56 protein-coding genes (1 of these 56 running past the window's edge) are annotated in these 57,671 nt (G+C 48.7%); 5 read left to right on the top strand and 51 right to left on the bottom strand.

Annotation, left to right across the window (positions count from 1 at the left end; translation table 11 throughout):
• Both HMPREF1548_RS01685 and HMPREF1548_RS01680 read right to left on the bottom strand, forming a co-directional pair.
• A protein-coding gene (locus HMPREF1548_RS01685) for an ABC transporter permease (protein ID WP_021633930.1) crosses the window boundary here: on the bottom strand, positions 1-433 show its 5' end (the start). Its footprint begins 518 nt before the window's first position; 433 of the gene's 951 nt are visible here — the first part of the coding sequence; the start codon lies at positions 431-433; its stop codon lies beyond the left edge, outside the window.
• An 87-nt stretch (positions 434-520) separates the two neighbouring features.
• Positions 521-2,218 carry a type 2 periplasmic-binding domain-containing protein gene (locus HMPREF1548_RS01680; RefSeq protein WP_025490057.1) on the bottom strand — a complete coding sequence of 566 codons (1,698 nt, stop codon included), beginning with the start codon at positions 2,216-2,218 and terminating at the stop codon, positions 521-523.
• 580 nt (positions 2,219-2,798) lie between these two features.
• Between HMPREF1548_RS01680 and HMPREF1548_RS01675 the strand changes: the two genes are divergently transcribed.
• On the top strand, positions 2,799-3,683 hold the full coding sequence (locus HMPREF1548_RS01675; protein ID WP_021633927.1) for an AraC family transcriptional regulator: 885 nt from the start codon (positions 2,799-2,801) through the stop codon (positions 3,681-3,683).
• Positions 3,684-3,731: 48 nt separating this feature from the next.
• On the opposite strand, the gene HMPREF1548_RS01670 is transcribed toward HMPREF1548_RS01675, so the two are convergent.
• Entirely contained in the window at positions 3,732-4,775 is a 1,044-nt protein-coding gene (locus HMPREF1548_RS01670) for a sensor histidine kinase (protein WP_021633926.1), read from the bottom strand.
• Positions 4,772-5,491, bottom strand: coding sequence for a response regulator transcription factor (locus HMPREF1548_RS01665; protein WP_051358289.1), 720 nt, complete (start codon positions 5,489-5,491; stop codon positions 4,772-4,774). Before HMPREF1548_RS01665 ends, HMPREF1548_RS01670 begins: the two co-directional genes overlap by 4 nt.
• 236 nt (positions 5,492-5,727) lie before the next feature.
• On the opposite strand from HMPREF1548_RS01665, the gene HMPREF1548_RS01660 reads away from it, so the two are divergent.
• A complete protein-coding gene (locus HMPREF1548_RS01660; protein WP_021633924.1) occupies positions 5,728-6,909 on the top strand; it encodes a VanW family protein in 1,182 nt (393 codons plus the stop codon).
• Between the two features lie 124 nt (positions 6,910-7,033).
• On the opposite strand, the gene HMPREF1548_RS01655 is transcribed toward HMPREF1548_RS01660, so the two are convergent.
• The 8 genes from HMPREF1548_RS01655 to HMPREF1548_RS01620 form a co-directional block, all read right to left on the bottom strand.
• A complete protein-coding gene (locus HMPREF1548_RS01655; protein WP_021633923.1) occupies positions 7,034-8,452 on the bottom strand; it encodes an MATE family efflux transporter in 1,419 nt (472 codons plus the stop codon).
• A 16-nt stretch (positions 8,453-8,468) separates the two neighbouring features.
• Positions 8,469-8,834, bottom strand: coding sequence for a YccF domain-containing protein (locus HMPREF1548_RS01650; RefSeq protein WP_021633922.1), 366 nt, complete (start codon positions 8,832-8,834; stop codon positions 8,469-8,471).
• Positions 8,835-9,045: 211 nt separating this feature from the next.
• Positions 9,046-9,279 carry a hypothetical protein gene (locus HMPREF1548_RS01645; protein WP_021633921.1) on the bottom strand — a complete coding sequence of 78 codons (234 nt, stop codon included), beginning with the start codon at positions 9,277-9,279 and terminating at the stop codon, positions 9,046-9,048.
• 93 nt (positions 9,280-9,372) lie between these two features.
• The gene (locus tag HMPREF1548_RS01640; protein WP_025490063.1) at positions 9,373-10,374 is read right to left on the bottom strand and encodes an asparaginase; all 1,002 of its coding nucleotides are present in this window, start codon (positions 10,372-10,374) and stop codon (positions 9,373-9,375) included.
• 53 nt (positions 10,375-10,427) lie between these two features.
• Positions 10,428-10,745, bottom strand: coding sequence for a DUF3837 domain-containing protein (locus HMPREF1548_RS01635; RefSeq protein ID WP_021633919.1), 318 nt, complete (start codon positions 10,743-10,745; stop codon positions 10,428-10,430).
• A gap of 268 nt (positions 10,746-11,013) precedes the next feature.
• Entirely contained in the window at positions 11,014-11,781 is a 768-nt protein-coding gene (locus tag HMPREF1548_RS01630; RefSeq protein WP_021633918.1) for an ABC transporter permease, read from the bottom strand.
• 4 nt (positions 11,782-11,785) lie between these two features.
• Positions 11,786-12,589 (bottom strand): ABC transporter permease, encoded by an 804-nt coding sequence (locus tag HMPREF1548_RS01625; protein WP_021633917.1) that lies wholly within the window; start codon positions 12,587-12,589, stop codon positions 11,786-11,788.
• A complete protein-coding gene (locus HMPREF1548_RS01620) occupies positions 12,573-13,496 on the bottom strand; it encodes an ABC transporter ATP-binding protein (protein WP_353612036.1) in 924 nt (307 codons plus the stop codon). The genes HMPREF1548_RS01625 and HMPREF1548_RS01620 overlap by 17 nt, the downstream gene beginning before the upstream one ends.
• Positions 13,497-13,777: 281 nt before the next feature.
• On the opposite strand from HMPREF1548_RS01620, the gene HMPREF1548_RS01615 reads away from it, so the two are divergent.
• Positions 13,778-14,719 (top strand): sensor histidine kinase, encoded by a 942-nt coding sequence (locus HMPREF1548_RS01615; protein WP_021633915.1) that lies wholly within the window; start codon positions 13,778-13,780, stop codon positions 14,717-14,719.
• Positions 14,720-14,727: 8 nt separating this feature from the next.
• Here the strand turns inward: HMPREF1548_RS01615 and HMPREF1548_RS01610 are convergent, their stop codons facing one another.
• The 29 genes from HMPREF1548_RS01610 to HMPREF1548_RS01470 all read right to left on the bottom strand — a co-directional run bounded on the left by HMPREF1548_RS01610 (position 14,728) and on the right by HMPREF1548_RS01470 (position 46,136).
• Positions 14,728-15,429, bottom strand: coding sequence for a response regulator transcription factor (locus HMPREF1548_RS01610; RefSeq protein ID WP_021633914.1), 702 nt, complete (start codon positions 15,427-15,429; stop codon positions 14,728-14,730).
• Between the two features lie 131 nt (positions 15,430-15,560).
• Complete coding sequence (locus HMPREF1548_RS01605) at positions 15,561-16,202, bottom strand: cytidylate kinase-like family protein (protein WP_021633912.1); 642 nt, start codon at positions 16,200-16,202, stop codon at positions 15,561-15,563.
• Positions 16,203-16,382: 180 nt separating this feature from the next.
• Positions 16,383-18,071, bottom strand: coding sequence for a carbon starvation CstA family protein (locus tag HMPREF1548_RS01600; RefSeq protein ID WP_021633911.1), 1,689 nt, complete (start codon positions 18,069-18,071; stop codon positions 16,383-16,385).
• A 98-nt stretch (positions 18,072-18,169) separates the two neighbouring features.
• Positions 18,170-18,817, bottom strand: coding sequence for a DUF8052 family protein (locus tag HMPREF1548_RS01595; protein WP_021633910.1), 648 nt, complete (start codon positions 18,815-18,817; stop codon positions 18,170-18,172).
• Between the two features lie 227 nt (positions 18,818-19,044).
• Positions 19,045-19,962 (bottom strand): RluA family pseudouridine synthase, encoded by a 918-nt coding sequence (locus tag HMPREF1548_RS01590; RefSeq protein ID WP_021633909.1) that lies wholly within the window; start codon positions 19,960-19,962, stop codon positions 19,045-19,047.
• A 14-nt stretch (positions 19,963-19,976) separates the two neighbouring features.
• Positions 19,977-20,498 (bottom strand): signal peptidase II, encoded by a 522-nt coding sequence (gene lspA / locus HMPREF1548_RS01585; protein ID WP_035320607.1) that lies wholly within the window; start codon positions 20,496-20,498, stop codon positions 19,977-19,979.
• Positions 20,491-21,603 (bottom strand): 3-dehydroquinate synthase, encoded by a 1,113-nt coding sequence (gene aroB, locus HMPREF1548_RS01580; protein WP_021633907.1) that lies wholly within the window; start codon positions 21,601-21,603, stop codon positions 20,491-20,493. Before aroB ends, lspA begins: the two co-directional genes overlap by 8 nt.
• 100 nt (positions 21,604-21,703) lie before the next feature.
• Complete coding sequence (locus tag HMPREF1548_RS01575; protein ID WP_021633906.1) at positions 21,704-22,210, bottom strand: cell division protein SepF; 507 nt, start codon at positions 22,208-22,210, stop codon at positions 21,704-21,706.
• A 35-nt stretch (positions 22,211-22,245) separates the two neighbouring features.
• Positions 22,246-22,944, bottom strand: coding sequence for a YggS family pyridoxal phosphate-dependent enzyme (locus HMPREF1548_RS01570; RefSeq protein ID WP_021633905.1), 699 nt, complete (start codon positions 22,942-22,944; stop codon positions 22,246-22,248).
• Positions 22,945-22,966: 22 nt separating this feature from the next.
• Positions 22,967-24,358 carry a biotin/lipoyl attachment domain-containing protein gene (locus HMPREF1548_RS01565; protein ID WP_021633904.1) on the bottom strand — a complete coding sequence of 464 codons (1,392 nt, stop codon included), beginning with the start codon at positions 24,356-24,358 and terminating at the stop codon, positions 22,967-22,969.
• Positions 24,359-24,488: 130 nt separating this feature from the next.
• Positions 24,489-24,911, bottom strand: coding sequence for a hypothetical protein (locus HMPREF1548_RS01560; protein WP_021633903.1), 423 nt, complete (start codon positions 24,909-24,911; stop codon positions 24,489-24,491).
• Between the two features lie 90 nt (positions 24,912-25,001).
• Positions 25,002-26,009: a D-alanyl-D-alanine carboxypeptidase family protein gene (locus HMPREF1548_RS01555; protein ID WP_021633902.1), complete on the bottom strand. Its 1,008-nt coding sequence runs from the start codon at positions 26,007-26,009 to the stop codon at positions 25,002-25,004.
• A complete protein-coding gene (locus HMPREF1548_RS01550) occupies positions 25,993-26,388 on the bottom strand; it encodes a methylglyoxal synthase (protein WP_021633901.1) in 396 nt (131 codons plus the stop codon). Before HMPREF1548_RS01550 ends, HMPREF1548_RS01555 begins: the two co-directional genes overlap by 17 nt.
• 17 nt (positions 26,389-26,405) lie before the next feature.
• Entirely contained in the window at positions 26,406-27,518 is a 1,113-nt protein-coding gene (locus tag HMPREF1548_RS01545; protein WP_021633900.1) for an FtsW/RodA/SpoVE family cell cycle protein, read from the bottom strand.
• Positions 27,519-27,570: 52 nt separating this feature from the next.
• Complete coding sequence (minE, locus tag HMPREF1548_RS01540) at positions 27,571-27,834, bottom strand: cell division topological specificity factor MinE (protein WP_021633899.1); 264 nt, start codon at positions 27,832-27,834, stop codon at positions 27,571-27,573.
• Positions 27,831-28,640, bottom strand: coding sequence for a septum site-determining protein MinD (gene minD, locus HMPREF1548_RS01535; RefSeq protein WP_021633898.1), 810 nt, complete (start codon positions 28,638-28,640; stop codon positions 27,831-27,833). Before minD ends, minE begins: the two co-directional genes overlap by 4 nt.
• A gap of 46 nt (positions 28,641-28,686) precedes the next feature.
• A complete protein-coding gene (locus HMPREF1548_RS01530) occupies positions 28,687-29,391 on the bottom strand; it encodes a septum site-determining protein MinC (RefSeq protein WP_021633897.1) in 705 nt (234 codons plus the stop codon).
• Positions 29,392-29,489: 98 nt separating this feature from the next.
• Positions 29,490-32,372, bottom strand: a complete 2,883-nt coding sequence (locus HMPREF1548_RS01525; protein WP_021633896.1) for a penicillin-binding transpeptidase domain-containing protein — start codon at positions 32,370-32,372, stop codon at positions 29,490-29,492.
• Complete coding sequence (mreD, locus tag HMPREF1548_RS01520; RefSeq protein WP_021633895.1) at positions 32,373-32,882, bottom strand: rod shape-determining protein MreD; 510 nt, start codon at positions 32,880-32,882, stop codon at positions 32,373-32,375. It lies immediately after the preceding gene.
• Positions 32,883-32,896: 14 nt separating this feature from the next.
• A complete protein-coding gene (gene mreC, locus HMPREF1548_RS01515; RefSeq protein WP_021633894.1) occupies positions 32,897-33,775 on the bottom strand; it encodes a rod shape-determining protein MreC in 879 nt (292 codons plus the stop codon).
• On the bottom strand, positions 33,772-34,782 hold the full coding sequence (mreB, locus tag HMPREF1548_RS01510) for a rod shape-determining protein (RefSeq protein WP_021633893.1): 1,011 nt from the start codon (positions 34,780-34,782) through the stop codon (positions 33,772-33,774). The genes mreC and mreB overlap by 4 nt, the downstream gene beginning before the upstream one ends.
• Positions 34,783-34,799: 17 nt before the next feature.
• Positions 34,800-35,501, bottom strand: a complete 702-nt coding sequence (gene radC / locus HMPREF1548_RS01505) for a RadC family protein (RefSeq protein WP_021633892.1) — start codon at positions 35,499-35,501, stop codon at positions 34,800-34,802.
• A gap of 90 nt (positions 35,502-35,591) precedes the next feature.
• The gene (locus HMPREF1548_RS01500) at positions 35,592-35,840 is read right to left on the bottom strand and encodes a DUF4321 domain-containing protein (protein ID WP_330666708.1); all 249 of its coding nucleotides are present in this window, start codon (positions 35,838-35,840) and stop codon (positions 35,592-35,594) included.
• Positions 35,841-35,979: 139 nt separating this feature from the next.
• Entirely contained in the window at positions 35,980-37,275 is a 1,296-nt protein-coding gene (locus tag HMPREF1548_RS01495) for a methionine gamma-lyase family protein (RefSeq protein ID WP_021633890.1), read from the bottom strand.
• A gap of 158 nt (positions 37,276-37,433) precedes the next feature.
• Positions 37,434-38,393: a tRNA (adenosine(37)-N6)-dimethylallyltransferase MiaA gene (gene miaA / locus HMPREF1548_RS01490; RefSeq protein WP_021633888.1), complete on the bottom strand. Its 960-nt coding sequence runs from the start codon at positions 38,391-38,393 to the stop codon at positions 37,434-37,436.
• Between the two features lie 24 nt (positions 38,394-38,417).
• On the bottom strand, positions 38,418-40,589 hold the full coding sequence (gene mutL / locus HMPREF1548_RS01485) for a DNA mismatch repair endonuclease MutL (protein WP_021633887.1): 2,172 nt from the start codon (positions 40,587-40,589) through the stop codon (positions 38,418-38,420).
• Positions 40,590-40,661: 72 nt separating this feature from the next.
• Positions 40,662-43,310 carry a DNA mismatch repair protein MutS gene (gene mutS, locus HMPREF1548_RS01480; RefSeq protein WP_021633886.1) on the bottom strand — a complete coding sequence of 883 codons (2,649 nt, stop codon included), beginning with the start codon at positions 43,308-43,310 and terminating at the stop codon, positions 40,662-40,664.
• A gap of 725 nt (positions 43,311-44,035) precedes the next feature.
• Positions 44,036-44,776: a LytR/AlgR family response regulator transcription factor gene (locus tag HMPREF1548_RS01475; protein ID WP_198168600.1), complete on the bottom strand. Its 741-nt coding sequence runs from the start codon at positions 44,774-44,776 to the stop codon at positions 44,036-44,038.
• Positions 44,777-44,825: 49 nt separating this feature from the next.
• On the bottom strand, positions 44,826-46,136 hold the full coding sequence (locus tag HMPREF1548_RS01470; RefSeq protein ID WP_021633882.1) for a sensor histidine kinase: 1,311 nt from the start codon (positions 46,134-46,136) through the stop codon (positions 44,826-44,828).
• A gap of 146 nt (positions 46,137-46,282) precedes the next feature.
• Here HMPREF1548_RS01470 and HMPREF1548_RS01465 point away from each other — a divergent pair, with 146 nt between their 5' ends.
• Both HMPREF1548_RS01465 and HMPREF1548_RS01460 read left to right on the top strand, forming a co-directional pair.
• On the top strand, positions 46,283-46,741 hold the full coding sequence (locus HMPREF1548_RS01465; RefSeq protein ID WP_021633881.1) for a hypothetical protein: 459 nt from the start codon (positions 46,283-46,285) through the stop codon (positions 46,739-46,741).
• Between the two features lie 83 nt (positions 46,742-46,824).
• On the top strand, positions 46,825-47,331 hold the full coding sequence (locus tag HMPREF1548_RS01460) for a DUF4190 domain-containing protein (RefSeq protein ID WP_021633880.1): 507 nt from the start codon (positions 46,825-46,827) through the stop codon (positions 47,329-47,331).
• A 193-nt stretch (positions 47,332-47,524) separates the two neighbouring features.
• On the opposite strand, the gene HMPREF1548_RS01455 is transcribed toward HMPREF1548_RS01460, so the two are convergent.
• The 10 genes from HMPREF1548_RS01455 to HMPREF1548_RS01410 all read right to left on the bottom strand — a co-directional run bounded on the left by HMPREF1548_RS01455 (position 47,525) and on the right by HMPREF1548_RS01410 (position 57,500).
• Positions 47,525-47,851 (bottom strand): hypothetical protein, encoded by a 327-nt coding sequence (locus tag HMPREF1548_RS01455; RefSeq protein WP_021633879.1) that lies wholly within the window; start codon positions 47,849-47,851, stop codon positions 47,525-47,527.
• Positions 47,836-49,317, bottom strand: coding sequence for a tRNA (N6-isopentenyl adenosine(37)-C2)-methylthiotransferase MiaB (gene miaB / locus HMPREF1548_RS01450; RefSeq protein ID WP_021633878.1), 1,482 nt, complete (start codon positions 49,315-49,317; stop codon positions 47,836-47,838). The genes HMPREF1548_RS01455 and miaB overlap by 16 nt, the downstream gene beginning before the upstream one ends.
• Positions 49,318-49,329: 12 nt before the next feature.
• Entirely contained in the window at positions 49,330-50,571 is a 1,242-nt protein-coding gene (pepT, locus tag HMPREF1548_RS01445; RefSeq protein WP_021633877.1) for a peptidase T, read from the bottom strand.
• A 15-nt stretch (positions 50,572-50,586) separates the two neighbouring features.
• A complete protein-coding gene (locus tag HMPREF1548_RS01440) occupies positions 50,587-51,828 on the bottom strand; it encodes a glutamate-5-semialdehyde dehydrogenase (RefSeq protein WP_035320617.1) in 1,242 nt (413 codons plus the stop codon).
• Positions 51,829-52,005: 177 nt separating this feature from the next.
• Positions 52,006-52,578 (bottom strand): 5-formyltetrahydrofolate cyclo-ligase, encoded by a 573-nt coding sequence (locus tag HMPREF1548_RS01435; protein ID WP_021633875.1) that lies wholly within the window; start codon positions 52,576-52,578, stop codon positions 52,006-52,008.
• A complete protein-coding gene (locus HMPREF1548_RS01430) occupies positions 52,568-52,792 on the bottom strand; it encodes a DUF896 domain-containing protein (RefSeq protein WP_021633874.1) in 225 nt (74 codons plus the stop codon). Before HMPREF1548_RS01430 ends, HMPREF1548_RS01435 begins: the two co-directional genes overlap by 11 nt.
• 97 nt (positions 52,793-52,889) lie before the next feature.
• On the bottom strand, positions 52,890-53,753 hold the full coding sequence (gene proB, locus HMPREF1548_RS01425) for a glutamate 5-kinase (protein ID WP_021633873.1): 864 nt from the start codon (positions 53,751-53,753) through the stop codon (positions 52,890-52,892).
• A gap of 33 nt (positions 53,754-53,786) precedes the next feature.
• Entirely contained in the window at positions 53,787-55,397 is a 1,611-nt protein-coding gene (locus HMPREF1548_RS01420) for an NAD(P)/FAD-dependent oxidoreductase (RefSeq protein WP_035320615.1), read from the bottom strand.
• Positions 55,398-55,434: 37 nt separating this feature from the next.
• Positions 55,435-56,748 (bottom strand): aminoacetone oxidase family FAD-binding enzyme, encoded by a 1,314-nt coding sequence (locus HMPREF1548_RS01415; protein WP_021633871.1) that lies wholly within the window; start codon positions 56,746-56,748, stop codon positions 55,435-55,437.
• Positions 56,749-56,873: 125 nt separating this feature from the next.
• On the bottom strand, positions 56,874-57,500 hold the full coding sequence (locus tag HMPREF1548_RS01410; RefSeq protein ID WP_021633870.1) for a hypothetical protein: 627 nt from the start codon (positions 57,498-57,500) through the stop codon (positions 56,874-56,876).
• Positions 57,501-57,671 lie beyond the last annotated feature (171 nt).

Here is a 57,671-nt window from a genome sequence, read left to right as displayed (position 1 = left end):
TGATATTCAGCATGGAAACAAGGACGACCACTGAAATGAAGTACGGGATATATACGGTAGTCTGCACCGTCTTTTTCCATTTGGGGCTGCGGATCTGATTGATGATCATAGCCAGGATAATCGGCGCGGGAAAGCCCACAAGAATACTGGTGGCGGAAATAACAAAGGTATTTTTCAGCGTGGTAAAAAACATGGGGCTCTCAAAATACTGCTTAAAATATTTCAGTCCCACAAATTTTCCGCCCGTGATGCCCGCGGTAAAGCTGTATTCCCGGAACGCCAGCTGGATCCCGTACATGGGGACATAACAGAAAATCAGGATATACAGCATGGCGGGGAACAGCATGACCCACAGCTGCCAGTTATGCTGTATATATTTTCCAAAACCCCGGCCCTGGCCGGTTACAGCATTCTTTTTTTGTTTAGCACTCATACGATCTCCCTTCCTTTAGACAGAACGTGGGATGCGGAAATTCCACATCCCACTGCCCTGTTTAGCTCTGCTTTTTGGTATGAAGCATTATTTTCCCAGATATGCGTCGAAAGCCTTCTGACGGATTTCAAGTATCTGAGGCAGTCCTGCATCATTGACACTCTTAACGTAGGAATCCCAGTCAGCGTCGATATCGGATTCGCCAGTCATCCAAAGAGACCAGTAATTATCAATGATATTGTTGATATTGGCCTGGGTGAGCGCCATGGTATTCTGATCTTCTTCTGAATATTTCATGAACATCTGAGGATAGGTATCGGATTCGCTTGCCTTGGCAATCACATCATCGTATACTTTTCTTTCCTCCAGGGCAAAAGTCATATCCTGTGCCATTTCGATTTCCGTGCTTCTTCTGATATACATGGGCGCATTATCCGCCATGGTGCTTGTCCATTTCCAGGTACCGGGATCCGTGTCGGGATCGAGCGGGTCAAGAACCTTGAAGCTGTTGTCGCCGGTCTGCTCCACACAGCCGTCGGAAATACCGCCGAACAGGCCCTGAACGGAAACGGCCGGATCATAGAAGCAGTCGAGGAATCTTACGGCAGCTTCCATATTCTCACATTTGGCGCTGACACATACTCTGTTGCCGGACATATTAAGTCCTGTGTAGTCATCCCTCCAGCGGGTATCATAGGTGCCGGGTTCACAGTCGATATCATAATCAAGCGCGGGAACCGGTACATACTGGCTGTAAAGGTTGGGGCCGAATTTGTCTGTTTCTTCCCATCCGAATACGCAGCCTACCAGGGCGTCCCCATTTTCATTGCCGCGGGAAAGGGACTGGAATGCGGAATAGTCGTTGGAAATGGCATTGGTATTGATCAGGCCGTTGGCATAAAGATCAGTTACGTACTTCATGAACAGCTTATAACGGTCGTCAACTGCATAGCATTTAATCTGTCCGTCTTCCGCAAAGTAAGCGTCTGTTCCCCAGTTGGTCAGCTGGATTCCAAGAGAGCCTACCAGGTTTGTCATGGAATAAGCGCTGTTGAACCAGCCGTTGTTTGCGCCCGCGTTGAAGTCCATGGGGATTTCATCGTCAGGGTCGCCGTTGCCGTTGGCATCCTGCTCTTTAAAGGCCATCAGGACATCCTTCAGCTCCGTGAAGGTGGTGGGAACCTCTTTGCCTACCGCTTCCAGCCAGTTTTTGTTGATGAACATAACGGTATTGGTGGAAGGCCATTTGCCCTGGAATTTGGGAAGTCCGAAAATTTTTCCTTCCATTGTGGTAGCCAGTGTTTTGGTATCCGGCTCTTCTTCAAACATTTCCATGATATTGGGGGTGGTTTCCTTGCTGAGATAAGGCGTCAGGTCCGCAAACAGCCCGGCATATTTGGTATAATCGGAATCGGATGTGGCGCTGAAGAGCAGATCCGGAATGTCCCCGGCTGCGAAACGGGTGGATTTCACCGTATCCCAGTCAGCTCTGATCTGTTCCCATTCGATTTCCACTCCTGCTTTCTCTTCAATTTCGGATACCCACTTCATTTCCGTGATATCCTTGGTAAGCGGATGGGAAATGATGACAGCGGTCAGCTTTACCGTCTCTCCTGTGGAAGCGCCTGCGTCCGCAGATGCGTTTTCTTCCGTTTTTGCCGCTCCTGTGTCGGCGGCCCCTGCATTTGCATCGGTACTGCCTGTGGTGCTTGTACTTCCGCAGCCTGCCAGCATTCCTGCCGTCATTGCCGCTGAAAGCATCAGCGCAATTAATTTCTTTTTCATTCTGTTTCCTCCAATCTTTATTTGAAATTTCACGGTAACCGTGTTATTTCCCTTTGATTTCCGGGCCTGCACACACTCCCGGTTCAAAATACTGACAGATGTCCGAAAGTCATCCATCTTAAAATGCTGTAGCTTTTGCTGCTATTTGCATAGTGTATCGGATAATGCTTAGTGAATATTTATATTTTTTATTTTCTTCAGCGGAAATTTATGGGTATATCTTACAATTTGATACCGGTTTCGTAAATGTCATAAGGATACATTAAGTGTAAAAAGGTTGTGGCTTACTGCTTTGCCTTTTAAACTCACAACCTTTTTACACTTAACCTAACCTTTATACACCTTGTACAAATTAAAGCCTTTAATTATACTTATTTTATGCATAATTGACTAATTTCCATATTTTACCATTAGTATAAAACCCGATTTTTCCCGGAATTTTACAGAGAGTGTTTTGTTGGCCGACAGGTTTTTCACTTTAATAAACTGATCCGGATTTTTTCCCCTGAAATGCGGGGCCAAAAGATACACCTCTGGTGTCAAAATTCAGAATGAAAACGGAGGGGAGGTACGCTATTGATTGAAGGCTTATGAATTTACGATTGACAACCCGCTGGAATACGTACTCACCGGGAAGTTTGAGGCACTGTCTCCTAACTGGATGCATGAAACGATGGAGCTGATTGATTACGAACTTTTTGTCATTTCCAAGGGGCCTTTATACCTGTCCTATCAAAATCAGGATTTTACCGTAAATACGGGTGAAACGCTGCTTCTTCCGCCGGGGCAGCCTCCCGCCAACCTCCGGCGGGGCTTCAGGCCCTCGGACTGCAGCTTTTACTGGATGCATTTTACATCTTCCCATCCGGTGACGCCCGTAATTACTGAGGATGGCGTTACCGACACCCTTTCGTATCTGACAGAAAATAATATCCGGCTTCTGATCCCGCAGTACTGCAGGACGCTGAATACGGAAAAAATAATTGTGCTGATGAAACAGCTGCAGGACGCTGTCCGTTCCCAGTACGACAGGCTGACCATCAATTACATGACCACCCTGATTCTGTGCGAAATCCACAACCAGCACATTCGGCAGCTGAATGTGAGCATACCTGCCAAAAACCAGAGGCAGATGTTCCAGGACATCCTTGATTATATCAAACGGCACATTCAGGAAAATATCAGAGTAGCAGATATTGCCGGTCATTTCGGTTACAATGACAAATATCTGTCGCATATGTTCAGTTCCATTGCGGGGATGTCTTTAAAAAGATATATTATGAAGGCAAAGATTGACGAGGCCAATTTCATGCTGACGGATACCAACATGACCATACTGGAAATCAGTGTCGCGCTGGGCTTTGCCGACAGCCACAATTTTATGAAATTTTATAAGAAGATGACCGGGCTGACGCCCAGTGAATACAGAAATGCTTTTTCCAAAAGAATGCTTTACCATAAATAAAACAGGTCCAAATCGGAAGACGCCTCCCTTTGAACCTGTTTATTGCTGTTATTCAATATCAAATCTGTTCCTGGAAATGCCCAGAAGAACACGGGTGCCCTTTCCTTCCTCCGATTCTATGGCAATCGTCTGGCCAAGCATATCCATGGTCCTGCGGCAGAGAAAGAGGCCGATTCCCGTGGAACGCTTTTCCCTTCTGCCGTTGTAGCCCGTATAGCCCCATTCAAATACTCTGGGAATATCCTCCGGGCGGATACCGATGCCATTATCCTCCACAACCAGGAACGCTCCTCCCCCACTCTCCTTTGTGTAAATCCGGATGCTGCCGCTGCCGTCCTTTGCCGTATATTTCACCGCATTTCCAAGCAGCTGCTCCAGAACGAATAGGAACCATTTTTCATCTGTGAGCACAGCAGCTGCCATATCCTCCAGATGGATAGCTGTTTTGTTATAAATGAGTACGGACGCCATATTTTTTACAGCCTTTTTTACCAGGGATGAAAGCGGGTATTCCTTTAAGACCAGATCCCTTCCGTCCTTATCCAGGCGCTGGTACTGGAGGGCCATATCCACGTACTGCTCCGCCTTCCACAGCTCCTGCTCCATGGAACGCCGATCCAGCTCCTCCTCCTGTAAAAGCAGATGCATGGCGGCCACCGGGGTTTTTATCTGATGGGACCAGAGCGTATAGTATTTGCTGCTTCTCTCCCTTTCCTCCCGGCCGTTTTCCTTTTCCTGTTCATATTTTTGCTGCCAGCCCCTGGCCAGCTGCGCCCACGCCCCTTCCAGGCCGCGGCTTTCCTCTTCCGGGGAAAAAATTCCCGCCTCTGCCTGTGAAGCATATAGTTCCAGCAGCCTGCGTTTTTTTACGTATTTGCTATAATCGGAGAAAATCAGGACAGAGGACAGCACGGCGAGGACCAGAAGCAGATAGACCGCCGGCTGCCAGGGCAGATCACAGAGCCACCATATAAAAAGAAGGCAGACCGTGGGAAGAAGATATAGCATAAAGCTGACCCGCTCCCTGATATAGTCGGAAAAACAGCCGCGGGAAAATTCCCCGGATACAGTCTTGTTTACTTCCCTCTTCATGTTTTTTTCCCTTTCGCCGATCCGCCGTCTTCAGGCCGGTAGTTCTCCGGGATCAGGTAGCCCATGCCCTTCCTGGTTTCAATAAAGCCCTTCAGTCCTGTTTCTTCCAGCTTTCTGCGAAGCCGTGTCATATTCACGGTCAGGGTGTTATCATCTATAAAGGCTTCATTTTCCCAGAGTGCACATATGATTTCATCCCGGGATACGGCGCAGCCTTTCTTTTCCATTAGCAGGCTGAGAATGCGGAACTCATTCTTGGTAAGCTCCAGCTTCTGTCCATTATAAGCAAGCGTGGCGTCGCTTAAGGAAAGTGTGGCTTCCCCGGCATGGATTACGTCCTTTCGCGTGCCAAAGGTATACGCCCTGCGCAGAAGCGCCTGGATTTTGGCCAGAACGACTTCCAGACGGAAGGGCTTTGCCAGGAAATCATCCGCTCCCATATTGACGGCCATCACCAGATTCATATCGTCCGCCGCAGATGAAATAAATATAATAGGAACCTGGCTTGTCTTTCTGATTTCCTGGCACCAGTAATAGCCGTCGAAAAAGGGCAGGGATATATCCAAAAGCACCAGGTCGGGGGAAAACTGTGCAAACTGCTCCCCAACACGGCCAAAATCAACAACAGCCTGTACCTCATAATTCCATTTTAACAGGGTTCTGGTCAGCACGGCGGTTATCGTGTCATCATCCTCCACAATCAAAATCTTATACATAAATCCTCCTGTTCTGCGTCCCATCACACAGTTGACGGGGAATAACGCAGCTGTGTATCTTTTTTTATCATAACCCGTCGGCGGCTGTTTTTCCACTTTTTTATAAATTCTTTGCAAATGGTTGGAAATCAGCGGAAGATATGATATCCTAGTACTTAACTGATTCCGGGGAAACGCATGTTTTTTGCCTGCTTCCGAACCGGAACCGGCAGATTGTGAAAGGATGGTATACAGCTATGAAAAAACATCAAAGAATATCCATACTGCTGACATGTCTGCTTCTTGCCCTGCCGCTGCAGACAGCGGTCACAGAACCGCTTCAGATAAATGCCGCCGAGGCCCTGCCCGCAGGAGGCATAACCACCACGGTTTCCGACAGCCGTTTTATTGATGCCGGATGGATGAACCAGAATATCATACTTACCCTGGACGGACAGGTCTGGGCAATGGGAATTAATATGATGAAGGATTATCCCGTATTTCTGTCCAACGACCTTGGCGTCCCTCAGTGTATCCTGGGGGATACGGCGGTTCTCGACGTTTTCCTGAATGCTATTAATGAGCAGCTCAAAGCCCAGGTTTTCCAGAGCGACAGTCCCATTTTTGACACAGGCACAGGAAGCTATATCTACAATTCCGGGCAGACCTATTACCAGCTCAACGCCAATGTGAAGAACTGGCTGATAACCACACTGCAGCAGCAGTTTATCGCAGGAACGCCGCAGCCCATTACCCTGGATCTTACCTCCGGCTACCTTACAAGCATTGTCAATGAAGGCGTGCTCACCTACAGCCCTGATTTCGTGCTGGCCGGCAGCTGCACCACCAGTTTTTCAACCAGCTCCTCCAACCGGATCAACAATATCAAGGTTGCCGCGGGACATCTGAATAACATGATTATAATGCCCGGCCAGGAGGTTTCCGTCAGTACGGCAATTCTTCCCAGGACTTCCGCCAACGGCTACCGGGAAGCCGGCGCATATCTGAACGGAGAAACGGTAATGGCTATTGGAGGCGGCATCTGCCAGGTATCCTCCACCGTTTACAATGCAGTTAAGAATGCAGGCCTTGTCGTGCTGGAACGCCATCCTCACAGCATGCCTGTGCACTATCTTCCTCTCGGGCTGGATGCGGCGATTTCTTCCGGTTCCAAGGATCTTCGTTTCCGCAATAACTACTCCGCTCCCGTTATCCTCCAGGCATATACGGAAGGGAAGAAGCTGACGATCAATGTGCTGGTATGGAACCATGATTTGAACGGCCGCACCTTCAAGCTCTGGGCGAAAAACACAGGAAGCCTTTCTGCAAAAACCTATTTTACCACGTATCAGGACGGCCAGGAGGTCAGCACGGAATATGTGGGCAATTCCTCTTATATGGCTCCCAAGCCGAAGAAAACCGAAGCCGAGGACGAATAGCGGCACACAGGAAAGGTTTTTTAAGATTTAATAAACAGCTGATAAGTAATAAAAGGCAGGCCGGAAATCCCAGCAATGAATTTCCGGCCTGCCTTTTTCTTCATCCGTCTTCCACGAAAGATAACTAATTCTCCAAAGCTCTCTTCTTCCAGGCGCCCTTTTTATAGAAGATTAAAGTGATGAGCGCACCCAGAACCCAGGAACACAGCAGGGAAATGAATACACATTCATTCCGCCCGTTGGGAAGCTCAGGTGTTCTTGTCATCCAGGCAATGCCATAAGCAAGAGGCACACGGATAGCAACGGTTGTAATCAGGGAAATCCACATGGGCGTCATGGTATCTCCCGCTCCTCTCATGACGCCGGACAGACACTGCGTCACAGCCATGGCGATATAGCCTACTGCAAGGATACGCATCAAATGCATGCTCAGCTTCACCAGCTCGCCTGTTTCCGTAAAGATTCCCATCAGGTATTTTCCGAAGATAAGTATGAGACCCGTAATGACGGCGGAAACTGCGGCTGCAATAACAGTTCCTTCCTTCGCCCCTTTTTCCACCCTGTCATATTTTCTCGCGCCTACATTCTGGCCGGCATAGGTGGTCATGGCTGTGCCGAAGGAGAAGTTCGGCATCATGGCAAAGCCGTCCACACGCATAATAATTACGTTGGCTGCGATAAACATTTCACCGAAGCTGTTCGTCAGCGACTGAACGACGATCATGGCCATGGAAAAAATCGCCTGCGTAAAACCGGAGGGCAGGCCCAGCCGGATCATATCCGTTGTATGCTTTTTCCCGGGCTTCAGATAATGAAGCTTCAGATCAAAAATTTCCTTCATGTTGGCCAGTTTGAACATACACATAATTGCCGAAACCGCCTGAGCGATTGCAGTTGCAAGGGCCACGCCGGCAACACCCATGCGGAAGCTTGCAACGAAAAGGATGTCAAGCACGATATTCAGTACCGTGGCCACCAGCAGATACACCAGCGCGGAAACGGAATCCCCAAGCCCGCGCAGGATACCGCTTAAAATATTGTAATAAGCCATGCCGGCAATGCCTACGAACAGAATAATCAGGTAAGAAGCGCACCAGTCCATAATGCTGTCCGGCGTATTCAGCAGCCGCAGCAGAGGCCTCACCACAAAGGGCGCCACCACCATAATAATGACCGAGGATATGGCTGTCAGCGTGATACTGCAGCCGATGGAGCCGGACAGCTCCTCTCTCTGTTTCGCCCCGAAATACTGGGAAACCATAATGCTTGCACCCACGGAAATTCCTACGAACAGGACCAGCAGAAGGTTCAGGATAGGGCTGGCGCTGCCTACGGCCGCCAGCGCATTGTCGCCCACATACCGGCCAACGACAATGCTGTCCACCGTATTATAAAGCTGCTGTGCAATATTTCCAATCAGCATAGGTATGGCAAAGGCTACGATTCTTTTCCCCGGTGATCCCTCTGTCATATCAGTCGGCGCAAACAGCGCCGCCAGATTAAATTTCTTTTTTGTCTTTGTTTCACTCTTTTGTTGTTCCATCAGTTCCCCCTGTATATTATGTATAAATTATCTGCGCGCCAAAGGGCATCAAAGCCAGTTTGGCCATTTTGAAATGCTGCAGGCCGAAAGGTATCCCGATAATGGTAATACAAAGCAGCGCGCCCAGTATTACCGACTCAAGAGCCATGGGAATGCCTGTAATAATCATCCAGATGATATTCAGAATCAGCGAGCCTGCGCCGCCTCCGTAAACTATCTCCTTGCCGAAGGGCCATGCCGCCAGGGCCGCAAATTTGAAGCACTGCTTTCCGACCGGAAGCCCGATGATGGTAATACTCCAGAGAATTCCGGCCAGAAACCAGCCCAGTGCACTGAAAAAACCACCGCAGAAAAACCATAAAAGATTTCCTAATACACTCATTTCCGTCCTCCTTTCTTAGTGCGCTAATTTCTATTATATGATGGATATTCATTTGATGCAATTCTTTCTTGCCCCTAATTTTTAAATCCTTTATTAAATTTTCATAAAATCTCTGAAAGAATTTAATTCTTTTAAACAAAAAAAGAACAGAGGCTCTGCTTTTTGGCAAAACACTCTGCTCTCCTTTTCGGATAAGCTGCTGTCCGAAGCTTCAGGCGATGTTTTCCTGGACATCTGTTTTCAGCTGCGCCAGCACTTCATCAACGGAAACACCAGCTTCTTCCAGGGCATCCGATAGTTTTTCAAGCTCTTCATTCTTTTTCTGTCGCAGAAGCTCTTCCAGTTCTTCGTAAAGCTCCTGGGTCCTTACTTCCAGATTGTAAATACTCTGCTGCGTGTCCTGGATTCTTTCATCCAGAGATTTGTTTTTTCTTCCTCTCGGCATGGTTGTCCTCCTGTTATGTTTTGTTCTTACTAAGAAGTATATGAAGGAGGAATGGAAAATATTCACAGAGCTGTATATTTTTTCTGAAAAATATTAACGGTAAATATCGTAGTTTACAGTTTTGTAGAAAAGCTCCCTGACAGCTTCAAAGCTGCCGGGTCTCTGCCCCAGTATCCACATGAGCTTTGTGAGGACCGCTTCCAGGTTCATATCGTAGGCTTCCAGCAGCGGAAACTGCTCCTGTACCCTTTTGCCCACCTCATAAACGCCAATATTGCTTCCCTCATAGGTGACCTGCGTGGTCATGACCACAGCCTTGCTGGAGCCGTACTCTTCCATCAGCCTGACAAATTCATGAAGCAGGCTGTCCGGGATACCTCCCACACCAAAGCTTTCCACAATGATTCCGTCATACTGGCTGAAAATATCTTTCAGGATGACCGGGGACATGCCCGGCGTCAGCTTCAGCAGAAATACCCGGGGATTAAGCTCATGGCAGAAGGAAACCGGTTCTGTAAACGGCTTCGGTTCAATGTAGCGGACCAGATGTTCATCCCGCATCACGGCAAGCTCCGGATAATTGATGCTGGCAAATGCGTTATAGCTCATGGTTTTCACTTTTTTTGCACGGGTGCCGGCAATGATTTTCCCGCCGAACACAAGGCTCACCCCGCTGGACGCATCATCAAGAGCATAAGCGATACTGTCCCGCAGGTTCATTCTAGCATCGGAAATCTCCATTTCCAGAGGCCTTTGGGAACCCGTGAGCACAATGGGCTTCGCGGAGTTCTGTATCATATAGGAAAGCGCCGCCGCCGTATAGGCCATGGTATCTGTGCCGTGGCAGACTACGAAGCCGTCAAAGGCTTCATAATTTTCCTCTATGGCATGTGCGATCTGCATCCAGTGCCCACAGGTCATATTGGTGCTGTCTATGCCAAACAGGTTCTGCGCCTCCAGGCTGCACACATTATCCATAAAAGGCAGAAATTCCAGAATTTCCTCCGCGGTCAGCGCCGGCGCCAGCCCATGCTCTGTTTTGTGGGAGGCAATGGTGCCTCCGGTGGTAAGCAGCAATATTTTTTTCTTTGTCATTTGCATTCTCCTCCGCCCGGCGGGGCGGATACTGCCCTGCAGAACGTTTTGTCTTATCTTTGCCAGGGCCTGTTTTCTTCCAGTCCCATCGAAAACAGTTCCTTTACCTGGTCGTCCATGTTATCATCTGGTTTATAATACTTCAGCATCCGGATGACGTTCTTTTCCCGCTCATCCGCGGCGTTGTAGCCTTCCAGGGCCGCCATCATCTTCTCCTGCAGCTTAAGCGGCGTTTCCAGGGGAGGCGGCGTAATGCCCGCCAGCCGGCACAACAGGCCGCAGACGTAACCCATTTCATAGTTCCCCGTCATCACGGAGGTTTCATGCTGTGCTTTAATGACCACTGACATTCTGGCCAGAACCGGTACCATAAATATCCCTCTTTTCCGTCTGTATAAAAGCGTGCGCTCCCATTTTCGTCCATGGGTGATTATAACATGCCGGAATCCGCGTTACAAGTCACAGGACTTTATCTTGGCACAGTCTTTTATCCTGGCATGTTCCTTCATCCTGGCATGTTCCTTTATCCTGGCATGTTCCTTTATCCTGGCACGTTCTTTCATCCTGGCACGTTCCTTTCAGCCGGGCCGCTGCGCTTTTCCTCTGCCGCAGCAGCCCCGGAAACCCCGGACAGCGCCCCTACCATCCTCTTTTTCTGCTCACCTTCGATGCCCTGTTTTTCCTTTCAGCCGGCTTCATCCTTTTTATCAGAACAAATGACGCCAGGAACACCGCAGCAATGACCGCAGCCGCAATTGGCCTGGAATAATGCAGCCAGTCATATTTATCCCCATATTCCGGCCTTAGCAGAATCATAACCGCCTTAACAGGATAATAATTCATCGGCTTCCAATCAATGGAGGCCAGGAACCCGTAAACGAAGGCAGCCGCGGTCCCGGCCAGCATAGCGCCCTCCTTGCAGGCAGCCAAAACCGTTATGGGAAGGACTGCCGCAAAAATCAGAATATTTGCGCATATAATCCGTACAGACCACATCAGGACACTCCCGGCGCCAATTCCAGGTAATTTCAGCGCCGCTCCCAAAAGACTCCCCAAAAAGCTGCTGCCCACTCCAAAAAAGCTGACCACAACCAATAATACCATCAGCTTCCCCAGTAAAATCCTTTGAAAGGAGACGGGGATCGTGAGCATGTTTTTCAACGTATCATCCGTGGTTTCCCTCTCCATCATGTAGCTGCCCAATAAAACAGTCAGCACCGGGGAAAAATAGATACAATTGTTTTCAAGTATATTTCCCATCAGCAATGCAAAATTTTTAACCGTACTGTCTCTGGCAAAAACCGGTATGACGGAAAGCACGCAGGATAACGCCACAATAATTGCACCCGCCTTCAGCATCGACGCACGTTTGATTTTTAATAATTCCGTATATATAATTACCCCCATATTGTCACCTCGACCATTTTTTATAAAAACGCAGAATCAATGTAACCGATAAAGTAAAAATAATCACCAGGCTGACAAACACCCGCAGATGATCACTCATATGCACAGGACTTACATAGTCTCCGAAAAGGGCCTTCTTTCTATAGTCTAAAATAAAGGATACCCAGAATAATCCTGTGATAAGGGGCAGAAACTTTACTATCATTTCATGGCCTGCAAATAAAATAAGGAAAAACCAGTTCAAAATGGAATAGGAAAAAGCTAGCAGAATGGACAGCACATAGTTCTGGTTAAAATAAATAACCACAACCACCGCAGGAAGCGAAAAGCTCACAATCATGATGCCCGCCAGTATACTGACCATCAGCTTAAAAGGAAAATCATATACCGCCCTGTAATTTACCGTCGCGCAGAAAACAGTGACGGAAACTGTGGTTAACATCGCATAAAATACAGCCCACAAATACAGCACGGCCAGCTTTACAAGAACTAATTGTCCGCAGGTAATGGGTATCGAACGGATATTTTTAAAGGTGTCATTGTCACGCTCCGCAAAAAACAATACGGCGCCCACGCTCCCAATCAGGCAGGGCAGAAACAGCATAAAGCTATATACAATATTACTGCCGAAAACATAATCATAATAATTGTAAAGAGCGCGGCAGTCCTGCGCTCCATCAATCCTTGAGCGTGTCATAATTACCAGGGCCAGAGGAAACAGTACGGCCAGCATTGTCAGCAGGGGGATCACCTTGTTTCTTTTATATTTCCATAATTCGCACCGGACAAGCTTAAGCAATTCCTTCACCCCCTGTCACCCGCGTAAAATATGCTTCCAGAGTATCTTCATGTAAATATAACTCGCACACATCAATTCCATTTTCAATCAGGGAACGGTTAAGCCTCTCTAACGGGACGGAAATATCAAATATCCAGATATTTTTCTCATCCAGGATTTCAAAATCAGTGAGGTGAAACTGCGTCTCCAAAAGCCTGGCCGCAGCAGCCGTATCCGTCACCGATAATTGAATATGGCGGTTATTTTTTCTTTCCAGTTCTTCCATCGATTCTTCTTCCAGAAGGACTCCATGATCAATAATCCCAATATCATCGGCTAACAGGGCTATCTCCGACAGGATATGGCTTGAAATCAGTATTGTTTTGCCGCCGGAATGACATAAATCGTGTAAAAAGTCGCGTATCTCCACAATCCCGATAGGATCCAGCCCATTGATTGGCTCATCCAGGATTAAAAGCTCCGGTTCATGCATAACGGCCAGCGAAATTGCAAGACGCTGTTTCATGCCCACAGAATATTGTGAAAAAAGCTTTTTATCATTATAGGGCAGTCCAACCAAATCCAGCGCTTCCCGAACCGCATTATATTTGGTAACTCCCCGGAGCTTTGCAAAAATACGTAAATTTTCGCTTCCAGTCAGATTGGGATAAAACCCGGGTGCTTCAATAAGGCTTCCGATGCGCGGCAGCAGGCTTTTTTCTTCCTCCCTCATCTTTTTCCCAAACACATAAACATCCCCTGACGTGGGACTTGTAAGATTAAGCAGCATCTTCATGGTCGTCGTTTTCCCCGCTCCATTGCGACCCAGCAAACCGTAGATACTCTTATATCTGACATGCATATTGAGATCCGAAACAATTTTCTGCTCACCATAAATCTTTGTTAAATGCTTCGTTTCGATAATATAATCCTTCAAATTACTCATCTCCTCGTCTTTTTTTATTCCCTGCTCAGCTTCTCATCCGATCTGCTGCTTATAATTTACCATATATCAACCGCAGGTATCTTACAGCATCCTTAAATTTCACCCATTTCATCAGCAGCTTAACTTAACCAGTCTTGAAATTGTAATCCCGAAAAATTTATGTTATAATTTTCCCATCAGCACGTGAAAATTTTCACTGTTTTTTATCAACGGCTATCCGCTAAACACTATTTAATCTAATTTAACTGAATTCACAATTATACAGGAGCAATATGCAAAAATACATTTTAATCACCATCACAACAGCGCTTATCCTCTCTCTTATCCTATGCCTTGTACTGTTTGTGTATATCAGGCGGCAGAACAGGGAGCTGCGTTATATCAATGGAATTCTAAAAGAAATTAACGCAGGCAACAGGAACCGGAAGATACTCCTGGATACTGATTCCATCCTTGCCGACATCGGCTTTGGAATCAATCTTCTGCTGCAGGATTCGCAGGATACAATAATAGCGCTGCAGAAAGCTGAAGAGGCGGAGAAGGCTCTGATGACCAGCCTTTCCCATGACATCCGGACCCCTCTCACAACACTGATCGGATACCTGGATGCGGTTCATACAGGGATAACAGATGCAGAAACCCGGGAAAGCTATGTGGAGACAGCCCGTCAGAAGGCGTATGCCCTGAAAAATTATGTGGATACGCTGTTTGACTGGTTCAAATTAAGCTCAGGCGAAGAGATTTTAGAGCCGCTTCCCTGCGATATGGCAGAGCTGACCCGTAATATTCTGGAGGATTGGATTGTTATTTTTGAGGAAAAGCATATTTCCTATGAAATTGATATTCCGGAAAGCTTAATAGAATTAACGATTGACAGAAAAGCATATGCACGGATTCTAAACAATCTGATTCAAAATTCCCTGACGTACAGTCAGGCATCAAAGATCGGAATTTCATTAAAAAAAGAAAAGGATGTGACGGAGATTTCCGTAAGTGATAATGGCGTCGGCATTTCCCCTTCTGATATAAAACATATCTTTGAACGGCTTTATAAATGTGACAAAAGCCGAACTGACAGAGGCAGCGGGATTGGACTGAATATCGTACAGCAGCTCGTTATAAAATCTGGCGGCAATATCACCGTAAAAAGCGAACCTTTTGTCCGGACCACCTTCCTTATTACGTTCGGTCCTGATCACACTTTAAAGCCCTGACCGCCGCTTTAACCGGAATCAGACGGCGCATTAAAACGGTATCCCATGCCTTTAATCGTCTGAATATATTCGTCAGGGGCAGAAAGACCGTCTATTTTTTTACGCAGCCTGCTCATCGTCGCCATTATGGTATTATCATCATACATATACTCCTGCTTCCATACGGCTTCAAAAATCCTTTTTTTAGAGAGAATTTTTTTCGGGTTTTGAGCGCAATATACCAGCAGTTCAAATTCTTTATTCGGCAAAGCCACCTCTGAACCGTTTACGACCACCCGTTTTTCCGAAAGATTAATTAACAGGCCCTTGTATTCAATGACGGTCCTATTTTCCGGATCGTTCAGATAAAGGTATCTTCTGATTAAAGACTGTACTCTGGCATTGAATTCCTCTAAATTAAAGGGCTTTGTCAGATAATCATCCGCTCCCATCTGCAGTCCCTTCACCTTAGAGGCATTGTCGTCCTTCGCCGTCAGCATGAGCACCGGAACATTTCCCAGGAGGCGTATCTTCTCAAGCGTTTCAAAGCCATCCATCCCCGGCATAAAAATATCAAGCACCACAAGATGGTATTCCCTTTTCTGCATGAATGAGATTCCTACATTTCCGCTGTAGCAGACATCGGCCTCAGCATCCATCTGGCGGAGGCTTTCCTGAAGCAGCCTGCACAAATCTTTATCATCATCAATAATAAGAATCCTGTTCGGCATATTCCCTGTTTCCCCTTTTCAGGCAAAAAGGAAAGCATCCTTCCCGGGAATTCTGCTTTCCTCCTGTTAATCTTTCATTAATTATAGCTTTTAATCCTGCATACATTAAGCCGGTCTGCCGCTGCATCCCGTCAGGCTTTGGCGCCCGGATTATTCTGATTCTCAAAGTCTTCAATAATCTGGATGATCAGCTTCACAGTCCCCTCCACACCCAGCACTGAGCTGTTCAGGCAGAAATCATAGCTGTCGGCACGGCCCCATTTCTTGGAAGAATAGTAATTATAATAGCTCTGACGTTGTTTATCCTTCTTAACTATCATGTCTTTTGCTTTGTCTTCGGTCAGGCTGTACTTGCTCATAATACGCTTAACCTTGGTCTCCTCATCGCCATAGATGAAAAGATTGATGCAGTTCTTGAAGTCATGCAGCGCATAATCGGCACAGCGTCCTACAATAACGCAGGGTCCCTCTTCCGCCGCTTTCTTAATGGTATCAAACTGGGCAAGAAATACCTTATGGCTGATGGGCATATCCATAAAGGATGACGCATTATAACCGAAGGAATAAGTATCCATTACCAGGTTATAGAGGAAGGAGTTGGTAGGTCTCTCATCGTGGCTCTTAATCATCTCCTCACAAAAGCCGCTTTCCTTGGCTGCCCTTGTCAGAAGCTCCTTATCTAAGCATTTGATGCCAAAATATTCTGCTACCTTCTCGCCGATTTCACGTCCGCCTGAGCCAAACTGACGGCCTATTGTTATGATTGTATTCATACAACTACCTCCTTGTTCAAGGTAAGCAAGCTACCTTTTATAAATACTATTATAAAGAAAAACTGATAAAAATTCAATGATAAAAAGCAAAAACTCCCCGGTCTGTCACAACCGCGGAGTTTCCGCCATTTCAACACATATTATTCTGCTGTTTTTCCTGATTCCAATCGTGCCGTTTCTTTAATGTTTTTTCTTTTTTTCATAATCGATAAGCACCTTGCCGCCTTCTACAACAAGAATAACAGCAAGAATAACGATAGGTATGATAACTACGCACTGAAGGCCTTCCTTGATAACAGTGCCTGTGCCGCCCATCAGCTTCACAACATTGTTCTTAAAGGAAAGGATCAGGGAAGAAATACACGCAACGAGCATGAATACCATAGGGAAATACAGCATCCGGTTAGGCTTGTTGGTCTTAGCCAGATATACCGCAATGGCAAGGAATGCAGGTACGGCAACCAGCTGGTTGCAGGCGCCGAACAGCGGCCATACATTCTGATAGCCTGCCAGGCACAGTACGAAGCCGAAGAAAGCGGTAATAATGGTAGCCACATACATATTGCTGAGCACGTTCTTCTTTTCCCCGTTTCCGGCGAACAGCTCCTGGAACATGAAACGTCCCAGTCTCGTACCGGTATCCAGTGAAGTCAGGGCAAATGCGGACACCGCCAGGGCGATGATGGTATAAGTTGCCTGAGCCGCAGTGGCATTGAAGCCCATTTTTACGAAAAAGCCCTTGATGGCGGATGCAAATACTACAGTAGGTGATGCCATATCCGCAGGGATGGAACCGTCTGCAGAAAGCGTACCGATAGCGATCAGGGAAATAACTGCCAGGACGCATTCGATTAACATGGAACCATATCCGATTGCCAGCGCGTCCTGTTCATGATCCAGCTGCTTTGAGGTCGTACCGGAACCAATCAGGGAATGGAAGCCGGATACGGCGCCGCAGGCCACGGTGATGAACAGTACGGGGAACAGATAGCTGCTTCCTACCTTGAAGCCCACATAAGCGGGAGTTACAATTGTAGGATGCGCTCCGATAATTCCCACAATTGCCGCGACCATCATGAAATACAGCAGGAAGCTGTTCAGATAATCTCTCGGCTGGAGCAGAATCCATACAGGCGTAACGGACGCAATACAGATGTAAATAAATACAAAACCAATCCAGAAGCTCTTGGGAAGGTTAATCGGGCATACAAGGCCGATTCCGATGCAGATAGCAAGCAGAACCACGCCTACAATGGTGGAAACAATCAGCGGCGCATTCTTTCTGTAAACCAGGACGCCGAAAATAATTGCCAGCGGAATGAAAAGGATGGATGCCATGGCTACGGAACCATTGGCAGTACCCTCAACCGCACCGGGGAATATCCCGGTTACACCTTCGCCGCAGGTAAAACTGGCGGCTACGATATCCGCAAATGCAGCGATAACCAGCAGCAGTACGAGCCATGCAAAAACGGTGAAAAGCACCTTGCAGCGATGGCCGATGTTCTCCTCAATAACCTCTCCCAGGGATTTTCCCTGATGACGGATGGATACGAAGATGGAGCCGAAGTCCTGAACAGCCCCGAAGAAAATACCGCCGATAACAATCCATAAAAATACCGGAACCCAGCCGAACAGAGCCGCCTGGATAGGTCCGTTGATAGGACCGGCGCCGGCGATGGATGAAAAATGGTGGCCCAGCAGAATCGGTGTCTTCGCCGGAACATAGTCCACACCGTCTTCCATGGTATGGGCCGGTGTTTCATTCTGGGAGCTTAAGCCCCACGCCTTTGCCAGATATTTGCCGTATGTATTGTATGCTACGACAAAAATGACAATAGCAAGTAAAATAAGAACAATTGCACTCACACTAAATCCCTCCTGTTTGTTAAAAAATTTTGGCTTGTGTGACGTTATAAAAAACAGAACCGTGGCCCGGAAAACTCCGGAACCTGCCGGCGTCTGTCCTATAACCCTTGTTTTTCCCCGTCCTCCGGCTCCCGTTCTCCGTCGCCGGTACGGCCTTTCTGTGAAAAGGGCTTCACATCCTTCTTTTCACAAAGCTCGTCAAAGCCGGGCTTTCCTGCGTCAACCTCCTCAAATATCTCCTTCAGCAGCTTTACCTTCTTCGCTGCTGCACGGTTGCATGTGATCTTGCGATCCTCCATGCTGACCAATGCCATATGCCCCGTACTGAAGCCTCTGAGGTTGAACCTGTATCCCTTATCAAAGGAATATCTCTTTACGCTTTTCAGCGTATTCCTGTCGGGCGGGTACTGGCTGAGCAGAATCACCGTCAGGAAGCTGTACATATGATCCTTCTCCGGCACCCTGGCGCCCTTTCTCACCAGCTTCGGCTCCATATAGTTCTGAATCACATCCTGTGCTTCCTTCACATGCTCTTCCGTAATTTTATCCGCTGTGATGAACAGAATGTGCTCATAACTGTCCGAAGCCCATAAATTGGCTTCCCGTACCAGTACATACTTCTCCAGATGTGAAAAAAAGTACCCGTAAGCCGGGTACTCCTTGCCATCTATGAAGTATGGTTTATATATATCAAACGTGCCCGAATACCTGAGCAGTAAACGGTCAAGATATTGTGCCATCTCCATGTTGATACCCCTTATATCGTGGTTATATGATTGTGCCTTCTTCCGCTGTACCGCTATGATGCGGTAAAGGGCTGACGGACTATTTATAATTTAGCACAATTTATTCCATAATTCAACACTTTGAAGCACAAAATTTTAACAAAGTCTTTACTTATTTTATAAAAAATTTAGTTTTCAGCACGATGCACGCTAAAAAAGAGGCTTATTTCCCGCTTCTCCCAAAAAATTTATTTTGGGAGAGTGTCAAGCAGATGCTGAAAATATCCGGGCAAGGGCGCTGTGGTTTCCACATATTCTCCGGTCACCGGATGGATAAAGCCCAGGGTCATGGCATGCAGGGTCTGCCCCTGAAGCTGAAAAGGGCACTTCCTGTTCCCATAAACCGGATCTCCCAGAATAGGGTGCCCGATGGAATCCATATGCACTCTGATTTGGTGCGTCCGTCCGGTTTCCAGCCTGCATTCGATATAGGTATAGCTGCGGAAACGCTCCAGAACCCGATAATGCGTGACAGCCTCTTTCCCATTCCGGACTCCTGCCGCCATTTTTTTCCTATCAGAAGGATGCCTTCCTATCGGCACATCCACGCAGCCTTCCTCTTCCTTTATTACGCCCCACACAATTGCCCTGTAGCGCCGTACAATGGAATGCTCCTTCAGCTGCTCGGCTATGGAGGCATGGGCAATGTCATTTTTGCAGACAATCAGGCTGCCTGTGGTATCCATATCAATCCGGTGCACAATTCCCGGGCGCAGACAGCCGTTAATTCCCGAAAGGCTGCCCTTACAATGATACATCAGCGCATTAACCAGCGTACCGCTGTAATGGCCTGCCGCCGGATGGACGACCATTCCCTTCGGCTTGTTCACCACCAGCACGTCAGCATCCTCATAAAGAATGTCCAGCGGTATATTTTCCGGCTCAATATCCGGTTCTACCGCTTCCGGAAGCTCAAAGCAGATTTCATCCTCCGTTTTCAGCCGGTAATTGGCCTTCACCGGCTTTCCATTCACCAGCACCTTCTCTTCCTTCATCATTTTCTGAATAAAGGAACGCGACAAAGAATCGATAAGTATGGACATATACTTATCGATTCTTTCCTCTTCATACTCTTCTGTTACCTGAAACCGAAACAGATCCGGCATTCCACTTCCCCCGTCTATTCTTTATCCTTCTTCTTCCATGACAGGAAGCTGAAATCATCGTCCTTATATTTATTGCTGAACAAAATCAGGACTGCGCCCACCACACAGGCAATGGATACAAACATATCAGCCACATTAAAGATCGGGAAATCTATCAGGCTGATATAGATGAAATCCACCACGTAGTCCAGCCTGATACGGTCTATCATGTTGCCCACGGCGCCAACAGCCACACAGGCAAGCAGGATATGCAGTATCCGGTATTTGCCGACAGACGGCATTTTATACATCGCATAAACCACCAGCGCCAGAATAATCGGCGTGATGATCAGGAAAAATATTTTTCCTCCCTGCATCATGCCAAAGGCTGCGCCGCGGTTTTCCAGATATCTCAGTTCCAATACGCCGGGAATCAGGGAAACAGCTTCCTGCCCCTTCAAATATATGACCGCCAGATACTTGGTAAACTGATCCAGCAGAATGCCCGCCAGGACAATCAGGAGATCCGGCAGCCAGAATTTTTTCATCTTATTCATTTGCATCCTCTTCCGTAAAATTAATTTCGTCTATCGCCGCCAGGATTTCCTCCTCGGTTACAGTGGTATCCAGCACGGCTTTTCCGATTTTCTGAAGGAGGACAAATTTAATGTGTCCCGCTTCCATTTTCTTATCCGACTTCGTAAGCTCCAAAATCTCCTCACGGTCCAAATCATCAGCAGAAATGGGCAGGTTAAAGGGCACGAACATATCCCTGATTTCATAATATTCCTCCATGGGAAGCATCTCCTTCTTCCAGGAAATGAACGCGGCGGCCACACAGCCCAGCGCTACGCATTCCCCATGGGTCAATGTAAAGTTTTTGGCCTTTTCCACCGCATGGCCGATAGTATGTCCCAGATTCAGGAGCGCACGCTCTCCCTTTTCCGTGGGATCATTCTCTACAATTTTACGCTTGATGTCGCAGCTGCGGCGAACCATCTCCTCCACCGTATCAGGATCTCTGTCACAGATTTCATACATGTTGGAAACCAGCCATTCATAATATCTGGCATCCCTGATGAGGCCGGACTTCATGGCCTCTGCAAAACCGCTGTAATACTGACGCGGCTCCAGCGTCGCCAATGTTGCAAGATTCATATATACCAGCCTGGGCATATGGAACGCGCCCACCATATTCTTATACTGTTCAAAATCAACGCCTGTTTTTCCGCCGATGCTGCTGTCCACCTGGGAAAGCAGTGTGGTCGGGATCTGGATAAAATCAATGCCGCGCAGATAGGTAGCTGCCGCAAAGCCCGTTAAGTCCCCGGTCACCCCTCCTCCCAGCGCAACAAGCCAGTCCTTTCTTGAATAATGCCTCTCTATCAGGAAGGAATACAGAAGCTTTACCGTATCCAGGTTCTTATTTTCCTCCCCTGCTGGAAATGTAAAAATATCAACTCCGGCACATACAGGGGCAACTGCCTCACGCACCGCATCCGCATACAGCGGCCCTACATTGGAGTCCGTTACAATGCAAAGCTTTCTGTCTTCGCACTGCAGCTCCTGCAGCTGCGCTGCAAGCCCTTCAAAGCTCCTCTCAAACACAATATCGTAGCAGGGCTTCTTCTGATAAGAAACCGTCATTTTTTCTGCCATCATGCCACCTCGCCTTTATCTTTATTATCTCTGAAAATACGTCTCTATGCCCTCAAAAAAGCGCCGCCTCGCGACGACGCTGACAAACTGAACTTACGCTGGCTTAACTGGAAAATCCGGGTACATCCACCGAACCGCTGAAAATCTCCTGGAAGTCCCCGGAAATGTCCACGCTGGCCGGCGTGATTATAAATATGTAATGTGAAATCTTCTGAAGATTGCCGCTGATTGCAAAGCAGGAACCCGATGTAAAATCAATGATCCGCTGGGCAATGTCCACATCCAGCCCTTCCAGATTCAATACTACGGTACGGTTTGCAAGGAGTGTTTCTGTAATTTCTCTGGCGTCTTCTATGGTTGTGGGCTTAATCACACATACTTCCATCCCGTTGCCTGCGGTTTTGTGGGGCTGCCGCATGGGTGTTACCTTGGGTGATACCTTCCGGATCTTCTCCTCATCCTGAACAGGCTCCGATTTCGTCTTAGGTGTCAGTTTCGAGATTTTCTCTACAGGTTCGTCGTAATCATCATAATCATCTTCGTCGTAATCATCATAATCATCTTCACCATTCAGTCTCATATAGCTCAAGAACTTGTCCATTACACCCATCGTGCTCAATCTCCTTTATGATTACTGCCGGACAGCTATTCCGTTATCCGGTAGGATCTTTCACCAAATATTCCCGTACCCACGCGTACAAAGGTGGCACCCTCTTCTACTGCCACCTCATAATCCCCAGTCATCCCCATTGAAAGAAAATCCATATGTACATTATCAATGTTTTTTCTACTTATGTCAACATATAACTTTAGTAATGCATTGAAAATTATCCTGTTATCTTCAGCTTTTTCGACAAAAGGCGCTATCGTCATAAGCCCGCGCACCTGTATTGCAGGCAACCTGGAAATCTCCTCAATAAGTCCGGGCGTATCCTCCGGCGAAACGCCAAACTTGCTTTCCTCGCCTGCCACATTCACCTCGATCAATATGTTCGCCGTAACGCCGTGCTTTACCGCTTCCTTGCTGATTTCCTCCGCCAGACGCAGAGAATCAACACTGTGAATCAGGTATACCTTGTCAATTATATACTTTACCTTATTCCTTTGCAGATGGCCAATCATATGCCAGCGGATATCCTCCGGCAGCTGCCCTGCCTTGTCTACCAGCTCCTGTACCTTGTTTTCCCCGAAATCCCGGACACCCAGCGCATAGGCCTCCTCCAGCATGGAAACCGGCTTGGTTTTGCTGACCGCAATCAGGGTGACCTCATCTTCCTTCCGTCCCGCCCTGGCACAGGCATTCCTGATGTTCTCCTGTACTCTGTTCAGATTCTCCTTAATCATATGCCTCTCCTTTCAGCTAACGTCAGTCATTGATAAATTCGTCCCCGTTCACCGTCTCCGCATCCAGCACAATCCGATCATAAGCGCTCAGTCCATAGGTCGTATTGGATTTGATTATCGCGTATTCATCATTCTGGGACAGGATCTGTATTTCCTTGAAATCGGCATAGCCCTTGTTAATATTATAAACCCCGATCAGCGTAGCGCTGCGGGATATGGTATACTTGTCCGTGGAATCGGGCTTCACCAGATTGTTGCCCAGCTCCAGGATGGAATTGTCGATGTAGTAATCATCATCCGTTTCATAATAAATGGAGGTGGCAATAAACTCTGTCGTAACTTCCCCGTTTTCCGTATAGGTTTCCTTCAAAACCCCGTTTTCACTGTTATTTCCTTTGGTTACATAATCCTTGGGGATGAGGAAAAATTCCTTTTCCGCTATGGCGGAATTGGGCACCTTCAGCCCCTGTTCCTCTTTGGTAACCAGTTCAATATCAATAAAGCGGTCCGCACAGAAGGTTATCATGGAATTATTGAAGTCAAGCTTTACGTAAGTATTCCCGTCCGCATTATTGAGCACATTCACTTTGGCCCAGGAACTGAACTGGTTTTTCAGGAAACGTACCTGTACATAGTCTTCCTCCAGAAGCTCCTGCGCACGCTCCGCATCCATCTGGATGACAATAGACCAGTTTTCATCCGTGGAGAGCTTGTACAGCGTATCTCCCGCCGCCACAAGGTCATTGTTTATCAGCTGCTTCTTCTCATACTTCTCCCTGTCAAACATATCAGCGGTAATCTGATCCGCCGAAACCGCCTCGAAGCCATCAGTGGAATAAACCACAATGCCGGAAACCGGCGCGCTGCAGAGCGTTATCAGGGAAGAGGCGGAAGAATTCAGTGACTGCAGATCCTGCAGCACATTGATGTTGGCAAGCTTCAGCGCCGTACCCTCCAGAGAGTATTTGAAATCATATACCCCGGAGAACTGTTTCCTGTCAAAGCCGTTCATATAGCCTGTAATTTCACTCCGGATATCGGAAAGATCGCTGTCAGACAGCTGCGTATCCTCCGCCTTATTGGCATCGAACAGCTCCTTGAGCTGGCCGCTTTCATCAATGCTGCACACCAGCTTGCCGGAACCGACTCTTTCCCCTTCCCTCGCATAGTAATTTATGTATCCGGAATCCGTGCTCATGACAATGGTTTCCTGTCTGAGCGCGATCCCCTGATATACATTGCCGACGGAAAGAGAACCCGTCTTTACCTCGTACCCCATAATATGTTTATCCGTAAAGTAAAGGAAAACGCAGATAACAATATAGATGAAAATAACACTAAAGATAATTATCCCCAGATTAATATTCAGCGGTTTCCTGTATTGTCTGATTTTACCGTTATTCCTGCCAGCCAATCCACATTCCTCCGGGTCACTTTTTTCATTTCCTCCGCCGGTGCCTCCAGCTGCTTCCGCTGGTGCCTCCCTGCGGCAACAATCCGTTTAAAAAAGCCCCGGAAAGCATCCGAGGCTTTTATCCTTTATTTTAAAGAGATACAATAATCTTCGATTTCAGGCTTTCGGGCAATTCCTGCTCGTCCTTAGAAACACTGAGAACGAAATCAACGCCAAAACTTTCACTGACTTTTTCCAACTTTTCAACTACCGGAAGGATATCACCATCATCACCCAGACAGGCGATCTTCAGGAAGCTGTCTAAAAACATCTTTTCAAGGTCACGGTCCTGGGAAACGATACCGCAGATAAAACCGATAAATTCGGAGCTGTTCTCCACCATGAATTCACAAACATCAATCAGCCTTACCTTGTTATTCAGTTCAAACATATGCTTCGTACTTTTGTCCAGATAGACAATATTTCCGGAGACTTCTTTTACTTCGGTGTTTACTTTATCCAATAATTGTTTTGTCTTGCCTTTCCCCTTCTTGCCTACGATTAACTGAACCATTGTAATCCCTCCTAAAGTAAATTGGCGATTCTTACACGCCTTTTAAATATGATATTATTATAGTTGATATCTGATTAAAAAACAACCTTTTTAATTAATTACATTTAAAAGCTCTGTCATCTCCGTATAGAGGACTGCCCTGTCCGAAGAATGGAGAATTACGGAAATATAAGGATTCCCTGAGGTGTCCTTGGAGAGAAGGATCAGGCAGTTTCCGGCCGCGCTGGTCGTTCCCGTCTTTCCTCCGATAACAGTAACCTGCTCCGGCGCTTTGTAAGTCCCTTTCAGGTACTGATTGGTTGTCGTAAAGGAAAAAGTTTTGGACTTGCCGTCCTTGTCCATAAACACCGTTTCATAACTGGTCATATGAATGATTTCGTTAATCAGGTCATTCTTTAATGCTTCATTAAATATCAGATACAAATCATATGCCGTAACATAATGATTGTCCTCAGTCAGTCCGTGAGGATTCACAAAATGGCTGTTTGTCGCTCCGATTGCCAGTGCTTCCTGGTTCATCAGCTCCGCAAAGCCGTCCAGGCTCCCTCCGATATGAACAGCAATGGCTGCTGCGGCATCGTTGGCGGAATGGATGAGCAGGGCATGCAGCGCCTGGTTCAGGGTCAGCTGATCTCCCGTCTTCAAGCCGCAGAGGACAGCGCCGGATTCCGTAATGGCCGCTTCATCGGTTACCGTGATTAAATCGTCCGGATTGCCGTACTTAAGCGCAACCAGCGCAGTCATAATCTTGGTCAGGCTGGCCGGCTGGAGCCTTTCGTGAATATTCTTGGCATACATGACTTTATTGCTGTTAAGATCAAAAAGTCCGGCTGACGTGGCTTCCGTCATGTCAACAGCCTGGTTGTCGGTTCCCACATCACTGTTCACCACACAGAGGTTCTCTGCAAAGGAAGAAGCAACAACGCTGGATACTTCATTTACAACCCGATAGCTGGACACCTCATAATTGGGGTTATAGGCAAAGGGTATTTCCTTATTGCCGCAGCCGCCAAGCGTCCCGGCGGACACCGAAAACAGCAAACAGACACAGGCTGCCCTGGCAAGGAATTTCTTCTTCAGATTACTTGTACATTTCACGCCATTCCAAATCCCCTCTGTCAAGTGATTTGATTAACAGTTCTGCAGTTGCAAGATTGGTAGCAAGCGGAATATTATGGATATCGCACAGGCGCACCACATTATTGACATCCGGTTCATGGGACTTGGGTGTCAGCGGATCCCGAAGGAAAATTACAAGATCGATTTCATTGTGTTCAATCTGTGCCCCTATCTGCTGTTCGCCTCCCAAATGCCCGGCAAGAAACTTGTGGACGTTCAGATTGGTCACTTCTTCAATCAGCCTTCCTGTCGTACCCGTAGCAAAAAGCTCGTTTTTAGTCAAAATTCCTCTGTAAGCAATGCAGAAGTTCTGCATAAGCTTTTTCTTTGCGTCATGCGCAATCAATGCAATATTCATAGCAACCTTCTCCTATACTAGTATAAATTTTTTCTCTGTAATCGAACGTTCAGTACGAATCCCATTCCTATAAACAGACTCAGCAGAGACGTCATACCGTTGCTGACAAAGGGAAGCGGAATTCCTGTATTCGGCATAATCATTGTGGTTACCGCGATATTCATAAAGCTCTGGAAGCCTATCACCGCGGCCATACCGGAAGCAATTATCATTCCGGAGGTGTCCTTGGCTGTTCTGGCAATGGAAATGCATTCCAATGCGATAAGCATGAGCAGTACGATCACAATACAGGCGCCCACGAACCCCATCTCTTCCCCGATTACGGCAAAAATAAAGTCTGTCTCAGGTTCTGAAATGAAATTGCCGTTCTTTACTGACGCTATTACATTGTTGTTCAGGCCTTTCCCCCATAATTGGCCCGAACCTATAGCCATCACCGAATTGAGCTGCTGATAGGCCTCGGCATCCGCATATTTCTCCGGATTCAGCCATGCCAGGATACGGGTCAGCTGATAATTCTCAATCAGCTGCTGTCCGGGCTGCATCACCAGATAAAAAGCGATCGCCAGAGACGGCACAACCACAGCTAAAACTCCTCCTATTATTTTGTAGTTAAGGCCGCCCACAAACATCAGTACGCAGAAAATAATGCAGTACAGAATTGTCGTGGACAGGTTAGGCTCTTTGTATACAAGAATAATAGCCGGCAGCATCAACACCACACACAAGAGAAGTATTTTAAATGTATTAAACTTCTCCTTATATTTCATAATAAACTGTGCATAGAATAAAATCAATAAAATTTTTGCAATTTCTGACGGTTGGAACTGAAACAGATGCGGAATATCGATCCACCGCCTGGCGCCGTTCACCTTTTCTCCCCATATCAAAACCGCAACCAGTATACTTATGGAAAAAATATAATAGAACCAGTATAGCCGAAGCAGCTGGGAATAGTCAATCAATGAAATGAATATCATGAGGACAATTCCCATCGCCACACCGGCAATCTGCTTGCTCTGCAGAGATTCCTTAGCGCTTCCCACAGCCATAATACCAATTATGGATATGGCAAGCACCAACAGAATCAGTTTAAAGTCGTAATTTCTTAGTTTGTATCTTTTCAGCATTCTTTCCTCCGGTCCGCCGCACCGGAAATGTACGGCAGACAGTGTATCCGAGCTAGTTATGGAGATCCAGGATTGGAATGTCCGCATACAGGGTCGGGTTTTTGCCTCTGCCCCGGATGGTGGATTTACTGATTTGGATTTCCATATTGTTTGTGTCTATTTTCATGTACTTGGAAATAACCTTGGCGATATCCTGCTTAATCATATCCAGCATTTCAGGCGAACAGCCGGCCCGGTCTGAGATAAGGAGGATTTTAAGCCTGTCCTTTGCAATTTCCCTGGAACTCTTCTTTTTGAATAAATTAGGTAATCTCATGATATCCGCCCCTCCTGACTCTTATGAAATATTCCGGTAAACCTTGCCCACAAGGAGACCGGATGTTCCAGATCCAGGAATGGCACTTCCTTTCCCAGGACTCTGAGGCAGATATTCTGATAGGCTTGTCCTGCCAGCGTGTTGTTCCCTACAAGCGGTTCGCCCTGGTTAGTGGCAATAACCACATTTTCATCGTCCGGCACAATACCAATAAGAGGAATGGAGAGAATGTCAACCACGTCATCAGGCGTCATCATATCTCCTCTTCTCACCATATCAAAGCGCATACGGTTGATGACCAGGTCGATTTTTGAAAATTCATGGGCTTCCAGCAGGCCGACGATGCGATCCGCATCGCGGATGGCGGAAACCTCCGGCGTAGTGACAACAAGCGCATGGTCCGCGCCGGCTATGGCATTCTTAAAGCCCTGTTCAATGCCTGCCGGACAGTCAAGAATGATGTAATCAAACTGGCTTTTCAGATGCTCAATCAGTTTGATCATCTGGCTTTCATTGACGGATGTTTTGTCCCTGGTCTGGGCGGAAGGAAGCAGATACAGGCTGCTGTAGCGCTTGTCCTTGATTAATGCCTGCTTTACACGGCAGTTGCCTTCAACCACATCCACCAGATTGTATACGATCCGGTTTTCCAGCCCCATGACCACATCCAGATTCCGAAGACCTATATCGGTATCTATCAGAACGACTTTTTTGCCCATGGCAGCCAGGCCGGTCCCTACGTTTGCGGACGTGGTCGTTTTGCCCACACCGCCTTTTCCTGACGTAACAACAATTACTTCACTCATGCAAATACCTCCGGTGAGAAATATTTGTCCCCTGAGCGTCCCTTTTTCAGCGGGCGTTCAGTAATTCATTCGTAATTGGTTTCAGGATTATGCTGTTATTTTCCACATAAGCCATCTGCGGCTGTATTCCTCCGGGATTCCCGTCTGTCCGTTCCTCCCTTTTGGACCCGAAGGCCCATTTACTTTTTTCATTGGTAATATATTTGAAATCCCCGATTTTAATTTTTTGCGGGGCCATTTCAAGCGCTGCCACATAATGCTCCGATCGTCCGCTGCCGCCCGCATAGGCATTGCCGCGCAGGCTTCCCAGTACGACGATGTCTCCGGCCGAAATCACGCTGGATCCCGGATTGACATCTCCCAGAACTATTATGCTTGATTCGGTTTCCAGAATCTGTCCCTTCCTCAGGGTTCCCCGGTAGAACTGCCCGGCAGATTCCTCCTGCGCCTTCTTCCTTCCGACGCACTCCAGGGCTCTGGCATAAAACCTCTCGGTTTCTTCATCCCTGCCGACAATGCAGGTGATGTTCAGGCTGGAATTGTCCATAATGGCTTCCACCAGCCTGGTTTCCTCTTCCAGAGTCAGGCTACGTCCCACAAAGGATACCGCCACGGCGGCATCCTTGAAGAAGCGCTCCGATTCCTTAAATTTTGCCGCTGCTTCTTCCAGCAGCTCTTCGAATTCTATTTCTTTGTCCAGATACAGGATAAGCCCGTTCTGAAAGCTTTTAACAATTACGGCATTTTTCATCGCTTACTCCCGTCTGTGTGCCCTTGCACACCTTTGCTTAAGGGGAATTGAAAACTTCAATCCTGCTCCCGTCAGTGTGTTCCGGCACGCATCGGTTATCAGTCTCCTGCAGAGGTAACCGCCTCAAGATGGTTTGCGGTGCCGCTGATAATTTCTTCTTCCTTTTCCGGGTTAAAGTAGTACTGCATTACCTTACAGGAAATCTGCGCCGCATAATCGGAGGAATAACCGTTTCCGATTCTGGTGGCGAGGGCGATTTCCGGTTTGTCAAAGGGCGCATAGCCCACGAATACGGCATGCGGCGGCCGTGTCTTGCTTTCCTCCGCTGTACCTGTCTTACCGGCGGCAATGATGCCTGAATCAACAAAATACTTTTTGGCCTCCACTACACCGCGCATACCGCGGTGAATGGCATCCCAGTAGGAGGTCGGCATTTCTATGGTATTGCGTACTTCCGGTGAAAAATCTTTCAGCAGGTTTCCGCTTCGATCCGTTACTTTATCAAGCAGGCTCAGGTTATAACAGGTACCGCTGTTGGCAACTGTCGCCACATATCTGGCAAGCCCTACGGTAGTGTAGTTATGCTCGCCCTGCCCGATAGCGGACTGGGAAGGGTTGACAAGGGAAAACTGGGGTGCGGATTCTTCAATTTCGATGCCGGATTTTTCCGTCAGCCCATAAAGATCCGCATACTCACGCATCCGTTCATTAGCCAGATTGAAGTCTGTACCGCTCTCCGGATCTCCTGATTGGCCAAAACGGTAGCCCATTTCATAGAAGAAATAGTTGCAGGAATGCGTGATTGCCTCGGTTACATTCAGATTGCCGTGTCCGGATCTGTTCCAGCATCTCATGACAATATCAGAGTACCGTGTAAAGGTTCCCACACAGTCTACCGTACTGGACAGATTGATGATACCATCCATCAGCGCGGCGGAAGCAACCACCATTTTATAGGTAGACCCCGGCGCCGAGCGCATCTGCGTTGCATAGTCCCACAAAGGCAGGGACAAATCGTTCTGAAGCGATGCATAATACTCCGCATCAATACCGTTTGCCAGCTTATTATTATCATAGCTGGGATAGCTGACAAGCGCCAGCACCTCACCGGTATTGGGATCCACCACAACGCAGGAGCCTGAAAAAGGATCAAGCGCCAGCTGTGCAGGCGTAATCTGCAGGTTTTCTATTAGCTTCCGCATAAACTGATATGCGGAAACACTGCCATTTTCCAGGGCCGCGCGCTGTTCCTCAGAAACAGAAACAATCTGCTGCTCAATCAGTACCAGGCATACCTGTTTCCCGCTGATTGAATTATCCCGGATCATATATTTATACAATTTTTTATAAAAGGATGTCTTTTCCAGCTCCTGGCTGATATATTCCGCCAGACGGTCGAAAACCTCAGAAGAATCCGCATACTGCGTATCCATATCCAGACGGCTCACGTCCACCCAGTTCTGGGCAATGGCATATTCCAGGAATTCACTCAGGGAAATCGTTTCCTCTTCCGTCCATGTCCTGTAAACCTCATCGGAAGTATCCACCTTCAGGACCCTGGTATCATTAATAAGAAGATTGGTTACGATATAGCTTTCGTAGCTCTGATACTCTTCCTTCAGCTGATTATAAGGAGTCCTGTCCTGATACAGCTCCTGTGTCAGCCAGTTCCATACCTTTTCCTTCTTCTGGCGGAAGGCCTCGTAGACCGCTTTTTCGTTTTCCTCTGCCTGAGGAGAGGCCAGATGGTCCAGATTGATTACATTGTTATTGAACAGTGCAAAATATACATCATCTATCGGAATCCTTATACCGGAGGTCTTTGCATTGGGCGCCAGATTGAATTCCTTGATATTTTCAATTTTTTCAAGAAGCAGGCCGGCAATGCTCTGCTCCAGGATATTATATATAGCCTCCTGGAGATCGGCATCCAGGGAGAGATAAACATCATTACCGGCGACAGGCTCCACCCGTCCCTCCGAATCAATTTCCTTGCCCAGGTTATCCACATATATGGTTTCCCGGCCCTTCTCACCCTGCAGATAGGTTTCCATCACCTTTTCAATTCCGGATTTTCCTACGGTATCATTCATTTCATACCGTCCCTCATCATCCCCACCCTGACTCGTTTCTTCATTCAGGCTCTTAAGCTCCTCTGAGGAAATCTTTCCGGTATAGCCGATTATATGGGAAAAATAGGTGCCGTCTACATACCGTCTTATGGTATCCTCCGCAATATCAATCCCCAGCAGCGCATCATTGTTCTCCTTGACCGCCGCTACCGTTTTCTCGCTCACATCCGTGGCAATGGTTGTGGGTATGTATTTCTGGAAGCTGTTGGCACTCATGGCATAGCGGATAATGACAAGCTTCAATACTTCTTCCTTCGTATAGCCTTTTCCGGGTACAAAGGTGGTTCTGTCATCCGGATCCGTCCGTTCGCCAATACCATAATTGGTGGCCATAAAATCTATCACATCCTGAGGTGTGGCATTTTTTTCCTTTTCCTTCAGGCTGTCAATGGAAGCATGTCCGTAAATATCCGCCAGGAAACGAAGCAGCTTCGTATCCGACACGCTGAAGGCATACTCCCCGTTTTTATCTAAAAAAATGTTAAAATCACTAATAACGCTGTCTCCGTTGCCTTCAATAATGTGGATGGTTTCCAGCAGCGTGGCATTCAGATTTTTGTTTTTGTTCTTATCTGATTCATACACATCCTCTATGGTCACGGAGTAAGCAAGATCATTGTAGGCAAGAAGCTTGCCGTTCCGGTCGAAAATCTTGCCCCGGGAGCTGGGAATGGAGCGTTCCTTTTTGATCTTCAGGGAAAATTCGTTCAGGTAATTTTCCCCGTTGACAATCTGCAGGACGAAAACCCTGTGAATCAGAACGCCGCCCATAAGAAGCACAACAAGAGTCAGTACAATCAGCCTGGAGTTTATAAAGTTAAAAAAGTTGTCTCTGAATCTCTCAAACAATTATTCCATACTCCTTTTTTCCGCGGCTTCCAGCCTTTTATGTATCAGCAGAAGCAGCGGATATACCGCAAAGGCTATCACTATCGTATATACGGCTTCCGGCAGTATCACATGCAGGAAATAATACCCCAGTTCAAGCCGTCCCCTCAACAGGAACAGCAGACAGTAGCATACGAAATTATAGCCGATATCACTTACTAAAATCAGAATCAACGGCAGCTTGATATCCTCCGGATAAAACATCCTCTGGAAGGTGCCGTTGACGTAGCCGGTCAGCATATAAAGCAGCGCATAAAGGCCTATTACATTCCCGCTGAAAATGTCTGCAAGAAGGCCGCAGAAAAAGCCAATCAGCATTCCGTTTTTTTCACCGTTCATAAAACCGTAGGCCGCTACCAGTATGATGAGCAGGTTCGGCTTGATACCGCTGAACGCAACGGCAGGCAGCACGCTGGACTGGAGGATAAAGCAGAACAGAATAAGAAAAACGGAGATAATATTTCGTTTCAAAAGCTTCCCCCTCCCTATTCCTTATCCGGAACCGGCTGCTTCAGCTCCATAATCACCAGGACCTCCTGAATGTGCTGGAAATCCACGGCCGGTGTAATATAGCCCCATTTAGTCATATTGTTGGGGGCCGTATTGATGGAGCTGATGAAGCCGATGGGAATTCCTGAAAGATATTTACTGCTTATGTTCGAGGTTACTACCTTATCCCCTTCCGATACCTTGTCTTCCTTATCGGAGAGCTGGTCAAAACGGATTACCCCATCCGACATCACCGACTGCAGGTTTCCGGAAACCATCAGGTTAGCGGAGGTGGAAAGTACGGTTCCATAAATATTGGAATTATCAGCGATAATCGAAAGCACCCTTGCATAATTGGGGCCGACGCTGACAACCCGGCCCGCCAGGCCGCTGCCTGCGAGCACATTCATGTCCACCTGTATGCCGTCGTCGGAGCCTTTGTCGATCGTAAAAGAATAGAACCAGTTGCTGGAGTCGCTTGCGATAACTCTCGCTCCCATTTTCTCATAATCCGAGGTTGCCTTATCAATATCATAAAGCTCCCTTAAGCTAGCAAGCTCATATTTATCCTGCTGGAGCTGGGCGTTTTCCATTGTCAGCTCATCCACCTGCTCCTTCAGTTTCTGGTTTTCCTCCAGCACAGCCTTCAGCTGCCCCATCTCCTCCGCCCGGTCATACATATATCCTCCTACGGAGGCAATGCCCTTCTGAAAGGGTACCACCACATAGCCCGCGGCAGCCCTGAGAGGCCCTTCAAACAGATCTGTTCTGAAAGTGACTATCATAAGAATCACACAGACCGCAGATAAAATCATAAGAAGATACTTGCCGGGCAGTGTGAATTTGTTTCTTTTCTTCTTGATTACAGGACTCATTTACCCATCCCTTCAATTGCATAGGCAACTGATTTATAGTTTTCCTCGTTCAGGACCTTGGAAAGTCCGAGAACGACGCTTTCAATGGGGCGTTCCGCCACATTGACACGCAGGCCTGTGCTCTTGCCAAGCATATCCGCAAGATGGCTGATCTGGGATGCGCCGCCGGTAAGATAAATGCCGTGACGGTAAATGTCCGCTCCCAGTTCCGGAGGCGTACGTTCCAGAATTACCTTTACACAGTCAATGATCGAATTAAAATGCTCTTCCAGGCAGGAAACCACCAGCTCCGTAGGGATTTCCCGTTCCACGGGAAGTCCGGTCACGATGTCTCTTCCGAATACTTCCGCGCCTGTTCCCGCTTCTTCCAGCTCAGCCAGGGACTTTTTAATGCCCTCCGCTGTTTTGCCGCCGATCAGCAGGCCATATTCCTTGCGGACCGCGCTGCGGATAGCTTCGTCGAACTTCAGACCGCCCGTCTTGATCAGACGGCTGAGTACGATGCCTCCCAGGGAAAGGATGGAAACCTCCGTGGTATCATAGCCCACGTTCACTACCAGGACGCCCTGGGAATTCTTTACATCGATATCAAGGCCCAGGCCGTCTGCCACCGCCTTTTCCACCACCATGATTTTACGGGCCTTTACATTGGCGTCCTTAATCAGATCGTAAAAGGCGCGCTTCTCCACCTCCGTAATATCGGTGGGCACCGCAATATAGAAGTCGGCAGGCTTGATATTGCCTCCGGACATATCCGTCACAAAAAAACGGATCAGAGTTTCCATATTCTTAATATCGGCGATAACGCCGTTGCAGAGCGGATAGGAAATCTGGATATTGCCGGGGGCCTTTTCATACATTTCATAGGCGGAATCCCCATAAGCGAAAACGGTCTTCTTGTTCTGCACGGCGATCATGTTTTTTTCAATCATGATCTTGTCATCCGCCGCACTGTAAATCTTAATGTTGCTCGTACCTAAATCGATTCCAAAAGCATTCGTAGACAAAATGATTTTCTCCTTCCTTATTTCAACAGGCCGGACTCCCTGAAGCTTACATAGCAGTTATCACCCACTATGATATGATCGGTCAGGGGCAGCTGCATCATGCCGCAAAGCTGGGCCAGATGTTTCGTAATTTCAATATCCTGTCTGCTGGGAGAGGCATCTCCGCTGGGATGATTATGGATCAGCAGGATATGTACAGCATGGTATTCCATCGCCATAAGGAAAATCTCCCGGGGCGATACCAGGGAACAGTTGACGGTGCCCTTGGACAGTGTCCTGTCACAGATCAGGCGGTTCTTGTTGTCTGTCATCACAAGAATCACTTCCTCCGTTTCCTTTCCCCGCAGTCGTTCCATATAATAGTCTGCCACAGTTTCCGGTTTGGTAAACTGTAATCTCTCACGAGTATCCGCCATAGCCAGCCTGCGTGACAGCTCAATAAGGCATTTGATTTTCACAGCCTTCACCCGGCCGATGCCGTTGACCTTGCAAAGGTCCCCGACGGACAGATGCTGCAGGCCGAGCAGCCCTTTTTCCCTGCCCTTGCTGAGGGCAAGCACCTGCTTTGCCAGCTGCAGGGCATCCATGGTTCTGGTGCCGGTCCTGATAATGATGGCGAGCAGTTCCTCTTCGGAGAGATATTCCGGCCCCTTTGCCATAAATTTTTCATAGGGCTTCATCTCTTCATAGCATGGTTCTTTTTGATTCGTTTGATTCATTTAATTCCCCGTTTCTTCACGTTTCCGAACGCTCCTCACGGGTACGGCCGCCTGTATGTACTCACTTTTACAGCATAAGCCCGCGGCTTTTCAAAGAATGCGGTAAATCAGCAATGCAATCACTATCCCCAGTATGCTTGCTATTGTAATTTTGATCGTCAGCGCAAAGGTGATGCTCAGTATCCCGAAATCCAGGATAAGCGGGCTTGTAAACCCGAAGGTCTGTCCGAAATTCATAAAGCTTGCGGGAAACAGGCTTCCAACGAAGCCTCCCAGTACAATTCCGGCCAGAACGAGCAGCAGACAGGTCCATCCGTTTTTACTTTTCATTTTCTTCATCATTCATCCTTTGTTTTTGTTGCCATTACCTATATTAGCATACTTCCAGATCCATGTATAGAATCTAAAAGTAAAAAATTTCGCCCTGTTCGACAGCGATTGACACGTTCCACGCGGATACGTCAGGAGAAGAATCGCTTTAGCGCGGCAATTGGACGGCTTTCGCCTCCACACAGCGCTGAAGGGATTTTAATATGCCGAATTTTGCATGGGGCCAGGTCAGGCCGCCCTGAAAATAGACCGCATAGGGCGGCTTGAGGGGGCCGTCTGCGCTCAGTTCTATGGAAGAACCGGAAACGAATGCACCGGCCGCCATGATGACCTGGCTGTCATAGCCCGGCATATCCCAGGGTTCGGGACGCACGAAGCTGTCCACCGGCGCGGCCGCCTGGATCCCCTCGCAGAAGGCAATCAGGCCTTCAGGCTTTCCGAAGGTGACCGCCTGGATAATGTCATGCCTGCTCTCCTTCCCATCAGGGACTACGCCGAAGCCCAGACGTTCATAAATATTGGCGGCAAAAATGGCCCCCTTCAGGGCGCTTGCCGTAACCGTCGGGGCAAGGAACAGTCCCTGGTAAAACTGGGGCAGGATGCCCAATGACGCGCCCACCTCTTTGCCAAGTCCCGGAGAGGTCAGGCGGCAGGCCGCATTTTCCACGCATTCCCTGGTGCCTGCGATGTAGCCGCCGATGGGCGCCAGGCCGCCGCCGGGATTTTTAATCAGGGAGCCGACACACATATCCGCGCCCACATCCGTTGGCTCCATGCGCTCCACAAATTCTCCGTAGCAGTTGTCCACCATGCAGATACAGTCCGGCTTTCTGCTTTTGATGAACGCGATCAGCTCGCCGATGCGCTTTACGGACAGCGTGGGCCTTGTCTGATAACCTTTGGACCGCTGTATGGTCACAAGCCTGGTGCGTTCATTCAGGGCCTTTTCAATATTTTCATAATCAAAGCCCCCGTCCGGCAGAAGATCAACCTGACGGTAGCTGATGCCATATTCCTTCAGGGAGCCCCTGGACTCCCTGATGCCGATGACCTCTTCCAGCGTGTCATAGGGCTTTCCCACAGGAGAAAGCAGCTCGTCTCCGGGTCGCAGGTTGCTCATGAGCGCCAGGGCAAGCGCATGGGTGCCGCAGGTAATCTGAGGCCTGACCAGCGCATCCTGCGTATGGAAAACGGCGGCATATACGGACTCCAATGTCTCTCTTCCCAAATCATTATAGCCATAGCCGGTGGTGCCCAGCAGGCAGGCCTCGCTCACCTTATTTTCCTGCATGGCCTTTAATACCTTCAGCTGGTTATATTCCGCAGTTTCATCTATTTCTTCAAACCGTCCCTTCAGTTCCTTAAGCACCTGCTCACCGAACCTGAGCACCGGTTCACTGATTCCCATTTCTCGGTAAAAATCTGAAATATTGCTTTCCTTCATGTCTCCTCATTTCTTTCCGCCAAATTACGGCGGCGGATATTTTTTCTTCTTATTTTATAACTGTTCAGTTCCTTCACAGCAAAAGCGTCAGCCTGCTGGACAGTTTCCTTGTTCCTTACCATACAAAACCTGAAATACCACAGGCATTCCGGGCGTCCTTACTCCACCAGGCCCCTTTGTAAGCAGCTTTCCAGCATAAATGAAAGCATGTCCTCTTCCGATGCAAAATCCGGCTTTTCCACCCAGATTACATCCTTTTCCCTGCGGAACCAGGTTAACTGCCGTTTGGCAAAATGTCTGGTATCTCTTTTTATCAGATAAACGGCTCTTTCCAGATCGTACTCTCCTTCCAGAAAGCCCAGGATTTCCTTATAGCCCAGCCCCTGCATGGAAACCAGCTGCCTGCTGCAGCCCCGCTCCTTCAGGCCGCGCACCTCTTCCAGCAACCCTTTGGACAGCATATCGTCCACCCTTTTATCTATGCGGTCATAAATGGCTTCCCGTTTATCATTCAATACGAAATAGCAGGCATTGTATGCCGCCTGTTTTTTCCGTTCCTGCTCATTGTGGGCAGATATCTTTTCTCCGGTGGATAGATAATATTCCAGGGCGCGGATCACACGCTTTACATTGTTGGCATGTATCTGCTCCGCTGCTTCCCTGTCCACGGCCGCCAGCATTTTGTGAAGATATTCCGGCCCTTTTTCCTCCGCAGTCTGCTCAAGCGTCCTGCGGCAGGCGTCATCCTCCGGATTTTCCGTAAAGTCAATATCATACAGGACCGACTGGATGTAAAAGCCAGTGCCTCCTGTAATAATGGGGATTTTCCCCCGGCTGCGGATATCGGAAATGGCCTGCTTCGCCATTTTCTGGAAGGTAACCACATTAAACTCTTCCTCCGGTTCCAGGACATCGATCAGATGATGGGGAATGCCCTGCATTTCTGAGGGCAGGATTTTGGCCGATCCAATGTCCATATGCCGGTATACCTGCATGGAATCCGCAGAGATAATTTCTCCCTGAAGCTTCTGTGCCAGCTTCAGGGACAGGGCCGTCTTTCCCACGGCAGTGGGGCCTGTCAGAATGATAAGAGGTTCTTTTTTCTGCCTTTCTTCCATATTGACTCCCTTCTCCGCGTAAATTTAAATAATCCTTTTGAATTTTCTTTCCAGTTCATATTTGCTCATGGTAATAATCGTAGGCCTGCCGTGAGGACAATGGTAAGGATTCTCCAGCTGCAGCAGCTGTTCAAGCAGCGAAGCCATTTCCTCCCGTGACATGGAGTGGTTACCCTTTACCGCAGACTTACAGGCCATGGAGGCCAGCTTTTCGGCGATTGCCTTTGGCGCGCCGTGAGGCGGTTCTTCCTCCAGTTCATCCAGTATTGCCTCCAGGAATTCTTTTTCACAATGTCCGTAAAGGTCGCACGGTACGGAACGCACAGCATAGGCATTACCGCCGAATTCCTCGATTTCGAAGCCCAGCTGCGCAAAATAGGAAGAATACTCCTCCAGAAGATGGGCTTCCCTTGCCGACAGGTTCAAAACGATAGGCGGCGTGAGCATCTGGCTGTCAACGCTTCCGTTTTCCAGCTTATTTATCAGGGCTTCGTATTTCACCTTTTCATGGGCGGCATGCTGGTCGATAAAGAGAAGCTTTTCCTCATATTCCGCAATCCAGTAGGTATCGAATACCTGTCCCAATATCCGGTAGCTCTGCACCGCCTCTTTAGTAAGCAGCTTTTCTTCGAAAAGCTCCATCTGTCTGGCATCCTTTACCGTATACTGCCCTTCTTCCTCCTGAAGCATGCGGCCAAGCCGCTGAGTCTCAAAGGGCTGCGGAGCCTCCGGCTTTGGACGGGAAGGCGGCGGGACTGCGGCGCGTTCTGCGGCCGCTTCAACCGGGACAGCTGCAGCAACTGTTTCTGTTGATATATTTAATCCGGCATCGGGCGCCTGCTGCCGGACCGATGCAGCTTCCATGCCTTTATTTTCCCGCGCAGATCCGGCAGGCGCATTCTTCTGTCCGTTATCCGAAGCAACCGTTCCCGCTTCTTTGTGAGTTTCTTTGTGTGCTTCTTTGTGAGCTTTTTCACAGGCCGATGCAGCCGTTTCCCGCACATTTTCCTTCTTCGGAGCCGTCTGCTCTAAAGAAGCAGCTTCCTGAACCACCTGTGCCTGAACCGTTTCCGCCGCAGGTGCAGGCTGCGCCGCCTGTTGGCTTTGAGCGGTTTGAACTGTGGGCGATTCCTTTTTCTCATCCGCCTTTTTCTCATCCGCCCTTTTCTTTTCTTTCCTGTTATCCAGCGTCACATCCGGTATCATTTCACGGCGTCTTAAGGCTGTGCGCACCTGTTCTTCCAGAAAGGCATACAGGCCTGGCTGATCATGGAACCGTACTTCCATTTTGGAAGGATGGACATTCACGTCAATCCGTTCCGTATCCATATTGATGTGCAGCAGCGCAAAAGGGAACTTGTGCTGCATCAGATAAGCCTTGTAGCCTGCCTCCAGTCCCTTGGAAAGCAGAGGGCTCTTAATGTATCTTCCGTTCACAAAGAAAAATTCAAAATTTCTGTTGGAGCGGACCACGGAAGGGCTTCCTAGGAAGCCTTCCACTTCTATTCCCTCCTCTTTTACGGAAAAAGGAATCAGTTCCTTTACAATCTCCCTTCCGTAAATGCGGTAGACAATTTCCTTCAGATCTCCGTTGCCGGAGGTATGGAACCTGACCTGCCCGTTCATCATGAACTGGAAAGCCACATCGGGCCTGGAAAGCGCCATATGCTCCATCAAATCCGATATATAGCTGCCCTCCGTGGCCGGGGATTTCAGGAATTTTTTCCTGACAGGCGTATTAAAGAAAAGCTCCCTGACAATGATGGTTGTGCCCTCCGGTGCGCCTACCTCTGAAAAATCCCGTTCCTTTTCCCCCTCCAGGCGGTAATGGACTCCCGTCAGTTCTTCCTTCGTCTTTGTGATCAGCTCCACCATGGAAACCGCAGCGATGCTGGAAAGCGCCTCGCCCCGAAACCCCAGGCTTCTTACCCGGTACAGATCCTCAACCGAACGGATTTTGCTGGTGGCATGGCGGAAAAATGCCTTCCGCACCTGTTCCTTTTCAATTCCGCCCCCGTTGTCCGTAACGCGGATAAAAGAGCAGCCGCCGTCCCTGATTTCCACGGTCACTGCCTTTGCACCTGCGTCCATGGCGTTCTCCACCAGCTCCTTTACCACGCTGGATGGCCGTTCCACCACTTCGCCCGCCGCTATTTTATCTATGGTGCTGCTGTCCAGCAGTTTGATTTCCGCCATCTGTGTCTCCTTTCTTCACCACTGTCCTGCCTTGGCCCGCAATTGCCCGGCAGCATGCGGGGACACTGCTGCCTACCATCTGTTTTTCAGCTTGTTCTGCAGGCGGTACAGGGTATTCAGGGCATCCAGCGGGGTCATGGTACTCACCTCCACGTTTTTCAGTTCGTCCAGCACATCCGCATCGGTCACCGTATCGAACAGGGATATCTGCTCCAGATCCAGCTCGTCATAATGCTCCTGCTTTCTGGCAGGCGCGCCCCCGTCCACTATGGAAATGCTCTGAACCTTCTCCGTTATGTCGTTATCGCTGAGCTGCTCCACAATTTCCTTGGCCCGGTCAATCACCATATCAGGCACCCCGGCCAGCCTCGCCACCTGGATGCCGTAGCTCTTATCCGCGCCGCCCTTAATAATCTTACGCAGGAAAACAATATCGTCCCCTTTTTCCTTAACGGCGATACAGTAATTATTCACGTTATTCATCTTGCCTTCCAGCTCGGTCAGCTCATGATAATGGGTGGCAAACAGCGTTTTTGCCCCCAGGAGCTTGCGGTTGCTGATATGCTCAATCACCGCCCAGGCGATGCTCAGCCCGTCAAAGGTTGAGGTCCCCCTTCCGATTTCATCCAGGATGAGCAGGCTGTTTCTGGTGGCATTGCGCAGGATATTGGCCACCTCGCTCATTTCTACCATAAAGGTACTCTGGCCGCTGGCCAGATCGTCCGATGCCCCGACACGGGTAAAAATACGGTCAACGATTCCGATGGCGGCCTGCCTTGCGGGGACAAAGCTTCCCACCTGGGCCATCAGCACTATAAGCGCTGTCTGGCGCATGTACGTGGATTTACCCGCCATGTTCGGCCCTGTAATTACGGCTATCTGGTGGGAATTATTGTCCAGATAGGTATCGTTGGGAATGAACATATCATGCTCAATCATTTTTTCCACCACAGGATGGCGGCCGTCCTTGATATTGATCTGTCCCTTTTCGTTCAGCACCGGCCTGACATAGTGATTCTGCTCCGCCACCAGGGAAAAGGAACAGAATACATCCAGCCTCGCCACCGCCTTCGCGGTAGTCTGAATTCTTTCGATTTCTCCCGCTATCCGGTCCCTGATTTCACAGAACAGATCATATTCCAGCGTGCAGAGCTTATCCTCCGCATTTAAAATGGTATCCTCCAGCTCCTTCAGCCGGGGCATGGTATAACGTTCCGCGTTGGTCAGCGTCTGTTTCCTGATATAATCCTCCGGCACCATGTTCAGGTAGGATTTGGTCACCTCCAGATAATAGCCGAATACCTTGTTGTATTTAACGCGCAGATTTTTAATGCCTGTACGCTCCCTTTCGGCATTTTCCAGCTCGGCCAGCCAGTTCTTGCCCTCCGTTTTCGCCCTGCGCAGATTATCGATGTCCTCATTATAGCCTGCCTTGATCATTCCGCCTTCACGGATGGTAATGGGCGGCTCCTCCTCTATGGAGTCACAGATCAGAAGATAGAGATCCTCCAGGCCGTCCATTTCCTGCTCTATTTTTTCATTGGCTGTCCCCGGAAGCTCTTTCAGCACGGTTTTAATATGAGGGAGCATTTCCATGGAATTGCGGAAAGCGATCAAATCCCTGGGATTGGCCGTCTTGTAGCTCACCTTTCCCAGCAGACGCTCCAAATCGTAGATAGGATTCAGATATTCCCGGATTTCATCCCTGGCCACCGGATTGCTGCAGAAGGCCTCCACGGCATCCAGCCGTTCCTCCATTTCATTTTTATGGATCAGGGGCTGTTCCAGGAAGCTTCTAAGCATCCTGGCCCCCATGGCCGTCCTTGTCTTATCAAGCACCCAGAGAAGAGAGCCTCTCTTCTGTTTTTCCCTCAGCGTTTCCGTCAGCTCCAGATTCCGTCTTGTGGAGCTGTCCAGAAGCATATACCTGTTGACCAGATACGGTTCAATATGGGTAAAATGGCTCAGCGGTATTTTCTGGGTATCATATAAATAGGAAAGAAGCGATCCCGCCGCAATCACCCCGTTAGGGAATTCCTCCACGCCCAGGCCTGACAGCGAATTGACGCCAAAATGCTTCATCAGGCATTTTCTGCACAGATCGTCGTCGAAATAATGGGGTTCCAGGGAATAAATGGCGATTCCCAGCCGCTCCTTCAAATCATCCAGTTCCATGCCGCTTACAAGAAACGCATCATTGCAGATAATTTCGGACGGCGCATATTTCATCACCTCATCCAGAAGCTTCCTGTTATCCTCCACCTCAGTCATATAATAATCGCCGGTGGTGACATCCGCCACGGAGATGCCTGTTTTCCCGGCGAAGTAGGCAATGCACATAATATAATTATTTTTATTTTCCTCCAGGGCCTGGATATTCAGGTTGGTTCCGGGCGTTACAATCCGGACCACCTCTCTCTTAACCAGCCCCTTGGCCAGTTTGGGATCCTCCATCTGTTCACAGATGGCAACCTTGTAGCCCTTGCTCACCAGCCGGCTTAAATATCCTTCTACCGCATGATAAGGGACCCCGCACATGGGCGCCCGCTCCTCCTGGCCGCAGTTCTTCCCTGTCAGTGTGATTTCCAGTTCCCTGGACGCTGTCAGGGCATCCTCAAAAAACATTTCATAAAAGTCTCCAAGACGGTAAAAGAGGATACAGTCCGGATATTGCTTTTTGGTTTCCATGTATTGCTGCATCATCGGCGTTAATTCTGCCATTGTTCAGTTTCTCCTTTGTAATTCCCATTTCAAATCCGAAAGCATATATCTATAAAATATAGCACAAAATGGCGAAATTGTAAATCTTAACAAAATCCTGCCAACGGCGTATTCTCAGGCTTTGTAACAGTCCAGACGACGGTACTGCTGCCAGGCTTTATATGGATTCAGACAACAATATTCCCGACATTTCTTCTGCACAAGCCAGGGCATCCGGAGGCTTGCTTATGCTTCAAAGTCTCTCCTTCCTCCAACCCGCCCCGCGGGAAAAAAAGCGCTGCCATACCGGCAGCGCTGCAAAAATAATCTGTAACTGTGAGGATACTGAACAGATACAATAATCCTTATTATTCCTGGCATCAAAAATGTGGGCTGTTGGGGAGAAACTTGATGCATTGGCCAGGAAAAAGATAATACATTTTGGGGAATGATATCAAATAAACAATTTTTATTTATTGCATACAATTCATAATCGCATACAATTTGCTCAATTGTCTTCCTTAAGCCAGGCATCAAATTCCCAACCCACAAGTTGTCATGTCCTGACATTCAGGACGCGACTTTTGTATTATAGCATAGTTTTTGCTAAAATGGTGCCAAAAAATAAATTTTATTTCATTTACTATTATAGTGTAGTGTCTTTGCGTAACGGACATATGTTTTTTCAAAAGAAACCATTTTATAATTTGAATAAATGTTAAAAATATGTATAAGTATATCTTTTATTACTGTTTTTTGTTATATTTTCTGCCAAGATACCTGGCAAAGCTTCTGCAGAATTCTTCCTTCCGGGAACGGGAAATTGTAAGGGCAGTCCCGTCCGCCAGCTCCAGCACATTTCCCTCCGCTTTAATTACATGCTTCAGATTTACGATATAGCTGTTATGCGCATAGACAAAATCGTGTTCCTTCAGTTCCTCATATATTTCAGCCAGACGTGAATTGCAGTTCACCGGGTTCTCTTCCGGCTCCTGGTCCAGCCATATCTGGCAGCCCCTTTTCCTAAGCGAGATATAAAGGATCCTGTCAGTATCTATCTGCATCATTTTATTCTTATATACTGCCTTAAGATAAACCCTTTCCTGACGCCTCCGAGCCTCCCGAAGAATATCCTCCATATCCCCCCGGCCTTTGCCGGCCAGCTCCTGCTTCAGAAGATAACGGTAGGGATAAACCCGGAACATATCCGGCGTGGGCATAATCACCCCTGTTACAAAAGCAAGCACCGCATTTTTGTTCTGTGCACGGAATTTTCCCGCCGTTTCCCGGCCGTCCATTCCCTGCATCTGTATATCCAGAAAAAGAATATCATGCGTCGTGAAAATATCTTTCATCAGTTCTTCCCCTGATGTATATTCATAAATACGAACCGGTATCCTCATATCCTCCGCTGTCTTTCGCAGCATCTGGCTCACCAGATACCGATCGGCCGCAGAGTCATCACAAACCGCCGCTTTCAGTTCCATTATTTCCACCATTTCCTTCTTATTTTACAGGTCTTACTTTTCTGAAAAATCATACGGGAAGGCATACGGTAACCGTGAACCTGTTCTCCTGCACTTCAAAATCAATCAGCCCCTTATTAGCCGCCACCAGCTCTTTAACATGCTTTATTCCAAAACCGTGACGCGTTTTGTTCTCTTTTCCCGTTCTGAAGCCGCCCCGATCATACACCGGCATCCGGACACAGCCGTTTTCCAGCCGGATCACCGCATAATTTCTGTCCGTATCCATGAACAAATGCAAAGCCACATATCTGTTTTCATCCCCGCACTTTTCCGCAGCCTCCAGCGAATTATCCAGGAGATTGCTCAAAATGCTGATACAGTCATAATCCCTGACTTCCCCGCAGTAAAATCCCGGTTCCGCCAGGATGTCCATCCGTATCGAAAGCTCATCCGCCCTACGCTTTTTCTCATTTAAAATAAAATTCAGGATACCGTTGGAGGAATACCGGGTTTCCTCCGCCTTTGAAATATCCGCACAGATATCACGGACAATCTCCTGCATTTTTTCATTCCTGTTTTCACAGGCCAGATAATTCAGAGTATTCAGATAACGGTTAATATCATGCAGGATCTGCCTGTAATTCTGCGTAACCTGTTCCAGCTGCGTATAGTTTTCCGATTCCATCCTGACCCGCAGCTGCATCAGCCGCTGTTCCATTATCTGGGACTGCATCTGAACGTTCCGGTTGTAAATCTCCAGGATTACAATATTGAAAACAGCCACCAGCATACAGATGATAATGAGCATCAGCCTTTCCCCTGCCGAAATTTCCGCCGTTGAATAAATTGTCACCTGCCAGACTACCCGTATCAGCATAATAGACAGGACAGGGCACAGCAGAAACGGAAGGGGCACGGAGGCCTCCTTATTTTTCAGCTTTCCCTGCATCAGACGGATTACAAGGTAGACAAGCAGCAGAGAAAAAAGCTTGGCCACCATAAGCATCGCTATTTTTCCCGCAGTGATATCCAAAATCAGGAAAGCGCCCTCAGAGTTGCCGCCCAGGCTTACCACCACATCCTCGCAGAACAGAAGCAGGAGCGTTTCCAATATATTAAAATAAAAAAGCCTTCCCCGGTTTCCCTCAAACAGAATATATGCCGCCGCAGTATAAACTGTCAGTATACCGGCCAGGTTAAGCGGCGGACTGCCCACCAGGTTAATCAGCGACATCACCGCTACAATCCCGAACCGGGCCATATTCCTTGTCAGTATGGGCATGCTTCTATAGTCGAAGAAGTTACGCATGAACAGATTCCATATATAGCATTCCAGCAAATTCGTCATTAGTATGACGGCAAGCTCTTCAAGTCCCATGACTGATTTCCCCACCTGATATTATAATTGTATTTCTCTGCAAAATTTTCCCCTGGGAATGCATTTTTTTCCCTTTCCCTTGCCAAAGTCCACTGTATTATTCATAATACATAACATCAAACGTATTACTGAGGAGGATTTACATAATGAAAAAACAATGGACAGTAACCGCCGATGGTGTAAACCATACCATCGAATACAAGGGCCGCAATCTTCTCGTTGACGGACAGAAATATCCGTTGAAGTCTTCCAACTGGTTCATCCAGCTGATTGACTATGCAATTAATTTCGGAGATACCCAGTGCCGTCTTGTGGTTATGGGAAATAAAGTGGATCTGGCTGTAAACGGCCGTTTCCTGGGAAGCGGAGAACCTTATCAGCCTATCTCCAGCATTCCCGTATATGTATCCGTGCTTGCAGGCATCAGCTGTGTTCTCGGCTTCCTTATGAACAGCTGGCTTGGCCTCTGCCTGGGCATCCTTATCGGAGTTATGTACTTCAATATGGCCCTTAAGAAAAAGACCGGCGTTCTGATTGTTGCATTCATTGTTGCCACAATCCTTCAGATCGCACTGGGAATCGGCGTAGCCTTCCTTCTGTCCTGATAACGTAAAACAGCTGCGGGGCGGTATTCTCATAAAGAGTACCGCCCTGTTTTAAATCATTTTAAACAGACAGGAGTAATTAAATGGATAATTACAATAATACCAACAATAATGATAACCAGGGATACCAGCAGAATCCTTATCAGCAGAATCCTTATCAGCAGAATCCTTACCAACAGAACCAACAGAATCCCTATCAGCAGAATGTATCCCCCCAGGGAACTCCTTACCCGGGACAGAATTACGGCGGCACGAATTATGGCGGCCAGCAGGCGCCCCCTCCCTATCAGGGAGCAAACTATGGCCAGCAGCCACAGGTCTATCCCCAGGGACCGGTAGTCATTAACCAGCTGGAGCATAAAAAGGATAATCTCGCGGTATGCTCTCTCGTATTCGGCATTATGGGCGCTGTTTTCTGCTGGCTTCTCGTTATCCCGATTGTCTGCACCATCGCAGGGCTGATTATGGGCATTATCAGCCTGGTGAAAACAGGCCAGCATTCCGGAGTCGCCCTTGCAGGCGTAATCGTTTCCGCAATCAGCCTGGTACTCAGCGTTATATTCACGCTGCTGTATATTCTTGTATTATAATACAAATATTTTGATTTGGCGAATACTAATTTCACAGTGGGAGCAAAGAGCCGGCATGCTTAAAAGTGTTGTACTGCCAGACAGTAACCTCTTACCTGTCAGGCATCCCGGTAATAAATGACAGCCGGAAGCATCAGCTTCCGGCCAATTTTTATGTTTCGGAAAGTATTAGAGAAGCCTTAATGGCTTTCCCCTACCGGAAGCAATTCCAGTACGGTTTCATCAGCGCATAAATAACCAGCGGAACCACCACGGAATTGATGAGGGACAGAACAATGTCCCCGTCAAACAGCGTGACATTTGCCGCAAAAATAACCACCTCGGACAGGCAGATAATATAAAACCCCAGTCTGCGTTTATGGAACAGCAGAATGCTCACACCTGTTATCTGCAGCAGCTCCGGTATCATGCAGGCGGCTGCCGCCGAAAGTCCCAGCAGAAACAGCCTGCCATAGTATATAAAGGTGATTATATCCATGAAGAGTACAATCCAGAGCCATATTTTCAGGCCTTTTGGCATTCCGGCACACCTCCCGCCATTTCCCCCAGGAAATAAAAGCCCTTATATTCCTTCAGATATACAGAAACAATTTTCCCAATCAGGGAAGGGTCTCCGGGGAAATGAACCAGCGTATTGTTGGAAAGCCGGCCTGTTACCAGGCTGGGATCCTGTTCGTTTACCTCTTCCACCAATGCCTCCAGCGTCAGGCCCGACAGGTGTTTCACCTGCTCTCTGGCTGTTTCCTGCACCGTGCGCAGCACTTTGTCAAACCCTTCCTTCACAACCTCCTCAGATACCTGGTTTTCCATGGCCGCCGCGGGGGTTCCTGTCCTTTTGGAATAAATAAAGGTAAAGGCATTGTCAAACCGCACCTTTTTAATAACGTCTATAGTTTCCTCCACATCCTCCGGCGTTTCTCCGGGGAAGCCCACAATAATATCCGTCGTCAGGGCGATATCAGGTATGGCAGCGCGTATTTTTTCCACCAGGGCCAGATACTGTTCCTTCGTATAGCGCCTGTTCATGGCCTGCAGGATTCGGGTGGAGCCGGACTGCAGAGGCAGGTGCAGATGACGGCATATCTTTTTGGAGGAAGCCATCACCTCTATCAGTTCATCAGATAAATCCTTGGGATGGGAGGTCATGAAGCGGATACGCTCTATTCCTTCGATTTTTTCCACCTCCCGCAGAAGTCCGGCAAAGCTCATTGGCTCCTCCAGATTCTTTCCGTAGGAATTCACATTCTGGCCCAGCAGCATGATTTCCACCACGCCGTCCGCCGCCAGAGCCTCTATTTCCCGGATAATATCTTTGGGGCTGCGGCTTCTTTCACGTCCCCTTACATAGGGAACGATACAGTAGCTGCAGAAATTATTGCAACCAAACATGATGTTGATCCCGGACTTGAAAGGATATTTTCTTTCTACCGGAAGATCCTCCACGATTTTATCCGTCCCCTCCCAGATATCGACGATCATGGCCTTCTGTTCGAATACAGAAGCCAGAAGCTCCGCGAATTTGAAAATATTATGGGTGCCGAATACCAGATCCACAAAACGGTAGCTTTTTCTGATTTTCTCAATGGTTCCCGGCTCCTGCATCATGCAGCCGCAGAGAGCTACCTTCATATGGGGATTTTTCTTTTTCAGACTGTTTAAATGACCCAGCCTGCCGTATACCCGCTGGTCCGCATTATCGCGCACCGTACAGGTATTGTATATGTCAAAATCAGCCTCCTCGCTGTCCGTAAGCACATAACCCGCCTGCTCCAGAATGCCGGAAAGCTTCTCCGAATCCCGGGCATTCATCTGGCAGCCAAAGGTAGTGACACAGGCCGTCAGCTTCCTGCCCAGCTTCTTTTCCTCCGCTTCCACATAGCTGCGGCATTTTTTCAGGTAATAATACTGTCTGGCGGGTTCCTCTGAAGGAGGCTGTCCGTTTAAGTCAATATCTTCCAGTAAAGCGTTTATTTCTTCGATTTTCATCCTTGCTCCTCTTTAACAGCCGGCATACAGGGAAATAATGTTCAGGATAATCTCCACACATTTTTCCATGGATTCGATGCACACATATTCAAATCTGCCGTGGTAATTCATGCCCCCTGTGCACAGATTCGGGCAGGGAAGCCCCATAAAGGAAAGCCTCGCGCCGTCCGTACCGCCGCGGATGGGAGAAATTACAGGAGTCACCTCCGCCATTTCCATCGCCTTCACAGCCGTATCAATGAGATGGGCATTTTCCGGGTATATCTTTTCTTTCATATTATAGTAGCTGTCCGTCATTTCCACTGTCAGGACTTCCCTGCCGTACTTTAAGTTCATCAAAGCCGCAGCATCTTTGAAATACGCCTTCTTCTGCTCAAATTTTTCCCGGGAATGATCGCGGATGATGTAATCCGCCACCGCGCTTTCCACAACGCCGCTGAATTTCTCCAGATGATAAAAACCTTCATATCCTTCCGTGGAAGCGGGATTCTCGTGCACAGGAAGAAGGTTCTGGAATTCCTGGGCCAGGAGAATGGCGTTGAGCATCTTATTCTTGGCGCTGCCCGGATGTACGCTGTAGCCGTGTACGTGAAGCCTGGCGCTTGCGGCATTGAAATTCTCATATTCCAGTTCGCCCAGTGCACCGCCGTCCACTGTATAGGCGAAATCCGCGCCGAAGCCCGGCACATCAAAATAATCCACGCCGCTTCCCACTTCTTCATCCGGCGTAAAAGCGATGCGGATGGTGCCGTGTTCTATTTCAGGAGACTTAAGCAGGGTTTCGGCCATGGTCATGATTTCCGCGACTCCCGCCTTGTCATCCGCGCCCAGCAGTGTGGTTCCGTCCGTTACGATTAAGCTCTTCCCCACATAGTCCTGAAGCTCAGGGTTTTCCTTTACAGGGAGGATAATTCCCTTTTCCCGATTCAACAGGATATCCCTGCCATCGTAGTTCTCTACAATTCTGGGCTTTACATCCTTTCCGCTTACCGCCGGAGAGGTATCCATATGGGCAATAAAGCCGATTACAGGCACTTTTTTCTCTTTGTCCTTCAGCGTGGAGGGGATGGTCGCATATACATAGCCGTATTTTTCATCCATTTTTACATCTGCGGCGCCCATTTCAGTAAGCTCCTTCACCAGGAGGCGCGCCAGCTCCTTCTGCTTTTCCGTGCTTGGGAAGGTGGTGCTTTCTTCGTCTGACTGGGTATCGATTTTTACATAGGTTAAAAATTTATCTACAACCTTGCTCATATAATTTCTCCTTTGTTATCTGATCTGTCCGTTTCCGCGGATGACGTATTTATAGGCAGTCAGTTCCTTTAGGCCCATAGGGCCTCTGGCATGCAGCTTCTGGGTGCTGATTCCGATTTCCGCGCCGAAGCCGAATTCAAAGCCGTCCGTAAACCGGGTGGATGCATTGGCGTAAACGCAGGCGGAATCCACTTCATTCAGAAACCGTTGTGCATTGTCGGCATTCTCCGTGATAATGGAATCGGAATGTCCCGTATTGTAACGGTTGATATGGGCAATGGCCTCGTTCAGGCTGTCCACTGTTTTCACAGAAAGAATATAGTCCAAGTATTCCTTCCCGTAATCCTCTTCGTCAGCCGCAGACGCGTCGGGGATACTGCGCAGTGTCCTTTCGTCCCCCCGGATTTCCACGGATGCGCTTCTGAGGGCTTCCGCCAGGGCCGGCAGGACCTTCTCCCGGATATTTTCGTGAATGACCAGGGACTCACAGGCATTGCAGACACCGATACGCTGTGTCTTGGCATTTATGATGATAGGGATTGCTTTTTGGATATCGGCATATTCATCCACGTAGATATGGCAGTTGCCTGTGCCGGTTTCAATCACGGGTATCGTGCTGTTTTCCACCACCGCCCGGATCAGTCCCGCGCCGCCTCTGGGAATGAGTACATCCACATAGCCGTTCAGCTTCATGAACCGCTCCGTTGTTTCCCTGTCCGTATCGGTAATCAGCTGGATGGCATCGGCGCAGGCGCCGCATTCTGCAAGAGAAGCGCGGATGCTTTCCGCAATGGCGGTGTTGGAATCAATGGCATCCTTCCCGCCCTTGAGGATACAGGCATTCCCCGCCTTAAAGCAAAGGCCGAAGGCATCCGCCGTCACATTGGGACGGGATTCATAAATGATTCCAATAACTCCCAGCGGCACCCGGCGTTTCTCGATTTCCAGACCGTTGGGACGGGTAAACCGATCCAGTACCTCTCCCAGCGGATCCGCAAGCCCGGCTATCTGGCGCAGCCCTTCCGCCATGGCTTCCACCCTGGCTTCTGTCAGCCGCAGGCGATCCACCATGCCCGGATGCATTCCGTTCTCCTGTGCCCGGCTCACATCCCGCCCGTTGGCTTCCAGAATTCTTCCGCAGTTTCCTGTAAGGGCGTCCGCCACTGCCAGCAAGGCCGCATTTTTCGCAGACGCGCTCATTTTCTGCACTTCATATTTCGCAGCTGCCGCCGCTTTTCCCATTTCCGTCAGATTCATAACCATACCTCCTGAATACCGCAGGCAGGCCTGCGGTACCGCATAAATCAGCATGCCGCTGCGGCACGCCCTCCCTGTGTCATCTACTGGCCTATTCCTCTTCTTTATCCGGCATGACTGTATCCGGCCAGTTTTTTTATATCCAGTCCGTTTTTTCTATATCCGGCCCGTTTAATTCTATATCCAGCCCGATTCCGTCACGATCCGTTCCGGCCTTATATCTGTTTCCTCCTCGGGCAGCTCTTCCAGCAGCTGGCAGTCAAAACAGAGCGCAATTCTTGCCGCGCCCTGCGCCCTCCGGCAGAACCGGTCATAAAAACCGCCTCCATATCCGAGCCGCCGCCTTTGCCTGTCAAAAGCAGTGCCGGGCATGAGGATCAAATCCCGGGAATTTTTTCCCGTCTCATAATGCCTTCCCTGCAATACCACAGGCTCCGGGATTCCCTGAAAGCCGTCCTGAAGCTCCTCCGGATCCATAATCCGGTAAAAAGACATTGTTCTGGCTCCCGCCTGGCCTTCAATTTTCGGGCAGAAAACCTGTTTGCCCTCCCGCAGCGCGCCTTCCATCAAATCATAGGTAGGCACCTCATCCCGGTAAGAAGCATAAACCAGAATTTTTTCCGCCAGTTGGTATTCCTCACTGTCCCTGAGGAAGTCTGTGATCCGTCTGCCGGCGGCCTCACGCTCTTTGGCGCTCATCAGGGCACGCCTGGCAAGCGCTTCCTTCCGGCACTCTTTTTTACTCCGCATGTTCTTTTCCCAGATTGATGACGGAGCCATCCTCATTCTGAATATTGATATTATTCAGCTGGGAACGCAGGTTCGCCTTCACACTGTTAATATATTCCTTACGCAGCCGCGCCTGTTCATCCTTTTCCTCAGCGCTCAGTCCCTCTGCCTGGGATTTATGATACAGCTCGTTGATTCGTTTTATTTTCTCATCCATGGTAAGCGGTTCGCTCATTTCTGCCGTTCTCCTTTCCGTATAGCCTGTTTTGGCCGATACATTTCGTACGGTCAGCGCAGTAAATGCGCAGACCCTGTCCGAACTGCCACAGTCCCTATTTTTTCAGCCTGCTTACAAATCCGGGGAGGTCAAAATCCTCGTCCTTATTTGCCACAAACAAAGTTCCGTAATTCCTGCCGTCCATGAGACGGTGTATGATTCGGATATCCTTGCTGTTCGCGATCAGCATATCCGCCCCTGCCTTGGTAGCGATTTTGGCGGCGGTTAGCTTGGTATTCATGCCGCCGGTGCCCACGCTGCTTCCCGTGCTTCCCTTCCCCATATCCATATAGGCATCGCTCAGCTCCTCCACGATCTCCACGAATTCGGCATCCGGGTTTTTCCTGGGATCATCCGTATACAGCCCGTCTATATCGGAAAGGAGAATCAGCAGATCCGCATCAATCAGGGCAGCCACAATGGCGGAAAGTGTATCGTTATCCATTTCCAGCTCATAGGTGGCAACCGTATCATTTTCATTTACCACCGGAATAACACCCATTTGCAGCAGCTGGGAAAAGGTATTGTGGGCATTATAACGGTTCAGATCGTCCACTATCGTATTTTTAGTCATCAGAATCTGGGCGGTTACCTGATTATATTCGGAAAAAATACGCTCATAGGTCATCATCAGCCTCGACTGGCCGATAGCGGCACAGGCCTGCTTGATGGCAATCCGGTTGTGCTCGTTGATGTCCTCCTCCCTCAGATGCATTACCTTTTTCCCCTGGGCAATGGCCCCGGAGGTAACAAGAACCACATCCTTGCCCTGGTTTTTCAGATTGCAAAGCTCCCTTACAAGAACCTCCAGCTTAATATAGTCCAGATCTCCTGTCTCAGGATGCTGAAGGGACGAAGAGCCTATTTTCACAACAATTCTTTTTTTATCCTTAAGCCTTTCACGATACTGCTCCATCATTTTATCCTCCGTACATATGCTCTAAAAAGCATTTTATATAATTTCATAGCATTTCGCAATAGCTTCTGCGATCTTCATGCCGTCCATAGCGGCGGAAGTAATGCCTCCCGCATATCCCGCGCCCTCTCCGCAGGGATAAAGCCCCCTGACCTGCGACTGAAAATCAGCCTCCCTGTGAATACGCACAGGCGACGAGGTTCTGCTTTCCACGCCGGAAAGGCAGACCGCATCATCCGCAAAGCCGGGAATGATCCTGTCAAAGGCTTCCATTCCCTCCAGAAAAGCTTTCCTGATGGAGGGTGAAAACAGAGGTTTTAAATCGGCAAAAGTATATTCCCCTTTGATGCAGGGCATAAAATCCGCCGCCACATGTTTTTCCCGCTTCGCTTTCCCGCTCCTGTCCGCAAAATCCCGATAACGCTGTACCGGGATTTTCCCGCCGCCCAGCTCCCATGCTTTTTCTTCCAGCCGGCGCTGGAAGGCGATGCCCGCAAGAGGCCCTTCGGCTCCGAAATCCTCCGGTGTTACAGAAACAATGATCGCGGAATTCGCATTTCTGCCATCCCTGCTGCTGTAGCTCATGCCGTTTACCGCCAGCCGCTTCTCCTCGCTTGCGGCATTGACCACGTAGCCGCCCGGACACATACAGAAGGAATAGGCTCCCCTGTTTTCGGACGTCCGGGCCGTCAGCTTATAGGAGGCCGGAGGAAGGTGCTCCGGCCATTCACAGGCATACTGGGACAGATTGATAAGCGACTGGGGATGCTCCACCCGGAGTCCCACGGCAAATGCCTTGGCCTCCATGGGTATCTTTTTCTGCTCCAGCATTTCAAAGGTATCCCTGGCGCTGTGGCCGATGGCCAGCACTACCTGCTCCGCCGGGAAAACCTGTCCTCCGGCACATTTTACGCCGGTGACCCTGCCCTTATCCAAAAGCAGCTCGGTCACTTTGGTGTTAAAATGGACATCACCGCCCCAGGAAAGGATCTGCTCCCGCATATTCCTGACCACCTGGGACAGAATATCCGTGCCGATATGCGGTTTATTTTCATACAAAATACCGGAAGGCGCGCCATGCTCCACAAAAATCCGCAGGACCTCGCCGCTTCTGCCCTCTTTATCCTTAACAAGCGTATTCAGCTTGCCGTCGGAAAAGGTTCCCGCACCGCCTTCACCGAACTGCACATTGGAATCCGGCCTGCATGGACCGCCTGCCCAGAATGCTTCCACATCCCTGGAACGGGTCTGCACGTCGCTGCCCCGTTCTAAAAGGATAGGGCGGTATCCCGCCCTGGCAAGCATATAGCCGCAGAAAAGCCCCGCCGGCCCCATACCGATAATAAGCGGCCGGTGCTGCATTTTTTCAGTTCCCGGCCCGGGAAAATGGTAAGCCACAGGGGTAAACCGGGTTACATCAGCATTCCGGCATTTCCTGATAACCTTATCCTCATCCCCGCTTTTCAGAGTGATATCCACCACGTAGGAATACCATATTTCCGGTTTTTTCCTGGCATCTATGGATTGCTTCGCCACGCTGCAGGAGGCAATCTGTCCCGCAGGGATGCGCAGTATCCTGGCGGCCTTTTCTTCCACGGCCTCCGGGGCGTGTCCCGGCTTTAACTTCATCTGTTGTATTCGAATCATTCCGTTTTCCCTTTGCTGCAACAGCTTTTTTAATCTGTTACTCTCTTTTTCCTTTTTTCCGTTGGCCGGCTGGTTTCCCCAGTGACAGAACCGCATCTTTCCCCGCTATGTAACCTGTGGTCCATGCCCACTGAAGATTGTAGCCGCCGCACCTTCCGTCCGCATCCAAAAGCTCTCCCGCCAGATAAAGGCCGGGACATATGCGTGATTCCAGATGCCCGTCCACCTCCGTCAGAGGTACGCCGCCCGCACATACCTGGGCATTGGCAAAAGGATTCGTATCCGTCACCTGCACTTCAAAGCTTCTAAGCAGCGCAAAAACCTTCCTTATGGCAGGAAGATTTTTGCGTTCCGCCCTGTCTCCCATAGAAAGCCCGCAAAGCTTTACCGCCGTCTGGATAATCTTCTTATTCACCAGGCCGCCAAACAGCACCTCCATACTCCTTTGACGGCAGGACGTGCATTTTTCTTCCACCAGCTCCTGCCACAGGGCCTCATTATCCCGGAACCCCGGCAGGAAATCGATGGACGCCTTCACCTGCCTTCCGGCATCCAGCGCGGCAGCGGCAAAACGGCTGAGCTGAAAAACCGGAATCCCCGAAATCCCATAGTCCGTCAGCTGCAGCTCTCCCTGCTCCTCATAGCTTTCATTTGTTCCCCGCCCGCTGATCAGGAGCTGTATCCTTGCATCACACCGTACCCCTGCCAGTCCCTTCCAGAAGCTTCCCGCACAACGAAGCTGCACAAGCGCAGGCAGCGGCTTAAGGATCGTATGTCCTAAGGCCTTCGCCAGGGCATACCCGCCAAAATCCGCATTTTTTTCACCGGCTATGCTTCCGCAGGCAAGAATCAGCTTCCCAAACAGCCAGTCTTCCCCACCGGCGCGCACCAGGAATTCCGTATCCCGCCCCTTTTGGGAAACGGTTATTTTCTCCACCGCACAATCCGTAACCACCTCAGTTTCCTGCTCCTCCAGGGTAAAACGCAGTGTATCCAGCACGGTGGCCGCCTGCTGGGAAAGGGGATATACATAACCGTTTCTGTCCATGACCAGCATCCCCATACGCCGGAACTGCTTCAGCGTATCCTGTACCCCAAACTGCGCAAACAGCCCGGAAAGCGCCTCCGGATTTTGGCTGCGGTAATATTGCTGCGGATTTTCTACAGAAAAAGACAGGTTGGTTAAATTACATTTCCCGTTGCCTGTCGCCAGCAGTTTCTTACCCACCCTGTCTTTTTTTTCCAATACTGTGATTTTACAGCTGCCAGAGCTGTCAGCCTGCGCCGCAGATATGGCCGCCATCAGGCCGGAGGCCCCGCCTCCGATAATTCCAATCTCTCTTCTCCTCATACAACCGGTTCCTATCCTGTACAAGCGCATATGTCCCGCGCGCTCTTTCCCGTAACATTTCAGACGGCTCCAGGTGTCGCTTCCTGTCCTCATTTCAGCCGTCCGAACTGTTATCCATTATAATACTAACTGGAGTAAGACTCAAGGAAATTATAAAGCTCCGCCTCGCTTCCCACATATTTGAAACGGAGAATTTCCCCCGCCAGCTCTGCGGAAAGGCTCTGCAGCGGAATCCCTGTGGACATATATTTCGTCTTTTTATCAGATTCATATACTACCACATAATTATTTTCCACGGCAAGATAGAACTCTGTACATTTCTTTTTACTTTCGTAATTTTTCTGGATTACCACCTCATCGGCTGAGAACCGCTGCACATCCAGGGAAAGAAAGCCTTTATTGAGATCATTTAAAGACGGCGCCGTCTCGTAGCTGTCCATTGCTGACAGAAACGCCTCCCTATCCATGCCGATATACTGTTCCGGAATCGGAAGTTCCTCCTCCGTCCGGCTGGAATCCGCCAAATCCAGGCTCTTTACCACAAAACGTGTATCACAGGTAATGATTAAGCCGCCAAGCTCCGCCGCTTCCAGACTTCCCTGCTCCTGCGCCGCTGTTTCCTCCTGTATAATCTGAGGCTGTTCCCGGCTGGGGTAAAAGAAATCCTGCAGCTTTATGGATGCCAGAAAACCCGCGGCCAGCATGAGCAGCGGATAAATTAAAAATATGCTGATTTTCTTCCACAAACGCATAAGAACCTCCTGCTCTTATATCCCTTTTGTATCAAGTATCAGCATATTTAAGCCAAATTATTCAGCGGCGGGGGGAGGCGGTTCTTTCTGCCCTCAATTGGTTCCGTGGGGCGCAGGTATGTGGGGTGGGGGTTTGTTCCGGCAGGCGGGGAGGGATGGGGGGATTTCCTG

Source organism: Clostridium sp. KLE 1755 (assembly GCF_000466465.2).
Taxonomy (GTDB): domain Bacteria; phylum Bacillota; class Clostridia; order Lachnospirales; family Lachnospiraceae; genus Eisenbergiella; species Eisenbergiella porci.
Note: the sequence above shows the minus strand (reverse complement) of the source record. Positions and strands in the feature narration are given on the sequence as shown.

Coding starts and splice junctions, on each gene's coding strand:
- HMPREF1548_RS01680 (WP_025490057.1), bottom strand. CDS start 2,218: ATGAAAAAGAAATTAATTGCGCTGATGCTTTCAGCGGCAATGACGGCA.
- HMPREF1548_RS01670 (WP_021633926.1), bottom strand. CDS start 4,775: ATGAAGAGGGAAGTAAACAAGACTGTATCCGGGGAATTTTCCCGCGGC.
- HMPREF1548_RS01665 (WP_051358289.1), bottom strand. CDS start 5,491: ATGTATAAGATTTTGATTGTGGAGGATGATGACACGATAACCGCCGTG.
- HMPREF1548_RS01660 (WP_021633924.1), top strand. CDS start 5,728: ATGAAAAAACATCAAAGAATATCCATACTGCTGACATGTCTGCTTCTT.
- HMPREF1548_RS01655 (WP_021633923.1), bottom strand. CDS start 8,452: ATGGAACAACAAAAGAGTGAAACAAAGACAAAAAAGAAATTTAATCTG.
- HMPREF1548_RS01650 (WP_021633922.1), bottom strand. CDS start 8,834: ATGAGTGTATTAGGAAATCTTTTATGGTTTTTCTGCGGTGGTTTTTTC.
- HMPREF1548_RS01645 (WP_021633921.1), bottom strand. CDS start 9,279: ATGCCGAGAGGAAGAAAAAACAAATCTCTGGATGAAAGAATCCAGGAC.
- HMPREF1548_RS01640 (WP_025490063.1), bottom strand. CDS start 10,374: ATGACAAAGAAAAAAATATTGCTGCTTACCACCGGAGGCACCATTGCC.
- HMPREF1548_RS01635 (WP_021633919.1), bottom strand. CDS start 10,745: ATGGTACCGGTTCTGGCCAGAATGTCAGTGGTCATTAAAGCACAGCAT.
- HMPREF1548_RS01630 (WP_021633918.1), bottom strand. CDS start 11,781: ATGGGGGTAATTATATATACGGAATTATTAAAAATCAAACGTGCGTCG.
- HMPREF1548_RS01615 (WP_021633915.1), top strand. CDS start 13,778: ATGCAAAAATACATTTTAATCACCATCACAACAGCGCTTATCCTCTCT.
- HMPREF1548_RS01610 (WP_021633914.1), bottom strand. CDS start 15,429: ATGCCGAACAGGATTCTTATTATTGATGATGATAAAGATTTGTGCAGG.
- HMPREF1548_RS01605 (WP_021633912.1), bottom strand. CDS start 16,202: ATGAATACAATCATAACAATAGGCCGTCAGTTTGGCTCAGGCGGACGT.
- HMPREF1548_RS01595 (WP_021633910.1), bottom strand. CDS start 18,817: ATGGAGATGGCACAATATCTTGACCGTTTACTGCTCAGGTATTCGGGC.
- HMPREF1548_RS01590 (WP_021633909.1), bottom strand. CDS start 19,962: ATGCCGGATCTGTTTCGGTTTCAGGTAACAGAAGAGTATGAAGAGGAA.
- lspA (WP_035320607.1), bottom strand. CDS start 20,498: ATGAATAAGATGAAAAAATTCTGGCTGCCGGATCTCCTGATTGTCCTG.
- aroB (WP_021633907.1), bottom strand. CDS start 21,603: ATGATGGCAGAAAAAATGACGGTTTCTTATCAGAAGAAGCCCTGCTAC.
- HMPREF1548_RS01575 (WP_021633906.1), bottom strand. CDS start 22,210: ATGGGTGTAATGGACAAGTTCTTGAGCTATATGAGACTGAATGGTGAA.
- HMPREF1548_RS01570 (WP_021633905.1), bottom strand. CDS start 22,944: ATGATTAAGGAGAATCTGAACAGAGTACAGGAGAACATCAGGAATGCC.
- HMPREF1548_RS01560 (WP_021633903.1), bottom strand. CDS start 24,911: ATGGTTCAGTTAATCGTAGGCAAGAAGGGGAAAGGCAAGACAAAACAA.
- HMPREF1548_RS01550 (WP_021633901.1), bottom strand. CDS start 26,388: ATGAATATTGCATTGATTGCGCATGACGCAAAGAAAAAGCTTATGCAG.
- HMPREF1548_RS01545 (WP_021633900.1), bottom strand. CDS start 27,518: ATGCTGAAAAGATACAAACTAAGAAATTACGACTTTAAACTGATTCTG.
- minE (WP_021633899.1), bottom strand. CDS start 27,834: ATGAGATTACCTAATTTATTCAAAAAGAAGAGTTCCAGGGAAATTGCA.
- minD (WP_021633898.1), bottom strand. CDS start 28,640: ATGAGTGAAGTAATTGTTGTTACGTCAGGAAAAGGCGGTGTGGGCAAA.
- HMPREF1548_RS01530 (WP_021633897.1), bottom strand. CDS start 29,391: ATGAAAAATGCCGTAATTGTTAAAAGCTTTCAGAACGGGCTTATCCTG.
- mreC (WP_021633894.1), bottom strand. CDS start 33,775: ATGAGTCCTGTAATCAAGAAGAAAAGAAACAAATTCACACTGCCCGGC.
- radC (WP_021633892.1), bottom strand. CDS start 35,501: ATGAATCAAACGAATCAAAAAGAACCATGCTATGAAGAGATGAAGCCC.
- HMPREF1548_RS01500 (WP_330666708.1), bottom strand. CDS start 35,840: ATGAAGAAAATGAAAAGTAAAAACGGATGGACCTGTCTGCTGCTCGTT.
- HMPREF1548_RS01495 (WP_021633890.1), bottom strand. CDS start 37,275: ATGAAGGAAAGCAATATTTCAGATTTTTACCGAGAAATGGGAATCAGT.
- miaA (WP_021633888.1), bottom strand. CDS start 38,393: ATGGAAGAAAGGCAGAAAAAAGAACCTCTTATCATTCTGACAGGCCCC.
- mutL (WP_021633887.1), bottom strand. CDS start 40,589: ATGGCGGAAATCAAACTGCTGGACAGCAGCACCATAGATAAAATAGCG.
- mutS (WP_021633886.1), bottom strand. CDS start 43,310: ATGGCAGAATTAACGCCGATGATGCAGCAATACATGGAAACCAAAAAG.
- HMPREF1548_RS01475 (WP_198168600.1), bottom strand. CDS start 44,776: ATGGAACTGAAAGCGGCGGTTTGTGATGACTCTGCGGCCGATCGGTAT.
- HMPREF1548_RS01470 (WP_021633882.1), bottom strand. CDS start 46,136: ATGGGACTTGAAGAGCTTGCCGTCATACTAATGACGAATTTGCTGGAA.
- HMPREF1548_RS01465 (WP_021633881.1), top strand. CDS start 46,283: ATGAAAAAACAATGGACAGTAACCGCCGATGGTGTAAACCATACCATC.
- HMPREF1548_RS01460 (WP_021633880.1), top strand. CDS start 46,825: ATGGATAATTACAATAATACCAACAATAATGATAACCAGGGATACCAG.
- HMPREF1548_RS01455 (WP_021633879.1), bottom strand. CDS start 47,851: ATGCCAAAAGGCCTGAAAATATGGCTCTGGATTGTACTCTTCATGGAT.
- miaB (WP_021633878.1), bottom strand. CDS start 49,317: ATGAAAATCGAAGAAATAAACGCTTTACTGGAAGATATTGACTTAAAC.
- pepT (WP_021633877.1), bottom strand. CDS start 50,571: ATGAGCAAGGTTGTAGATAAATTTTTAACCTATGTAAAAATCGATACC.
- HMPREF1548_RS01440 (WP_035320617.1), bottom strand. CDS start 51,828: ATGAATCTGACGGAAATGGGAAAAGCGGCGGCAGCTGCGAAATATGAA.
- HMPREF1548_RS01435 (WP_021633875.1), bottom strand. CDS start 52,578: ATGCGGAGTAAAAAAGAGTGCCGGAAGGAAGCGCTTGCCAGGCGTGCC.
- HMPREF1548_RS01430 (WP_021633874.1), bottom strand. CDS start 52,792: ATGAGCGAACCGCTTACCATGGATGAGAAAATAAAACGAATCAACGAG.
- proB (WP_021633873.1), bottom strand. CDS start 53,753: ATGATGGAGCAGTATCGTGAAAGGCTTAAGGATAAAAAAAGAATTGTT.
- HMPREF1548_RS01420 (WP_035320615.1), bottom strand. CDS start 55,397: ATGATTCGAATACAACAGATGAAGTTAAAGCCGGGACACGCCCCGGAG.
- HMPREF1548_RS01415 (WP_021633871.1), bottom strand. CDS start 56,748: ATGAGGAGAAGAGAGATTGGAATTATCGGAGGCGGGGCCTCCGGCCTG.
- HMPREF1548_RS01410 (WP_021633870.1), bottom strand. CDS start 57,500: ATGCGTTTGTGGAAGAAAATCAGCATATTTTTAATTTATCCGCTGCTC.